Source organism: Kaistia defluvii, from assembly GCF_026343955.1.
Classification (GTDB): domain Bacteria; phylum Pseudomonadota; class Alphaproteobacteria; order Rhizobiales; family Kaistiaceae; genus Kaistia; species Kaistia defluvii.
On the sequence record NZ_JAPKNI010000004.1, the window covers coordinates 1 to 56,567 of the forward strand.

Below are 56,567 nucleotides of genomic sequence, written 5' to 3' on the forward strand. Positions count from 1 at the left end.
CTGGGCTGAGCCGCCTGAGCGCCGGGTCAGGACCGGCGCCGGCGGGTCGAGCGGCGGGGTACGGGTCGCAGCCTCATATTCCGGTGCGACCAGACCGGCCGAAATGACCAGCTTCGCGGCCTCCTCCACCGTCATGTCGAGTTCGATCAGTTCGGCACGGCGCACGAACATCATGAAGCCGGCGGTGGGGGCCGGGGTCGGCGGCAGGAAGACGGTCACCCATTCCTCGCCGTCCTGGCTGATCCGCTGCCGGATCTCGCCTTTCGTCTCCGTCGCGATGAAAACGATCGACCACACGCCCTTGCGCGGAAATTCGAACAGCGCCGCCTTCTGGAACGACTTGCCGCCCTTGCCAGAGAGCACGGTCTCGAACAGCTGCTTGAGGGCGCTGTAGAGATTGCGGACCAGCGGCGTGTGGTTCAGCAGTTGCTCGCCCATGCGCACCAGCGAGCGCCCGACGAAATTGGCCGTCAGGAAACCGAGCAGCGTCAACGCCACGACAGCGACAAACACGCCGAAGCCGGGCACGGAAAAGGGCAGATAGGCGTCGGGGCTGTATTCGAGCGGAATGACCGGCTTCACCCAGCCATCGATCCATTTGATCAGGGACCAGGTCAGGTAGATCGTGATCGAGATCGGCGCGGCGATGACCAGACCGGTCAAAAAGTAGTTCCGCAACCGCTTGATCAGCCGACTGCCACCCGTTTCACCGGCTGGAGGGAGTTGGGGTTCCTGAAAGCTCATTCCACCGCCCACGCGCCTGAATCATGCCTGCCAGCCGCCATTATGACGGCTGGCATACGGATGACCAGAGGATACTCCCTGGCAACGGGGGCGCCGTAGAAATCGTTCCGGCGGGCGCGGCGCCGCGATTGTCGCGGCCCGGCTACTCGACGGTGACGGACTTGGCGAGGTTGCGCGGCTGGTCGACGTCCGTCCCCATGAAGACGGCCGTGTGATAGGCCAGCAATTGCACCGGGATCGTATAGACCAGCGCCGTCACGCTGGAGGGCATTTCGGGCAGGATGATCGTCGCCATCGTATCCATGGCGGCCGCCTCGGCGCCCTTCCGGTCGGTGATCAGGATGATCCTGCCGCCACGCGCCGCAACTTCCTGCATGTTCGAGACAGTCTTCTCAAAGATCTGGTCGTAGGGGGCGATGACGACGACGGGCATGTCCTCGTCAATCAGCGCGATCGGGCCGTGCTTCAATTCGCCGGCGGCGTAGCCCTCGGCATGGATATAGGAGATTTCCTTGAGCTTCAGCGCGCCTTCGAGCGCGATCGGATAGCTGGTGCCACGGCCGAGATACAGGCAGTGCTTGACCTTGGCGAGGTCGCGCGCCAGCGCCTCGATCTTCGCGTCGAGCTTCAGCGCCTCATGCATCAGGCGCGGCACTTCGCTGAGCGCGCGCACCAGCGCCTGCTCTTCGTCGCCGCTCAACACGCCGCGCGCCTTGCCGGCGGCGACGGCGGTCGCGGCCAGCACGGAAAGCTGCGCCGTGAAGGCCTTGGTCGAGGCGACGCCGATTTCCGGACCCGCCAGCGTCGGCAGCACGAAATCCGCCTCGCGGGCGATCGTCGATTCGCGGACATTGACGACCGCGGCGATCTTCTGGCCTTCGCCCTTGGCATAGCGGAGCGATGCCAGCGTGTCGGCCGTCTCGCCCGACTGCGAGATGACGATGGAAAGGCCGTTCTTCGACAGCGGCTGCTCGCGATAGCGGAACTCCGACGCGATATCGATGTCGACCGGCAGCCGCGCATAGCGCTCGAACCAGTATTTCGCCACGAAGCCCGCAAAGAAGGCCGTGCCGCAGGCGGTGATCGACAGCCGATCGATCGCGGCGAAATCGATGCCGGCCGGAAGCTTGGCGCTGCCGTTCACCAGGTCGAGATAATGCGCCAGCGTGTGGGCGACGACTTCCGGCTGCTCATGGATTTCCTTGACCATGAAGTGGCGGTAGTTGCCCTTGTCGACGACATGGGTGGTGCCCTGCAAGCGCGTCAGCGGCCGCTCCACGGGATTGCCCGCCTCGTCATAGATCGCGGCGCTGGTGCGCGTCAGCACGACCCAGTCGCCGTCGTTCAGATAGGTGATCTCATCGGTGAACGGCCCGAGCGCGATGGCGTCGGAGCCGAGGAACATCTCGCCCTCGCCCCAGCCGATCGCCAGCGGGCTGCCGCGGCGCGCGCCGATCAGCAGGTCTTCCTCGCCCTCGAACAGGAAGGCGAGCGAGAACGCCCCCGTCAGCCGGCCAAGAACCGCCTGCACGGCATCCTTCGGCGACAGGCCTGCGGCGAGATTGACCGTCACCAGATGGGCGATCACCTCGGTATCCGTATCGGAGGAGAAGGCGCGGCCGGCCGCTTCCATCTCCAGTCGCAACTCGCGGAAATTCTCGATGATACCGTTATGGACGACGGCCAGGCGCTCCGTGGCATGCGGATGGGCGTTGCGCTCGGTCGGCGCGCCATGCGTCGCCCAGCGCGTGTGACCGATGCCCGAGAGACCGAAGCGCGGCGAGCCGGCCAGCTTCAGGTCGAGATTGCGCAGCTTCCCCTCGGCGCGCAGGCGGTCGAGGTGACCGCCTTCCAGTGTCGCGATCCCGGCGGAATCATAGCCGCGATATTCCAGCCGCTTCAGCGCATCGACCAGCAGTGGCGCGACGGGCGTCCGGCCCAGAATGCCGATAATTCCGCACATGTTGCAGTTTCCCCGTTCGCGATGCCTTCGAGGCGGCATCCTAGTCCAAGTCAGATCCGAGCGCCTCTTAGCCTTTCGGGCCAAGTGCCGGAAATCACTTCCTGTTTCTTGCCTTCACCGACGGCCTAGACGCGGACGCGCTTGGTCTTGGCCTTCAGCTCGCGGAAGCGGGCGGCCCAGCCCGGTTTCTCCACCTGTCGGCCACGCGCGATCGCCAGCGCATCCGGCGCGACATCCTCGGTAATGACGCTGCCCGAGGCGACATAGCCGCCGTCGCCGATCGTCACCGGCGCGACCAGCACGCTGTTGGAGCCGATGAAGGCGCCCTCGCCGATCACGGTCAGCGCCTTGTCATAGCCGTCGTAATTGCCCGTGACCGTGCCCGCGCCGACATTCGCCTCGGCACCGACCTTGGCGTCGCCGATATAGGTCAAATGGCTGATCTTGGCGCCGGCGCCGATCTCGGCGTTCTTCACCTCGACGAAATTGCCGACCTTGCTCTTCGGGCCCAACTGCGCGCCGGGACGAAGCCGTGCGAACGGCCCGATCTCGGCGCCGCGCTCCAGATGGGCGCCGGTCAGATGTGAAAAGGCGTGGATGACGACGCCCTCATCGACCGTGACGCCGGGACCGAAGAACACGTTCGGCTCGATGACCACGTCGCGCGAAAGCTTCGTGTCATGCGCCAGGAAAACGGTCTCCGGCGCGGTCATGGTCACGCCGGCGAGCAGGGCTGCCTGCCGCGCGCGGTCCTGCCAGATGCGCTCGACATCGGCGAGCTCGGCGCGCGTGTTGACGCCGCCGACCTCCGCCGCATCCGCCTCGATGGCGACCACGCCGAGGCCGCGCCGGTTGGCGATCTCGACCGCGTCGGTCAGGTAGAATTCACCCTTGGCGTTGTTGTTCTCGACGGCATCCAGCAGCGCCAGGATCGTCTCGCCACGAAAGCCCATAAGCCCGGCATTGCAGAAGCCGATGGCGCGCTCCTCGTCGCTCGCCTCGCGCTCCTCGCGGATCGCCAGCAACTGCCCGTCGCGTTCGATCAGGCGGCCATAGCCGGTCGGAACCTCCGGGCGGAAGCCGAGCACGACGACGCTGGCGCCCTGGGCCAATTCGGCCCGCATCCGGGCCAGCGTCTCGGCGGTGACGAGCGGCGTATCGCCATAGAGCACCAGCACGTCATCGGCGGCGATTTCCAGCGCCTCGCGCGCCGCCAGCACGGCGTGCGCCGTGCCGAGACGCTCGACCTGCTCGACCAGCACCGCCGAGGGCGCGGCCTTGGCGGCGAAGTCGCGCACCGCGCCCGCGCCATTGCCGACGACGACGGCGAAACGGTCGATGCCGGCGCCGGTCGCGGTCTTCAGCACATGGCCGATCATCGGCAGGCCAGCGACGGGATGCATCACCTTGGGCAGGGACGATCGCATGCGGGTGCCCTCGCCTGCGGCGAGCACGATGGCGAGCGAAGAGCGATCCGGCATGGTTCCTCCAGGAGAGCGAAGCGGTGGCGCGTAGCTATGGCCCGAAAAGCCTAAATAGCTATTGCCGCATTTTTGGGATGGTCCGAAATCAGCCGATCCGCGACAGCGCGGGGAAGGTTTCGAGCAGCCAGAACGACATCGCCGTCATCTGGCCGGTCAGGAACAGCACGCCGGCGAGAATCAGGAAGATGCCCATCGCCTTCTCGACCATCGGCATGTAGCGACGGAACCGGCGCAAGCCGCCGATGAAGCGTTCGGCAAAGCCGGCGGCGATCATGAAGGGAATGCCGAGGCCGAGCGAGTAGATCGCCAGCAGCCCTGCGCCGCGGCCGACCGTATCCTGCGAACCGGCAACCGCGAGAATCGCCGCCAGCACGGGGCCAATGCAGGGCGTCCAGCCAAAGGCGAAGGCAAGGCCCAGCACATAGGCGCCGACCAGGCCGCCGGGCTGGTTGGCCACCTGCACCCGCGCCTCGCGCTGCAGGAAAGCGATGCGGAAGACGCCGAGGAAATGCAGGCCCATGACGATGATCACGAGGCCGGCGACGATGGAGAGGATCTCCTGCTGCCGCGCGACGATCCGGCCGAGCACCGAGGCCGTCGCCCCGAGCAGCACGAAGACGGTGGTGAAGCCCAAGACGAAGGCGAAGGAAGAGCGCAGCACCATGCGCCGGATGCGGCCATCCGCCTTGGTTCCCGCCACCTCGTCGAGGCTGAGCCCCGTCACGTAGCAGAGATAGGGGGGCACCAGCGGCAGCACGCAGGGCGAAATGAAGGAAAGCAGCCCTGCGATCAGGGCGCCCCAGAGCGTTACGTCTGACGGCATGGCTTCTCGGTCGTTGCGGCAGAAAACTTCGACGATCCGGCGGATGCCACCGGCGCAAGGCCGTTATAGGGCAAAGGCGGCGATGAAACACGAGGGACATCGGATCGCACCCCGGCGCGGACCGACGCGACGCGTCGAAGCGGCTTGGCGGCGCGCCGCGCTTCGGCTAATGGGCATGGACGACACAGACCAGCGGGAGAAGACCGAAATGATCGTGAGTTGCGGCGAGGCACTGATCGACTTCCTGCCGGTCAAGGATGCGGCGGGGAACGATTCCTATCAGCCGAAAGTCGGCGGCTCGCCGTACAACGTGGCCCTGACCGCCGGCCGACTGGGCAATCATACCGGTTTCCTGGGCGGCATCTCGACCGATTTCTTCGGCGAGATGCTGGTCGAGGAACTGAAGCGCTCGCTGGTCAGCCTGAAATATGTCGGCTTCTCGGCGCGGCCCACCACGCTCGCCTTCGTCAGCCTGCTGCATGACGAGCCGCAATACGCCTTCTTCGACGAGAATTCCGCCGGACGCCTGCACGATCCGGCCGCGCATGAGCCGATCGGCGACGAGGTCGAGGCGATCCACTTTGGTTCGATCTCGCTGATCCCCGAGCCCAGCGTCAGCCGTCTTGCCGCCGTGATGGATGCCAATCGCGGCAAGCGGGTGCTCTGTTACGACCCCAATGTCCGTCCGACGCTGATCCACGACCGCGACGCGTTCATCGCCAATGTCGAAAGCTTCGCGCATGGTGCCGACATCGTGAAGATCTCCGGCGCCGATCTCGAATGGCTCTATCCGGGTGTCGAGGCGGAGATGGTCGCGAGCGGCTGGCTCGCCGCCGGCACGGGTCTCGTCGTCGTCACGCGCGGCGGCAATGGCGTCACCGCCTATACCCCGAGCGGTTCGGTGTTCAGCCCGGTCATCCCCGTCACCATCGCCGACACGGTGGGCGCCGGCGACAGCTTCACCGGCGGCCTGCTGGCGCGGCTCTCCGAGAAGGGCCACCTGACGATCGAGGGGGTGCGCAACATCGACCCTGTCGCCCTCAAGGACGCGCTCGATTTCGCCAACCGCGTCGCCGCGATCACCTGCTCGCGCGCCGGCGCCAACCCGCCCTGGCGCAGCGAACTGGTCGAAGCCGAAGCCTGAGGCTTCGACGTGGCGCCGGCCCCTCGCCCTGGCTGGATCGTCATCCTGAACGGCGCGCCGCGATCCGGAAAATCGAGCATCGCGGCCGCCATCCAGGAGAGCTTCGACGGCGCTTGGATGAGCCTTGGCGTCGACGCCCATGTCAACGCCATCACGCCACCGCGCTTTCGGCCGGGCATCGGCCTTCGTCCCGGCGGCGAGCGGCCGGATCTCGAGCCGCTTCTCCCGGCCTTCTACGCTGCGCTCTACGAATCGATCGCGGCGCATAGCCGGCTCGGGCTCGACGTCGTCGTCGATGTCGGCCATCACGACGATTATTCGCGGCCGCTGCGCATCCTGCCGGATTGCGCCCGCCGGCTCGCCGGCCTGCCAGTTCTGTTCGTCGGCGTCCGCTGTCCCATCGAAACCAATATGCAGCGGCGTCGCGCCGGGCAGGTGGGGCGCGAGGGCCTCTACGCCGTGGGCACCGCCGGGGAGCCCGTCCCCGCCCCGGTCCAGCGCTGGCAGAACGCCGTGCATGTCCCCGGCATCTACGATCTCGAACTCGACACGTCGCAGCTCACGCCAGCCGAGTGCGCCGCCCGGATCCTTGCGCGCCTGACGGACGGCATCCCGCGCCCGACGGCCTTCGAACGGCTGGTTGAATTGGCGCCGCTCACGGAAAGCTGATCGCCTCGGTGACACAAATCGCCTTCTGGTCACGTATGAGGACTAACAGCGATTGCATGAGGTCCCGATGAATCGATCCGCTACGCCGGCCGCCCGTCTCTATCCCTGGCAGGATAGGAAGGGTGAATTCTCCGCCCTGAAGGCCATCGTCTTCGTCGGCGTGTTCCTGCCCGGCCTGTGGCTCGTGGCACGCGCCATGATGGGGACGCTTGGTCCGCGCCAGATGATCGAGATCAACCACCAGACCGGCCTCTGGGCGGTGCGGTTCCTGCTGCTGACGCTGGCCATCACGCCGCTGCGCCATGTCTGGCGCTGGCCGGAACTGGTTTTCGTCCGGCGCACGCTCGGCAATGCGGTGTTCGCCTATGGGCTGATCCACCTGGTCGCCTATGCCGGTGATCTCGCCTGGGACGTGCCGAAGGTGATCTCGGAGATCTTCGCCCGCGTCTATCTCACCATCGGGCTGATGGTGCTGATCCTGCTGACGCCGCTGGCCGTTACCTCGACCAATGGCATGATGAAGCGCATGGGTGGCCTCAACTGGCGCCGCCTGCACCATCTCGTCTATCCCATCATCCTGCTGGCAGCGCTGCACTTTTTCCTGCAGTCGAAGCTCGGCGTCACCGAGCCCATCGTCATCACCGCCGTCGCGATCTGGCTGCTCACCTGGCGCCTGCTCGCGGCCTGGCTCGGCGAGGCGCGGATCGCCACCCTGCCCGCCACGCTGGCGCTGGGCGCTACCATGACGGTCGCCACGGCGTTCGGCGAGGCGCTCTACTACTATCTGAAGATCGGCGTCGCCTTCAGCCGCGTCCTGCCGACCAATTTCAACCCCGCCGCCGGCATCCGCCCAGCCTGGATCATCGGCGGCATCGTTCTCGCCGTGCTGGCGGTGGCGGTTTTCCGCCGCTTCCTGCCGGCGAAGAAATCGGCCCGGCGTTCGGCCCGTCAGCCCGGCGTCGCCGCGAAACCGGAAGCCTCGTCGCAGCCGCAGGGAAACGCCGCATAGCGCTCGACGCGATACGGTTTCATCGACAGCCCCCGGCAGAAGCCGGTCACGGCCTCCTCCAGCCTTTCGACCTTGGCGATCTCGCCGGCGTTCAGTTCCAGCATGCGGTCGCGCGCCGCTTCCGCCTTGTCGGCGAGCGACGCCATGTCGGAGGCGAGGTGTCGGCCATCGCGGACGATGAACCTGCCGTCGACCATGACATGCCGCACGGCGGTCGCGTCCTCGGCGAAGACCAGTTGCGTCGCCGGGTCGTTGATCGGCATCCAGTTGGGGTGATCGAGGCTGAGGAAGACGATGTCGGCGCGCTTGCCGGGCGCGATGGCGCCGACATGGTCGAAGCCGGCCATCCGCGCCCCGCCCCGCGTCGCCGCATCGATGATTTCGGGCGCGGTCAGCCAGCGGCGGTGGTCCGGCTGGCGGACGGCGGCGACCTGGCCGGCGGCGCGCATCGCCTCATACATGTTCTGGTTATCCGACGAGACCGCGCCGTCCGTACCGATGGCGAGGTTGATGCCGCGTTCCAGCATTTTGCGCGCATCGGCAATGCCCGAGCCGAGCCGCATGTTGCTACCGGCATTGTGCGAGATGGACGAGCCACGGTCGGCGACGCGACGCAGGTCGTCATCGTCGAGCCAGATGCCATGCGCGATCGAGAAATGCGGCCCGAGGACGCCCAGGTCGTCGACATGGGCCAGCATGGTCTTGCCATACCTGGCGATCGCCGAGACGGCCTGCATCTTGGCCTCGCCAATATGGCTCTGGATGACCGTGCCATGCTCGCGCGCCAGCCTGTCGCAGCCAAGCATCAGTTCGTCCGAGCAGACCAGCGGAATGGTCGGCGCGATGCCAAGCTTGACGTGGTCCCGGTCGTGCGGCCAGCGCTTCAGCGCCTCGTCCATCAGCGCCAGAACCCGGTCGGTGGCCGGCGCGCCGTCGATTTTCGCCAGCGCGCGCAGATCGTCGGGCAGGCTTTCAACCAGGCCCGGAATGCCGCGATAGAAGGTCGTATCGGCCAGCATCGGCGCCATCACGGCGCGAATGCCGGCGTCGCGATAGGCTTGGCCCATCGCCTCCAGTTCCTCGATCGAGGCGACCGGCAGGCCGAAGGTCAGGTCGAAGGCGAGCGTGCAGCCCTTCATCGCCATCTCGACCGCGCCGAGATAGGTGTTGAGATACTTCATCTCCAGCGTCTGGTTGGCGAAGCGCGCCGGGGTCGCCAGCAGCAGGAGCTCCAGATTGAAGCGGTCGCGATAGCCGCGCGTCAGCGCCCCGGTGCCATGGGTGTGGCCGTTGACGAGACCCGGATGCAGCAGATGCCGGCGGGCATCGACGACCTCCGCATCGTCCGGCGCGGTGAGACCGGGCGCGCCGATCTCGAGGATCGCCCCGTCGCGGATCAGGATATCGCGCAGCGGCGCCGCCCTGGCCCCCGCATCGAGAAGGCGGCCACCCCGGATGATCTTGAATTCACGCATCGATTTCCCCTCTGACCCGGTCCGGCCCTGTCGCCCTTGACCATGCTAGATCGCCGCTCGTCATCCGTCAGCCGCCACAGCATCGCCCGGCGCATGGTGCACCGCAATATTCGCTTGTCGGCGATTTAAGACAGCATTACTGTCCTATTGCATCAATGCGTTTCGGAGATGGCCCATGGACGACGAACGGCAGCTCGCGCATTCGCTCTATGACGATGCGCTCGCCTTCCTGATCGGCACGCTGTTCATCGCGCTCGGCCTTGCCATGCTGAAGGCGGCGGGGCTCGGCATCGGCGGCACGGCCGGCATCGCCTTCCTGACCAACAAGGCGACCGGGCTCGATTTCGGCAGCGTCTTTTTCGTCATCAACGTGCCGTTCTTCATCTTCGCCTATCTCGCCTTCGGCCCGCTCTACCTGCTGCGCTCGGTCATCGCGACGGCGCTGCTCTCGGTCGAGACCACCCTGCTTCCGTCCCTGCTGACCTTCGGCCATATCGAGCCGATCCTGGCGGCGGCGATGGGCGGGCTGCTGATCGGCATGGGAATGCTGTCGCTGATCCGCCACCAGGCGGGCATCGGCGGCTTCGCGACGGCGGCGGTCTATCTGCAGGAGCGCTATGGCTGGCGGGCCGGCAAGCTGCTGATGGCGGCCGATCTCTGCGTCATGGCGGCCGCATTCCTGCTACTCCAGCCGAGCCAGGTGGCGCTCTCGGTCTTCGCCGTGATTTGCCTCAACCTCGTGCTGGCCTTCTACCACAAGCCCGGCCGCTATGCCGGCTTCGCCCGCTTCGAGCGCAACCGCAGCGCCAGGGCAGCCCTGGCGCGCTCACGCAGGGCGTGAGCCAGGCGCGGCCTCAGTCGGAAGCCGGCTTGTAGCGTTCAGCAACCAGCGCGGCCATCGGATGGTCGCTCTGCCGCAAGCCGTCGATGACGCCTTCGCGATCGACCGCAGGCCGGTTCTGGCTCACCTTCCATTTGCCTTCGATGCGGGAAATCGGGATCTCCAGCCCGACGATGCCTTTCATCTGCGCCGCAACGAACGGCTCCGGCGCGTCGTCGACGCTCCAGGCATGCGCCCGCGACTTCTCGCTCGCATCGGTCAGTTCGCCGACCTGCTGGCGCAGCCAGTCATTCGACTCGAGGATGCGCGGCGTGCCCCAGGCATGCACCGTGGCGTAGTTCCAGGTCGGGACTACCTTGTGGGTCTCGGCCTTGGTCGCATACCAGTTCGGCGTCACATAAGCGTTCGGCCCCTGGAACAGAACCATCGCCTCGGCGCCGGCCCGTAGCGCCGCCAACTGATCGTTGGCGCGGGCGAGATGGGCCCGCAACAGCCCTTTTTCGGAGCCGGCCGGATCGATCAGGAACGGGATCAGATTGGCCATCAGCCCGCCCTCGCCCGCCGTCACCAGCATGCCCAGCGGATGGGCGCGCATCAGCCCATGCATGACGTCGAGCCGGTCTTCACGAAAGGCGGGAGGTTGGTACACGGTGAACCCTCATGCGGAACGATAGGCCGATCCTGCCATCGGCCGGCAAAGGATCGCAAGGCGCCGACGCTTATGGCGCCAATTTCAGACGGTGTCGTTGAACCGGTATTCGTGTTCGCCGCCATCCGGATCGATCACGGTGCCGTCCTCGCGGACATAGTCCGGCCCGATCGGGACCTTGCCGTAGCCGCCGGGAATGTCGAGCACATAGGTTGGCTGGGCGAGGCCGGAGAGCCGGCCGCGCAAGGCGCGCATCAGCGCCTGCCCTTCCGCGATCGAGGTGCGGAAATGGCTGGTGCCGGGGGCGAGATCGCCATGGTGCAGGTAATAGGGCTTCACCCGCGCCTCGACGAAGCCGCGCATCAGCGCCGTCATCGTCTCGGGATCGTCATTGATGCCCTTGAGCAAAACTGTCTGGCTGACCAGCGCGATCCCGGCATCGACAAGCCGGGCGAGCGCCGCTTTGGCCTCCGCCGTCAGCTCGCGCGGGTGGTTGGCGTGGATGGCGATATAGACGGTCTTGCCGGTATTTCGCAGCGCCGCGACCAGTTCGCCGGTGATGCGCGCGGGATCGACGACCGGCACGCGCGTGTGAAAGCGCAGGATCTTGACGTGCTCGATGGCGCGGAAGCGTTCCAGCAGTTCCGCCAGACGGCGCGGCGCAATCACCAGCGGGTCACCGCCCGTAAAGACCACTTCCCAGATTTCCGGGCGCCCGCGGATATAGGCAAGCGCTGCCTCCAGTTCTTCCTCGCCCAGCATGGTCGGGCCGCCAGGGCCGACCGTCTCCCGACGGAAGCAGAAGCGGCAATAGACGGCGCAGACATGCACCAGCTTCAGCAGGACGCGGTCCTGGTAGCGATGCACCAGCCCCGGCACCGGACTATGCGCGTCGTCGCCGATCGGGTCCGCGCGTTCCTCCGGCAAGGTGGTCAGTTCGGCCGTCGTCGGCACGAACTGCGCCGCGATCGGGTCCAGCGGGTCGCTCGCGTCGATCAGCGTCGCCATGGCCGGCGTCACGGCGACGGCATAGCGCTCGGCCACGCGGTCCAGCCCTTCGCGCGCGTAAAGTGGCGCAAGGCCGGCTTCGACAAGCGCTGCGGGCGAACGCAGGGTCAGTGATTTTTCAAGCGGAATGACGGGTGAGCGCGACATTCCGCACTCTTTCGGTCATTCCGCCGCCGGTGTCCAGATCACGGCGTCAAGACGCGGCGCGCCGGTCGCCAGCATGACCAGCCGGTCGAAGCCGAGCGCGATGCCGGATGCATCCGGCATGATGGCGAGCGCGGCGAGGAAATCCTCGTCGAGCGGGTAGCGATCGCCATAGACGCGCTCCTTCTCGTCCATCTCGGCAATGAAGCGTCGACGCTGCTCGGCCGCGTCCGTCAGTTCGCCAAAGCCGTTGGCGAGCTCGACTCCGCAGCAATAGAGCTCGAAGCGCTCGGCGACGCGCGGATCGCTGGCCTTCGGCCGGGCCAGCGCCGCCTCGACCACCGGGTATTCGCACAGAACCGTCGGCCGGCCCTGGCCCAGATTGGGCTCTACCTTCTCGGCGATGATGCGGCTGAAAATGTCGCTCCAGCTGTCGTCATCGACAATGCGGATCCCGGTCGCCGTCGCCTGCGCCGCCAGCCCGTCGCGGTCCGGCGCGCCGTCCTCGGCGAGTGTCGCGAGCAGGTCGATGCCCGCATGACGAAGAAAGGCGTTGGCGACCGTCAGCCGCTCGGGCTCGGCGAACGGGTCTGTCTCGAAGCCGCGATGGGTGAAGCGGCGCGTCTGGGCCGCCTCGGCGGCCGCGGCCAGAAGCGCGGCGCAATCCTCCATCAGCGTCTCGTAGGCCTCGCCGGCCCGGTACCACTCCAGCATGGTGAACTCGCAGGCATGGCGCGGACCGAGTTCACGGTTCCGGAATACCGGGCCGAGCGTGTAGATCCGCTTTTCGCCGGCCGCCAGAAGCTTCTTGGCCGCGAATTCCGGCGAAGTATGCAGATACAGCGGTTGCCGGGTTCCGTCGGGAAACACGCGTTCGGTGGCGAAGGCGTGCAGATGCGCCTCGTTGCCGGGAGAAACCTGAAGGATGCCGCACTCGACCTCCACGAAATCCCGCCCCAGAAACCAGTTGTGCACCGCTGCCTTGATGCGCCCGCGCGTCATCAGCAAGGGACGGCGATCCGCATGGACATGCGGCGTCCACCAGGGGGATGCACGGGTCATTCTCGCAGTTCTCCTGTCATGGGCACCGGGCAAGCCTGCCGGCCGCGACGAGATTCGACTGGCGCGAAGCAGCGGAATCGCTATGGTGCGCGCCATAATCGCGCCTTTGTACGGGCGCCGACGCCAATCTGAGGATTAATTCGTGAAGGTTATCGCCAGCCAGGTCCGCAAGGGCAACATTCTCGAAGTCGATGGCAAGCTCTACGCCGTTCTCACGGCCGAGAGCTTCCATCCCGGCAAGGGTACGCCGACGACGCAGATCGACATGCGCGGCCTCGCCGACGGCGTGAAGATCTCGAACCGCTACAAGACCACCGAACAGGTCGAGCGCGCGTTCGTCGAGGATCGCGACTTCTCCTTCCTGTTCCAGGACGGCGAAGGCTTCACCTTCATGAACACCGACAACTACGAGCAGTTGATCGTGACGCCCGCCGTCATCGGCGACGCAGCGCCCTACCTTCAGGAAGGCATGGTCGTCCGCCTGTCGATCTTCGAAGAGCAGGCCGTCGGCATCGTGCTGCCGCAGCGCATGACACTCGAAGTCGTAGAGACGGAGCCCACCACCAAGGGCCAGACCGCCTCCTCGTCCTACAAGCCGGCGATCCTGTCGAACGGCGTCCGCTCGATGGTGCCGCCGCATATCGGCCCGGGCACGCGCATCGTCGTCCTGACGGAAGACGGCTCGTATGTCGAGCGCGCCAAGGACTGATACGAACACGGCTCGGGCTCGATTCCTTCGGAGATCGCGCCATTCTTTCAGCGGCGTCGGGCCCATCGCCCGGCGCCGTTCCATTTTGGCCAATCGCGGGAGCCGACCGCGACATCCCATGCCCGGCGAAGGCACGGCGCCTCAAATGTCCCCTGCCCATGAAATGACGTCGCGCCCCGGACCTGGCCTGCTGCGGCCATGCACGCAGAGCCCTTCAGGTGCTCAAAAGCCAACCTGACGTTGCGTCAATATAACAAAGCGGATTACTTCGGCACGTCGCGCGAAAACTGGCGCCTTTGCGAGCTTCCTTTTCTTCTATTGACTTGGCCGCATGTTATCCGCGACCCTACCAACATGTCAGACCGTGTTGCGCGGCAGCTATATCGGCAAATCGGTATGCTGTATTTGCATGACCGCCCCAGGACGCATTAGGCAGCATTCATGTTTATCGGGGCTCTTCTTCTGGGAACGATCACCTTTCTATTAGGTGGGCTGGGACTTTTTTTAGCACCCTTTGGCATGACAGCGAGTATCGCCCACCTGGTGATGACCGCCGGATTAGCGCTCTACGCCGTGGCGGTATATTGCCTATACCGAAATCTGTCCCGCATGCGTTGCGAACTCCAGCTTTCCATGGCCAAGCAGCAGGAACACAGCGCAGCGCATACGAGTGACCCGCTCACCGGGCTGCTGACGCGCGCCGCCTTCATGCAGGCCACCGAAGGGGCGCTCGCGCGGTGGCGGGACGGCTGCCCGGCTGTATTCGTCTTCCTGATCGACCTGGACCGGTTTAAGGCCGTCAACGATACCCATGGCCATGCGGCGGGCGATCGAGTCCTGGCGGAAGTGGGCAAGCGCCTTGCGATGCTTACCAATGACACCACGGTCGTCTCCCGCCTCGGCAGCGATGAATTCGCCATCCTCCTCCACGGCGGTATCGAAGGCGCCAGTGAAATCCTGGAACAGCACCTGCAGAAATGGCTGAGCAGCCCGATCGATACCCCCCAGGGCAGCATCCGGATCAGCGCCTCTGTCGGTCTGGCGATTTCCGAGCGGCGGGACCTCGATGCCGAGGCGCTGTTGCGCGCCGCCGACATGGCGCTCTATCGGGAAAAACGCATCGCCCGGAGCAAGATTGGCGCGATCCCGGCCCATTCCGATGATGATGTCGAGGATCACAAGGCGCTCCAGGCGGACTTTCAGCGGGCTTTGGACGGCGGCGAGATCGTCCCCTATTACCAGCCCCTGATCGCGTTGGACGGGGACAGTCTGATCGGCTTCGAGGTGCTGGCACGATGGGCGCACCCGGCGCGCGGGCTCATCGCGCCAACCGCCTTCATCCCCATCGCCGAAGAGATGGGCCGTATCGGCGACCTCTTTGACAGGCTTCTGGTTCGCGCCTGCCACGACGCCCGCGCCTGGCCGTCGAACCTCCGGCTTTCGGTCAATATCTCCCCAAGCCAATTTGCCGAACCCCAGATGGCCAGCCGGATTCTCGACATTCTGGCGCGGGAGAACTTCTCGCCGGCAAGACTGGAGCTCGAAATCACCGAGAACGCCCTTGTCGACGAAGTCTCGGCGGCGCGCCTGATCCTGACGACGTTGCGGCGGGCCGGGATTTCGGTGGCCTTGGACGATTTTGGAACTGGCTATTCCAGCCTGCGTCACCTCAGCGATCTGCCAGTCGACCGGCTGAAGATCGACCGCGAATTCGTCGAACGCGCCCAGATGAATGACGAAGGTTGGAGAATCGTGCGGGCCATCATGCAATTGGCGACGACCTTCGATCTGGCGACCACGGCCGAAGGGATCGAGGCGCCGGAGATCCTCTCGACGCTCCGCGAACTCGGTTGCGACATCGGCCAGGGATATCTGTTCGGCAGACCCGTTTCGGCAGAGCAGACAACCGCATGGCTGCGCCGTCGCACTGCACCCATAGCGCTGGCGTCGTAGACCGAAGACCGGGCCTGCAAGGCGTGGAAAAGCGCACGCTGCCCCGCAGCGTAGCGAAGCCCAGCGTGCGCCAATCCTCAAGGGGCGAAGGCCCCTGCGTGGCCTGCAGCCCCGGCGGAGGCTACATCCGCACCGCGGCGTGATCGCCAACCGCCGGCTTGGCGCCTGTCACGGCTGCCGTCAGCATGATCGCGGCGGAAATGAGCTTGTTCGGCGAATCCCAGATTTCACCGCGATAAGGCGTCACGGTCAGCAGCCGGATCGCCGGATCCTCGGCAGAATCCCACCACGCCTTGGCAAATGGGGACCATAGCGCCTTGATCTTGGCGCGATCGTTGCTGAGTTCAGCCTTGCCATTGATCACGACGTATTTGCCGCCGGGAGAATCCGAGAATCCCAGCATGACGTCCGGAAACGTCTCGAGATGGCTGTAACGCGTCGCGCCCTTATCGACGAGGAAATAGAAAGCGCGGGCATCCTTGTCGACATTGGCCGTCAGCGGCCATTGTTCCATCCGTTCGCCGTTCCAGGTTGTGAACAGGGCAAACTGGATCTTCTCGGTCAGTTCCCATGCACGCTCCTCGATCTCCGCGAGCGTCTTGCCATGATCTTCTTCGTGCGCCATCGGTGCCTCCTTGGTTCGCTGGGAAAACGCGAAGCACGGAGATTGGTTGCCGGGCGGCGGCCCATCGACGGCGCTGGAAACGCTGGGACCAACCCGAAAACAAAAAGGGGCGACCCGAAGGCCGCCCCGATCCGTGACGGTCAAGCAGCTCAGAACTTGTAGTTCAGGCCGGCCTTGAGCGTGTGGAAGCGCGTGTCCGCATCCATCTTGACGTTGGTGTCGCCGATGTTCGTGTCGAACAGGGTCTGGCTGCCGAGGTCGACATACAGATATTCGGTCTTGAGCGTGATGTTCTTGGTGATGCCGTATTCGAAACCGGCGCCAGCCGTCCAACCGTACTGGGTATCGGAGGTGGAGACACCACTGCCGTTGACATTGATGGACGACTTCACGTCGCCATAGGCGAAACCGCCCGTACCGTAGAGCAGCAGGTTGTCGAGAGCGTAACCGACGCGACCGCGGACCGTGCCGAACCATTCGACTTCCGAACCGGCATCAAAGCCGAAGCCGGCGATGTTGCCAGAGACCTTGCCCTGATACGACGCCGCAGCGATATCAGCCTCGACGCCAACCACCCAATTGGGATTGAACTGCCAGTTGTAGCCGATCTGCGCGCCGCCGAAGCCGCCGCTGGCATCCTGCTTCAGTTCGCCGCTGGTGCCGAATCCGTCAGAGCTGATGCCGAGCGGATACTTGAAGTCACCGGCGGCGACGCCGCCATGCACACCGACGTAGAAGCCGGTCCAGTTGAACACTTCCGGAGCAGCAGCGACGGGCGCCGGCTCATAGGTCAGATCCGCAGCCTGAGCGGCAACGCCGCCCATTGCCAGAATGGAAGCCACGGTGAGAGTGCGAATTGCGAATTTCATTGCTGAGCCCTTTGCCCGAAGAGTTTTCCCAACCACCCGGCGGTGGCTGCCCCGTCTGGCTACATCCTCTAGCGGATGCGGCGCGCGCTGGCTGTTGCATCCGTGCATCACGCAGGGGAATATCACGCTAGGGAATATATGTTCCCTACATAATCCACGATGACATCAGAAGAAATTCGCAGCTAAGTTCCTGACTCCACTGAAGTATTTTGAATCATGATGGCAGTTCTATCCCCCCTTCATTCCGCAGGGAAAAGGCCGGGAAAACGTTCTGCCGATCGACCATCCGACCCGCGAAAGGCCTCCCCATTGCGGGGCAAGATGCTCGATCGACGCAAGGGATAAGGAGATTCGCTCGCCGGTCCGGCGAAATGTCAGCGAGGGGTCCATCGGGATGGCGGCAGGCCAGACGGAGCGCCCCGCCGCCTCATGGCGAGGCCAAAAATCGGCGAGGCCGAGAGTCTCCGGCGCGCTGCCTTCGGGCCTTTGGAGGCGAGCCGCCAGCCCGTCGAGCGCAAGGCTCAGTCCCTGACGCCCCCCGTCGCCGCCGGGACCGGCTGCACGAGCAGTTTGTCGATCCGCCGGCCATCCATGTCGACGATCTCGAAGCGCCAGTCCTCATAGTCGAAGCGCTCGCCAACCTTGGGGATGTGGCCGAGCTGGGCCAGCGCAAATCCGGCGATGGTGTGGAAGGCGCCGTCCGCCGATCGCAGCCGGAATCCCAGCCGATCGAAGGCGGCGTGCGCCGGCATCATTCCGTCGACCAGCAGCGAACCATCGTCGCGCTGGACCACATCGGGATCCTCGCCTTCGGCGCTGGACAGATCGCCGGCGATTGCCTCCAGAAGATCCGTCTGGGTGACAATGCCATCCATGCTGCCATACTCGTCGACGATGATCGCCAGTCGGACCGGCGCCTTCTTGAACTGATCGAGCACGCGGAAGATCGGCGTCGCCTCGTGGACGACCATGGGCTGGCGAAGCACCGCGAGCGGATCGATCGGCCTGCCTTCGAGAACCTGGCCCAGGAGATCCTTCTTCAGGATCATGCCGATCGGCTCGTCGATGCTGCCACGGGCCACCAGCAGTTGCTCGTGGCGGGACTCGCCGATGCCCCGCAGGATTTCCTCGGGACTGTCCTCCGAATCCACCCAGTCGATCTCGAGGCGCGGGGTCATGATGTCAGCGATGCGGCGGTCGCCGATATTGAAGACCCGCTCGACGACCTCCTGCTGCGAGTAGTTCAGCAGGCCGCCTTCCTGGCTGGCGGCGATCAGCAGCTTCAGTTCCTCCGGCGAGTGAAGCGACTCCTCCCCGGCGCCCGGGCGAAGGCCGCACAGGCGAAGGACGAGATTGCCGAGGCCGTTGAGCGACAGGATCGCCGGCCTCAGCACAAACAGGAAGACGCTGAGCGGGCGAACCACCCAGAGTGCGGTCGTTTCACTGCGCTGCAGGGCCAGGCTCTTCGGCGCCAGTTCGCCGAGCACGATATGCAGCGCGGTGATGATGACGAAGGAGATCACGACCGCGATGGTGTGCGACGCCGCGGTGGCGAGATTGCCCGGAAGCGCCGCCAGCCAGGGCTGGATCAGATGCGCGAGCGCCGGCTCTCCGACCCAGCCAAGCGCCAGCGAGGAGATGGTGATGCCGAGCTGCGTCGCGGCGAGATAGGCGTCGAGGTGATCGACGGCGCGCTTCAGCGCGACAGCATTCGTCCGCCCGGCGGAGACGAGTTCCGTGACGCGGCTACGGCGGACGGCAACGAGGGCAAACTCCGCGGCAACGAAAAAGCCGTTCGCGGCAACAAGAAGCAGTACGGCCAGTATCCCTGCGAAATCAAAGATACTACTGCCATCGGAACTGGGCATGGTCTCCTCTCGGACGGCTGCTGCCGCCGCGCTGCGTTGATGGACCCCTTACCCATACCATAGCGATCCCGCACGCCGGCAAGGTGGACCGCCCGACTGGACAATCAAAACGGGTATGGATGCGGTTTGGCAGGCTCCGCGCCTATGACCTCACCCGAAGGGCGCCGCGCCCGCACGACGGCAGAATGCTGCGCCTGCCATTGAGAAAACGCCGGTCACTCCGTCCAATAGGGCTGACCCTACGGACCGGAGGCATCGGTCCCCGTGTCGGCACAAGCAGCACTCGACACGGTAGACCCGTCCAGATACAATGCAACCATAACGAGAAATCGTTGGCCCATCAACGATCCCGCCTTGCCCCTTCTATCATGAACGCCAAGCCGTGCTTCCCCCGCCGGATATTGACCCACCCCGTGGTCGCCAAGAACTAGTCACCCCGTTTACCCGATTGTTTGAAGCATGACTTATATAATAGCGAAGCAGGCGGATCGGGTGATCTACCGGAGCTGGCAGCCAAGCCCGCAATCGGAAGGCGCATTTCGCCTGCTCGTGCTCAAGCTGGATCACATCGGTGATTTCTGGATGGCTCTGGGCCCGTTGAAGGAACTGCGCAGCCGGTTTCGAGATGCGCATATCACACTTGTCGTGGGCAGCTGGAATCTCGAAACCGCCCTTCGGTTCCAGCTTGCCGACGACTATGTGACGTTTGACTTCTTTGCTCGAAGCCCGAAATCGGGCCAGAAGCGAAAAGCACCGGAAGATCTTCTCGAACTTCTACCTGCCCAGGCGTTCGATCTCGCCATGGACATGCGCGTCCCCGACGACACCAGATGCGTCTTGCTTGCCGTCCGCGCCCACCAGCGAGCCGCCATCGTCGATCGATATCGGCATCCACAGATTGATATTGCGATCTCCCCGGGGAGATTGAAGCTTCGCCGAAGCCCCGCCTACAAGCTGCTGCAGAAATTGTCCCTATCCAGCTGGATACCGCGACGCTGGGTGGACAAGCACGCGGATCGCGACCAGTTGCAACTTCAGCACGTAGCCGAGACTCTGACCCAATTGGTTGCCAGAGCGTCGGCGGATGTTGACGAACAGAGAAACGGCCGCCGAGAGCCGCGCCAGCCCGTTGACGAAGACGCACCCATTGTCGTTGCGCCCTTTTCCAATTCTGCGCTGCGCGATTGGCCGCTTCAAAGCTTTCAGGAACTGATCGCCCGGCTCCCGCCAGAGCATCGCGTCGTCGTGGTCGGGCGGGACGAGGATGTCGCCGCGCTTCGAAGCTCCGCCGGGAAGGCCGAGGCGCTGGGAGCGGGGCGCGTCGAAATCGCAACGGGCCTCTCGGAGCAGGAATTCAACCAGTTGCTGTCCTCTGCGGCTCTCGTCATCTCCAACAATTCGGGAGCCGGGCATGTCGCCGCCCAACTGGGGCGTCCGACGATCGGGATTTTCACGGCGTCGCACTTGCCGGAACTCTGGGGATTCCGGGGACCGCTTGTCAGCATGCTGATGAGTTCGATCGAGTGCCGTGGCTGCGGCATCGACGTCGTCCGCCGATGCCCGGAACACGTTCGCTGCAAGTTCGACATCACGGTCGACCACGTCCTGGCCGAGATCGCGGCCCTGACGCAACGCGAGGTCCAGGCCAGCCCGGCAATATTATCGAACGTGGCGTGAGATGCCGCGCCTTCGGGCCATTCGAGCAAGCTCCGTCGCGAAAGTGCCCATAGCAGCGCCGCCCCGCCGTAAAAGCCTCCTTCCCCCGCCTCTTCCCTGGCTGTCACGCTGTTCGACCGGACCTGCCGCGCGGGCGCGAGGCCGAGCCAGTTCCGGGAACGGTCGCGTCCAGGCCGGCGCATGAACGGCAAGGCTGCTCGCCGCCATGGGCGGATCCGGCGGGGCGGAGGAGCAGACGGATCAGCGTCTCACGACGACGGGCGTGCCGACAGTCACCCGCCCAAAGAGGTCCAGAATATCCTCATTGTGCATTCGGATGCAGCCAAACGACACGAATCCGCCCACGGAGCCCGGCTGGTTTGTGCCGTGGATGGCATATTCACCCCCCGCGAGCGTCATCGCCGCGGCTCCCATCGGATTGGCCGGCGATCCCGAAGGAATGAAGTCGGGCACGTTCGGACGGGCTCGCTTGATGGCCGCGGGCGGCGCCCAGTTGGGGCGAAGATGCTTGCCGTCGATCGAGGACGCGCCGACCCACTGGCGTCCCGCCCGGCCGACGCCGACCCTGTATCGCAGGGCTCGCCCCCCGGGCAGAACCAGGTAGAGCCTGCGCTCCTCGGTGCGCACGACGATCGTTCCGGGCGGGTCGCCGGCGGCGAACGCGACGAGTTCACCGGCGAAAGAACCGCTTGTCGGAATGACCGCCAGGATAACGGCGACGAGAAGCGCCGGCAGAACAGCCCGGCCCCTTACCACCGGTATTTCAGTTCCCCGGAGCCCGTGTAGGACTGAAAGCCTTCGGCAAACTGCCCGTCGACGGAGCCGCCGATCGCGAATCCGCTCAAGAAGGCAACCTCCGTGCCTGCCGATAGGAGCAGCGAGTCCGTGGCGGGCTCTGCGCCCGTGACGGTGAAGGGCGATCCCGGCAGTTCCTGAAACGAAGCCTGCATTTCCGTTTCCGACCAATAGTCATGCGCCCAGGCTGCGCCGGCCCGCACAGAAAGACTGGTGCCTGGATCGAGCGCGAAGCTATGCTCGGCTCTGGCGCCCAGTTCCACGCGCGCGAAGGTCGTCGTATTCGCCTCGTAGGCAAGCGCGAACGTCGAGGCGCCGACCGCGGTGTTCTCGCGATAGGCCGGCGTGCGAATTGCCTGCACGCGCAGGGCCGCATAGGGCGTCAGCCAGTCGGCGCGGTAGCCGGCTTCAATATGCACGGCGCCGTTGTGGGCGGAGAATTCCGCCGCATACTGATCATACCCTGCGACGGTGACGAACCGATCGGTCGAGACGTCATGATAGGCATAGGCGAGCGCGGCCGTGAAATACGCTCTGTCGAAGTTCGTTCGGCCATAGACGGCCGCCTGTACCATGTTGCTTCGTCCGCCACCGAGCCAGTTTGACAGGTCGAAATCGGTGTTGCCGCCTCCTACCGCGAAGCCGATCTCGGTGTCCGGGCTGATCCTGTGGTCAGCGCCGACGGCGAAGCCGCGCAGGGTCGACGTCCGCTCGTGGCTTCCGACCGAGAATTCCCCGTCCGTCTTGCTGTTGCCGCCATAGCCACCGGCCCAGAACTCCCAGCGGCGCGGGTCGGGAATGACGCGCGACGGGTCCAGCGCTGCGAAAGCCGCGCTTCCCACGGACGCGCTTGCCGTCGCGTAGCCCAGCACCCTCACGGTGCTTGGGGCCTCTGCAGGCATCGGCGCAGACCTGCGCCCGTTGCCGAAGCCTGGCTGGAGAACCAGATTCAGGAAGGAGTTCATGGCCTGGATCCCGGTTGGCGCGACGCCGGTCGCGACCTCCCCCGAGAGTTGCGTGAACGCCTCCGCCAGTTCTGCGGGCGAGAGGAAGTCGACAAGATCCTGGAATCCCGGCGGCAGCACGCCGCCGCCGGCCACGTAATCGTCGATCGCCCCCGCCACGGCTTCCTGGTTATCCGTGGCGTCGGATCCGATCACCTCGCCAGCGGTCATCTGCTCGAGCACGCAAACCGTGATGTTGTTGCTGTCCATGGTCACGGCTTCGGTTTGCGCCCAGGCTGCCCCGCAATTGATGTTGGCGCCGGTCGTGAGCGTAATCGCCGCGAGCGCCAGGATCTGGCCCTGGAACGTCGAGGTCGTCCCGAGAGTGGCCGAGGACCCAAGCACGAAGAAGACGTTGCCGCCTTGCGCGCCGTTGATCAGTTGGACCGAGGACGCGCTGCCGGTGGTCAACGTGCTGCCGACCTGGAATATGAACACCGCATTGGGGTTGCCTTGGGCATCAAGGGTCAGAGGCCCGCCCAGCGTGTTCAGCGACGCCGTCGTGTCGAAGTGATAGACGCCGGCGGTGAGCGTCTGACCGCCCAGGTCCTGACCCGTCAGATCCTGTGTGACCGCCCGCCCCCAGAGTTCGTTGTACCGGGTCTGAAGCTCGATCTGCGCATTGATGGCAACCTGGTCATTGGAATGCAGCGTGCCGTTGACCTCTCCCGGGCTGGGAGTGGTACCGAGCCCGGTGATGGCCGAACCGGAACTGACGCCGACGTTTCCGTTGATGATCGTCGGGCCGGTATTGGTGACGGTGGAGCCCGCCAGCACCCCGAAGCTATCGAGGCTCTGAGCGCCAGCCGTGGTGGCAAACACGGCAATTGCCACCGACAGGATCGGCGTTAACGGTGTCGGACGCAGGCGCTTCATGGTGGCTCCTTTAGCTTGCCCGAGCACGCTAGACGATTCTGCATATGAATAGTCATGATTCGGCCGATCGATATAATTCGTGATCTACTCTATTTAGATAAACGCCTTTCTTTATGAATATCCCTCGAAACTCGAATCATTTGCACCAGAAGTTTCAAATCTCGTATTTTAAAAAAACTTCAGATAGAGCGGAGTGAATCACTATTCCAAGCGATAAAATTAAGTCAATTCAATAAAATATTGCCAAATCTGGTGGATTTCCATTTCTTCGAAGAGGGAAATAAAGCGGAGACACCAGTCGAGCTCCTGGCTCCAAGGTGGCCTTGCCGGCGTCCGCCAACTTGGGCGGAAACGTTTAACGCCCGATCCGCGTGCGCCCGATCCGGCTTCATCGTCGACGCAAGTCCTCGCCATGCGCTGCGTCGCGGCGCCCGGCCGGCGATCCGCCAGTCGGCTTGCGGGAAATCGGTCAGAACGCATCAGCGCTCTACTCAAAGTTGACGTTGCGGCAAAGGAGGATAGTCTCCAAAGCGCGTTCATCAGATGGGCCCCTTAGCCGACTGAAGCTCGCAGCCCGCCGGCCCCCTGCCAGGTGCCGGCGGGCACCTCGGTTCGGACGAGCTTGTCGTGGCTCTTATGATGGCTTGGGCGGCGGTCGAAAGCGCAGGGCGCGTCCGGGGTCATCTGACAAAGACGCAGCCGCCAAATGCGACGCGGATCAGGGAAGCGTTTCGGAACAAGCCGCGGCCCGCCGAATCGGAATGCGCAGAATTTCAGTCTAACTCAGGGAAACGTTGGCGACCCCGGCTGGGCTCGAACCAGCGACCTGCCGCTTAGAAGGCGGCTGCTCTATCCAGCTGAGCTACGGGGCCAATCGTCTCGGCCCATCCGTCCGGACGGCGCCGAGGCAGGGTCAGTGCGTCCAGGACTGCAGCCGACCAAACTTGAAATTGTCCGAATAGGAGATCTTCTTGCGCGTATCCGCATGCGCCGGCATCAGCTGGTAGGGGATGCCGTTCTTCTCCGCATAGGCCACAGCCTCTTCCTGCGTATCGAACTGCAGCTTGATCTGGCGGTTCATGTCGGAGGACGAGGTGTAGCCCATCAGCGGCTCGACGGAGACGGGGATTTCCGGCTCGTAGGAAAGCGTCCAACGCTCGGTCTTCGCCTTGCCCGACTGCATCGCATTCCGTGCCGGCTTGAAGATACGCGCAACCATTGTCAGCTCGCCTCCATGGGATCTCTTCGGTCGAATGGTCGGGGCAGTAAGATTCGAACTTACGACCCTCTGGTCCCAAACCAGATGCGCTACCAGGCTGCGCTATGCCCCGACATTCTTCGACTGGGGTGGATTACACGGTCCGCCCCGGGTCTTCAAGGCATTGCAAGCCGACAAATGGCGGCCTCAACAGCGCATCTTCGGCGCAGATCCGATTCAGGGCTTCGGAATGACGAAGCGATCGCCGGGCGCCAGCCCCAGACGCTCGGCGCTGCCGGCCACCATTTCCAGCACGTAGCGAGCCGGCGCGCCGCCCGGAATCAGGTCTTCGGAAAAGGGCTTCGTCGCCCGCTCGATGCGCGAGGTGCGGCCGTCCGCCTTGATGAAGATCATGTCGAGCGAGAGCGGCGTGTTCTTCATCCAGAAATAGAGCGGCTGCTCGTTGCCGAAATCGAACAGCATGCCGTGATTGGGAGCCATCTTCTCGCGCCCCATCAGGCCGCGCTCGCGCTGCGAGGGGGTGATGGCCCATTCCACTGTGATCGCGTGGGTGCCCGAGCGGGTCGTGACCCGAATCTCGCCCGGCTTGTCCGCCGCCAGCACGCCGCTGGCCAGCGCCAATCCGAAGGCGAGCGCCGCCCCGAGGGTGCGCAACGGAGAAAAGCGGGAGCGGGATCGCGCCACAGCGATCAGTGCGACGACGGGCCGGAGCCGTCATCCGGGCGGATTTCGGCAGCCATCAATCCCTTGTCGCCGTCGCCGAAACGCACCAGCACGGTCTGGCCCGGCCGGAGTTCGGTCAGGCCATAGCGACGCAGCGTCTCCATATGGACGAAGATGTCCTCCGTGCCCTCGCCCCGCGTGACGAAGCCATAGCCCTTGACGCGGTTGAACCACTTGACGATGCAGCGCTCGAGGCCGCTGGTCGGCACGATGACGGTGTGGGTGCGCGGCGGACCGGCCTGGGCCGGATGGATCGCCGTCGAATCATCCATGCTCAGCACGCGGAAAGCCTGGAGCCCGCGCTGGCCCTGGGTGACCTCGCAAACGATGCGGGCGCCCTCATAGGCGGTCTGAAAGCCGTCGCGGCGCAGACAGGTCACGTGCAGCAGAATGTCCGGCGAGCCATCGTCCGGGAGAATGAATCCATAGCCCTTCGAAGCATCGAACCACTTGATCGCGCCCGCCACTTCGACCAGATCCAGCCCGCCTTCGTCCTCGTGCCTTGCGGCGGACGATGGTTCAGCGCTGTTCTTGGAACCCATCTTGTCGGCCCCCGATAGGCCTTCCAACGAGGCCGTCCTTCTCACATGGCCGATCGCGCGATACCGCCATTGCGGCAATGTTGCGACCGAATCCCCGCATGAGAATAACATCGGATCGAAGCGTGACCAGTGACATCCCGGCCACAACCGTGGATTTCCGTTAACGCCGGTTAAGGAATGACGCGGGGGCGGTGCGCGGGTTTCTGTTTGCGCCGCCGGCGTCTATGGTGTCGGCGCCATATGACGGACAGCACCGCCTCTGCGGTGCGGCTTCCGATCGGGAACATCTGGGAAAGGACAACGCGCCAATGAAGTATCTCCACACCATGGTCCGCGTCACCGACGTCGACAAGTCGATCGCCTTCTACAAGGAGCTCGGCCTGAACGAGGTGCGCCGCATCGACAATGAGAAGGGCCGCTACACGCTGTATTTCCTCGCGGCGCCCGGCGACGAGGCCGCCCAGGTCGAACTGACCTTCAACTGGGACCCCGAAGTGTATGGCGAGGGTCGCAATTTCGGCCACCTCGCCTATCTGGTCGAGGACATCTACGCGCTCTGCGACAAGCTGCAGAAGGCCGGCATCGTCATCAACCGCCCGCCCCGTGATGGTCACATGGCCTTCGTCCGCTCGCCCGACAACATCTCGATCGAGCTGATCCAGGCCGGCGATCCGCTGCCGCCGCAGGAGCCCTGGGCATCGATGCCGAATACCGGCAAGTGGTAACTGCCCATTCGTGCCGCCTCAGCGATGAGGCGGCACTCTATCCACAGGCGGAAAACATGGCCCGCAAACGGTCTTGTCAGTCCCGGGCTTGCCGCCTATAACCCGCCTCGCCGCGCCCTTCGTCTATCGGTCAGGACGCCACCCTTTCACGGTGGAGAGAGGGGTTCGATTCCCCTAGGGCGCACCACCCATCTTGATCGGGTGTCGGGATCAAGACTTGTGCCTGCAAGGCCCAAGGGAACTACCTGCAACGCGCATCGCTGCGCCCTTCGTCTATCGGTTAGGACGCCACCCTTTCACGGTGGAGAGAGGGGTTCGACTCCCCTAGGGCGTACCATTCCTCCTTGAACGGTCTCTGAGATGGAGGTTCGCGCGCTTGGGCGCCGGACCACGCAGGTTGCGCAGGTAGCCGGCGGGATTGCGCATTTTGCGCGATGGATCTCCTGTGGAGTTCCGATGAGGCGACCGGACGCCTCGGCCTCCCATGCTAGGATGGCCCGGCGGACAAAGGCGATGTGGAGCATTATGAAAGCTGGAATCGAACTCGGGACGAACACGGCAGGCCAGCCCGCCCTTCTCGACCTTGAGGAACTGCTTTCGACCCGCCTGCTCGTGCAGGGAAACTCCGGCTCCGGCAAATCCCATCTCCTGCGCCGCCTGCTCGAACAGAGCGCCGGCATGGTGCAGCAGGCGATCATCGATCCCGAAGGCGACTTCGTCAGCTTCTCCGAGCGCTTCGGCCACACGGTCGTCGACGCCGAGCGCAGCCCCAGCGAATTGCAACGGATCGCGCTGCGCATCCGCCAGCATCGCGCCTCCGTCGTGCTCAATCTGGAAGGCCTCGACGCCGAGGAACAGATGCGCTGCGCCGCCGCCTTCCTGAACGGGCTTTTCGATGCCGACCGCAGCGTCTGGTATCCGATGCTGATCACCGTCGACGAGGCGCAGATCTTTGCGCCCGCCGTCGCCGGCGAAGTCTCGGACGAGGCGCGCCGGCTGTCGCTCGGCGCCATGACCAATCTGATGTGCCGCGGCCGCAAGCGCGGACTGGCCGGCATCGTCGCGACGCAGCGCCTCGCCAAGCTGGCCAAGAACGTCGCCGCCGAAGCGTCGAACTTCCTGATGGGCCGCACCTTCCTCGATATCGACATGGCGCGCGCCGCCGACCTGCTCGGCATGGACCGCCGCCAGGCCGAGGGATTCCGCGATCTCGATCCCGGCCAGTTCATCGCGCTCGGCCCGGCGCTGTCGCGCAAGCCGATCCCGCTGCGCATCGGCGCCGTGGATACGGCCGGCCGCAGCGGTCGCCCCGTGCTGATGCCGCTTCCCGACATGCCGCAGGCCGAAATGCAGGACCTGATCTTCGTCGGCGGTGAGGCCGACCTGCTGCCGATGCCGGCGCCCAGCCAGTCCCGCGCCCGGGGCACGGCGGAACTGCTGCGCGAGATCGAGATCTCCGGCCCGCTCGACACGACGCCGGAAATAGAGCTCGACACCCGCACGGAAGCCGAGAAGCAGGAACTGCTCGACAGCGTCTATGCCGAGATCATGTCGGACCCGGACACGGCCTTCCGCCCGGCGCCGTCGATCTACCAGGACTTCCTGTTCCATTGCCGGATCAAGAAGCTCGGCACCTATGGCCAGGACATGCCGAGCTTCCGCAAGCGCCTGGCGCTGGCGCGCGCGGGCGTCAGCTCGGACAAGGGCGACGACGCCTGGGAGCAGGTTCTGGCCGTTGCGGAAAGCCTGCCGGAAGAAATGCAGGGCGTTTTCCTGCTGCTTGCCCGCGCCGCGCGCGAAGAGGCGCCCTGCCCGACCGATGAAGCGCTGGCCAACGCCTATGGCAGCCGGTCGCCCTCGCGCGGACGCTGGCTGCTCACCTATATGTCGGAACACGGCCATATCCGCAGCGAAGCCGATTTCCGCGGCAGCCGGATCGTGACGATCGCCGGCGTCAACTGGCGCACCTTGCCGGGGGCGCCGAAGGCAGGCCCGATCAAGAAAGTCGACCCGCTGCGGCGGGCGCCGATGCTGCCGCTTCCGGTCGCCCGCCCGGCGGAGTAGCACCGTACAGATGGTTTGTGGCGGCAGTTGCATTCCCCGCCACATGCCCGCCATCATGCTGTCCAGAATCACGTGCTGCCTTGGCGTGAACAGCCGCCGATTTCCGGGGAGTTGCCTGGGTGTCGCGGCAAGGGGGAGACGCATGGAACCAACAGCAACGACATCGGTAGCAGGAGCCCGCGCCGAAGGCAGCAGCCGCCGCGCCGCGACCTGGCTGGCCGGCGCTGCGGCGCTTCTCGCCATTTCCGGCTGCGCATCGGTCACGGAGCGGGTTGCCCCGTCCGTCGCGCCGGCGACGCCCAACGTCTCGATCACCACGGAGGATCTCGTCGGAAATTGGGGCCTCGGCTCCTTCCGCGAGGAGAAAGACCTGCCGCGCACGATCAACGAGGCGCGCCGCTACTGCAGCAATCCCTATGTCATCACGCGCGGACCCAATAACGGCGTGATGATGTATCTGGCCGACCAGTCGCAGCCGAGCGAGGTCATGCTCAAGAATGCCGGCGGCCGCGTCTATATCGGACCGCCCGGCCCCGCCGGCATGCCGAAGGACCGCCAGATCACCTCGTTCCAGGACGGCGTCATCGTCGCGCCCTGGGTCGACCCCAGCGTCACCGCGCGCTACGGCACCATGGTGTTCGTGCGCTGCGCCCAGACGACGCCGGCGGCCGCCCCGACCCGCCCGGCATCCGGCTGATTTCAGGCCCGGCTCCACCGGCCGGGCTCCCCCCCCAACCGCCTCTCCAGCATTCGAGGTCCCCCATGCGAGACAAAGCGGCCTGCCTTCTCCAGTGGCTGAAACGTCCCCTGTCGCTCGCCCTGCTGGGCTGTGCCGCCGCCGTGGCGCTGGCGCCGGCGCTGCCTGCCCAGGCCGGCATTCGCGACATGCTCAACATCAACGAGCAGCCCGGCGTCGTCCCGACCAAGCAGGAATCGTTGCTGCCGCCGGAGTTCCGGCCGCAGCCGGTCTATTTCCGCTCCAACGAGCCGCCAGGCACGATCGTCATCAACACGGATGAGCGCTTCCTGTATCTGGTGCAGCCGGACAACCGAGCCATCCGTTACGGCGTCGGCGTCGGCCGCGACGGATTCCAGTGGTCGGGCCTGCTGAAGATCTCGCGCAAGGCGGAATGGCCGGATTGGCGGCCGCCGGCGGAAATGATCCAGCGCCAGCCCTATCTGCCGCGCTTCATGGCCGGCGGCGAGGGCAACCCCATGGGCGCCCGCGCGCTCTATCTCGGCGACACCATCTACCGCATTCATGGCACCAACCAGCCGCAGACGATCGGCCACGCGCTGTCGTCGGGCTGCTTCCGCATGGTGAACAACGACGTCATCGACCTGTTCGACCGCGTGCCGGTGGGCACCAAGGTGATCGTTCGCCAGCAGGCCAAGCTCTGACAGCGGCTATCCGGTCGCCTCTTCCGGGGTGACTTCCACGAACCATCTTCGGAGGGGCGACTATGTTTCCTGGGATTTTTTCCCTGCGCGGCGCGACGCTGGCTCTCGCCGCGACGCTTGGCTCGGCCGTCGTGGCTCACGCCGGCACGCTCGACACGGTGAAGCAGCGCGGCAATCTGGTCTGCGGCGTCAGCCAGGGCCTGCTCGGCTTCTCCAATGCCGACGCCAACGGCAAATGGACGGGCTTCGACGTCGATTTCTGTCGCGCCGTCGCCACCGCGATCTTCGATGATCCGGAGAAGGTGACCTACGTGCCGCTCTCGGCGGCCGAGCGCTTCGACGCGCTGAAGGACGGCAAGGTCGACCTGCTGTCGCGCAATTCGACCTGGACGATGTCGCGCGAGACGGACCTGCCGCTCGCCTTCGTCGGCGTCACCTACTATGACGGCCAGGGCTTCATGGTGAAGCGCGACAGCGGCAAGGTCTCGGCGCTGGAGCTAGACGGCTCGACCGTCTGCGTCCAGAGCGGCACGACCAGCGAAGAGAACTTCGCGGATTATTTCACCGCCAATTCGATGAAGTTCACCACGATCTCCGCCAGCACCCCGGCGGAATCGCTCGAGAACTACAAGACCGGCAAGTGCACGGTGCTGACCACCGACGTCTCGCAGCTCTATTCCGAGCGCGCCGCGCTGGATGACGCGGCCGACCACATCATCCTGCCCGACGTGATCTCGAAGGAGCCGCTTGGCCCCGTCGTCCGCCAGGACGACGCGAAGTGGCGCGCCCTGGTGGCCTGGGTCCACAACGCCATGCTGAACGCCGAAGAGCTCGGCATCTCGTCGGAGCGCGTCGACGAGGCCAAGGCCTCGAAGAAGCCCGACGTCATGCGCCTGGTCGGCACGGACGGCGCCTTCGGCGAAAAGCTCGGCCTTTCCAACGACTGGGCGATCAACATCGTCGCCAAGGTCGGCAATTACGGCGAGGTCTATGAGCGCAATCTGGGCGTCGGCTCGAAGCTCGGCATCCCTCGCGGCCTGAACCAGCTCTGGTCGCTGGGCGGCATCCAGTACGCCCCGCCGATCCGCTAGGTTCGTTACGAATGCAAAGGCCGGCATCGAAAGGTGCCGGCCTTTTTTGTTTTGCGTGCCTAGCGAGCACAATCCTCAACATGGTGAGGAGGCCCGCAGGGCCGTCTCGAACCACGCGTTGACCTCTGCCTTGCAAGCTCTCGGATCGCGGCCCAATCGCCCCGTATCAGCGCTTCCTTCTTGGCGCGCGACCAGCCCTTGATCTGGTGCTCTGTCGCATGGGGGTCGGCTATCCGATCAAACGCCTGGGATCAGACGAGCTCGACGGGGCGCCTTGAGAACGTGTAGCCGCGGTAGGCGCCGGATTGATGTTCCAGGAGACGCCGCTGTTGATCCTCCGCAGACGTCGAGCCGACATAGTAGCTCCCGTCCGCACATCGAAGCATACAGACGGCGGCGATCATGGAGGAGCCCTCTGGAGCCTCCTTCGAGGCCCGGCTTCGCCTGGCACCTCAGGATGTTGGTGGAGTGCGGCAAATCCACTCCAATGGCATCCGCCGCAACAGCTCACCGGATCAGCTGGTCGATATAGCCCTCGCCCAGGCCGACATCGGTGTAGTGCTTGCGGCAGAGGTCGATCTTGGTGAAGACGTCCTCATAGCCCTGCACGGCGCCGTACGGATCCACATAGATCATCGCGCCGTTGACCTGGAACAGCGTGATCATCTCAGTCACATGCGGCTCGACCACCAGCGTGTGCGTCTCGCCGGGAGCCTCGTAGACATAGGAGCCCTCCTCCGCCGTCCAGTCGTGCTCCAGATAGTGCCAGCTACCCTTCAGCACCCAGCCATGCACCGGCTGCGGATGGCGGTGGCGCGACAGCACGCCGGACTTCCGCACCCGAAGCAGGTTCATCCAGTAGCCGCGGCTCGCCGAGAGGCAGAGCGGGCGGAACCAGACGTTTTCCTGCTGCGGCACCCAGAGCCGTTCGTCTGTCGGGATCGCGTTGGGGATGACGATCTCGGGGAAGGATTCCTTCGGCTGCGGATGCCGGTAGGGGATGCGCTTCGAATCGGCGTCGGTTTCGAGGCCGGAATGGTTGACCGTGGTGTTGTCGCTCATCGTCTCACTCTCTTGTCTCAAACCGAGGCATAGCCGCCGTCGACCGGCACGACCGTGCCGGTCATGAAGCGGGCGGCGTCGGAACACAGGAAGGCGACGACGTCGCCGACATCGCGGGGTTCGCCCCAGCGTTTCATGGGCGTGCGGCCGAGAATGCCGGCCGAGCGCACGGGATCCTCGACGATGCCGCGCGTGACTTCGGTCGCGACCCAACCAGGCGCCACCGCGTTGACGCGGATGCCCTCCTCGGCCCAGGCGACGCCAAGCGCCTTGGTCAATTGCGCGACGCCGCCCTTCGACGCCGTGTAGGCCGGCACCAGTGGCCCGCCGAAGATCGCCAGCATGGACGCGGTGTTGACGATGGCGCCGCCCTGCTTCGCCAGCAGAGGCCTGGCGCCGACGCACATGCGCATGGTGCCGGTCAGGTTCACGTCGATCACCTTCTGGAACACGGCCATGTCGTATTCCTGGCCCCGAAACAGCACGCCGGCGCAATTGACCAGAGCATCCAGCCGGTCGAACCGGGCGATCGCCGCATCGGCGGAGGCCTGATCCGTCACGTCGAGGACGATCGCGTCGAGATGCTCGCGCGTCGGGACGGCGGCGGCTTCCGCCTCGCTGAGCCCGGTGACCGTGACGGCATAGCCGGCGGCAAGCAGCGCCTCGGCCACGCCGAAGCCAATGCCGCGCGCCCCGCCGGTAACAAGTGCCTGCTTCACAATGGGAAACCTCTATGGGAAATGCCGAACGAATTGATCCGTAAAATTTTACATGTTACATGTCAAGCCATCGTCCCTTCCGCGCCGCAGGCCCGATTTGCCCCGAGAAAAGACCTCTCCTCATCCCATCGACGCGCCGGCCGGCATCGGCTTCGAGCCGCTGATGCATGCCGATCTGGGCGAACAGACCTATGCGGCCATCCGGATGCGCATCCTGCGGCGCGAGCTGGAAACCGGGCAGCAGATCCCGATCGATGTCGTCGCCGCGGAACTCGGCGTCAGCCGCACACCGGTGCTGGACGCGATGAAGCGGCTTGCCGCCGAAGGACTGGTCGAGATCCGGGCGCGGCGTGGCTGCTATGTCCGCGCGCTGACGACAGACGATGTCCGGGAGATCTTCGAGGTGCGCGAGGCGATCGAACTGCATGGTATCCGCATGGCGATCCGCGAGGGGCGGAACGTCGCTCTCGCGAAAACGCTGGAAGAAGCCTGCGAGGCGATGGAAGCGGCGACGGCCGGCGACGTCTATGTCGACTACGACCGGTTCACAGACTGGGATCGAGCCTTCCATCGCGCCATCGTCCTATCCAGCGGCAACCGCCGGCTCCAGGAGATGTATGGCAATCTGCATGTGCATCTGCACATCATGCGGGTGCACTATTTCCGCGAGCTGGAAGCCGCGATCCGCATCAAGGCCGACCACCGCGCCATCCTCGACGCCCTTCGTCGTGGCGATCTCGCCGCCGCCGAAGCGGCGATGTCGGCGCATATCCTCATCACCCGCGACCGCATCACCGCCAATCTGGCGGATGATGGCGGCCGCATGTAGCGCGCCCTTCCACGAACCCGGATCCTCGCCATGCGTATTGCCATCACCGGCGGCAACGGAAATCTCGCCCGCAAGCTGATCGCCGGACTGGGCGCCGAACCCTGGTGCGGGGCGCTGGTGGCGCTCGATCGCCGCTTCGACCCGATCGAGCCGCCAGCGCATGCCGAACTCACCTGCATCGAGGCGGACCTGCGCGATGGCGAAGATCGCCGGTGGCGCCATGTCATCGCCTCGGTCGACGCCGTGATCCATCTCGCCGCGCAGAACCCCTATCCCGAAGCGGACTGGACGGATTCCGCCCTCTCCTTCGACATGACCGCCCTGCTCGCCACCGCTGCCGCGGGCGCGGGCGTCCGGCGCTTCGTGTTCGCGACCTCCAACCATGTGATGGGCGGCTACAAGGAAACCGAGATCGCCGTGACGCCGGGCGCGCTGACCGAGGCGCTGCCGCCGCTGCCGGGGACGCGCTGGCGCCATGAGGGCGGCAGCAGCGACAGCACGCCCTATGCGGTCGCCAAGCTGATGGGCGAGCGGCTCTGCTGCGCCCTGGCCACCCGCGACGGCATGACGGCGGTGGCGCTGCGCATCGGCTGGTGCCAGCCGGGCGAAAACCATCCCTCGACCATCTCCGGCTCCGGCACGCCGCATAGCCGCCTCGACGCGATGGACGAGAGCGACCGTCGCGACCTCGCCTGGTTCCGCGGCATGTGGCTGTCGAACCGAGACCTGCTCGGGGTGTTCGCCGCCGCGCTCCGCGCGGACTCTGCCAGCTGGCCCGCGCCGGGGATCGTCGTCAACGCGGTATCGGGCAATGCCGGCATGGCCTGGAGCATGAACAGGGCCGCGACGCTGCTGGGCTTTGCGCCGGCCGATGACGCCATGCGTATGCTAGGACAGGCAAACGATCTGCCCTGATTCTAGGCAGACCCTTCCTTGGCGGAAGCCAGGATGCCGCTGCGTCGCACCGCCTGGCGATCCAACGCATAAATCCTAATCGATATGACTCACGTATAGGCAGTCTTCTGCGCAAAATTGCCACAATTGCTCTAAACTTCGGCACAAATTGTTGCCCTCCGCTTGCTGAGGGGTCATAACCCCCGCGCCAACCTACGCGGGGAAAATCATGACAATCAACAAGCGGAGCGATGCCGGGATGACGGACGCCACCATGCTCGACCAGGCCCTCACCCGCCTCGACGAAGCAGCAGCCCACCTGCATCTGGACGGCGATGTCCTCGAAAAGCTCAAATATCCGCGCGAGACCACCAAAGTTCGCTTGATGATCCGTATGGACGACGGCTCGCGGAAGTCGTTCATGGCCTGGCGCTGCCGCTATGACGACACGCGCGGCCCGACCAAGGGCGGCATCCGCTTCCATCCCGATTCGACCATCGAGGAAGTCGAGACGCTCGCCTTCTGGATGACGATGAAGTGCGCCGTCATGAACCTGCCCTATGGCGGCGGCAAGGGCGCGGTGCGCGTCGATCCGCACTCGCTGTCGAAGGCGGAGCTGGAGCGCCTGTCGCGCGCCTACATGCAGGCCTTCTCCAAGATCGTCGGCCCCGACCGCGATATCCCCGCGCCCGACGTCTACACCAACTCGATGATCATGGGTTGGATGGCGGACGAATATTCCTCCATCGTCGGCCAGTCGACGCCGGCCGTCATCACCGGCAAGCCGATCTCGCTCGGCGGTTCGCTCGGCCGCGACGACGCCACTGCACGCGGCGGCTATTATCTCGTGCGCAATCTCGCTTCGGAACTGGGCCTGACGCCCGGCGCCCGCGTCGCGATCCAGGGCTTCGGCAATGCCGGCCAACACATCGCCAGCCTGCTCGCCGCCGACGGCTACAAGATCGTCGCCGTCTCGGATTCGAAGGGCGCGATCCACAGCGAGGCCGGCCTCGACGTCGCCAAGCTGCTCGCCGCCAAGAAGACCGGCTCTGTGCTGCAGCTGGCCGGCTCGGACGGCATCACGGCCATTGGCGCCGATGCGATCACCGCGGTCGACTGCGAGATCCTGGTCCCGGCGGCGCTCGAAGACCTGATCCACAAGGACAACGCCCCCGCCATCAAGGCGCGCGTCATCCTGGAGCTCGCCAACGGCCCGATCACCCCCGAAGCCGACGTTATCCTGGCCGAGAAGAATGTCGTGGTCCTGCCGGACATCCTGGCCAATGCCGGCGGCGTCACCGTCTCCTATTTCGAGTGGGTGCAGAACCGCCAGGGCTACTACTGGACGGCCGAGGAAGTCCGTTCGCGCCTGCAGGACACCATGGATCGCGAGGGCCGCGCCGTGTGGGCCCTGGCGCAGGAACGCGGCATCACAGTCCGCAGCGCCGCCTATGTCCACGCGCTCTCGCGCGTCGCGGGCGCCATCGAGGCGCATGGCACGCAGAAGTTCTTCACCAGCTAGTTCGGGTCCCCGGCCATCCGGCCGGCTCGATACGACCTCGTAGGATGGCGGCGGCGCGAACAGCGCCGCCGCCATTTTCGTTTCCGCCCGCCACGCCCGGTTGCAGGAGCTATCGCACCCACGCGTTGTTCGGATACGATCGCGAGGCTACGGGGTCGCTTTCGACCCGCCCCCCTTTCCATGCCTGCCTCGCACAATGGACAGATGCCGATGGATTCGCTGCTTCACATCCTCGCCGTTCTCGTCGGCCTCCTCGCCCTCTTCCTCTATTTCCGCTCCATCGTTCGCGTGGTGCTGATCAACCGCCGCGAGCGGGACTTCATCGAGCGGTTCGCCCGCTTCGGCGCGGTGTCGGTCGTCCACGCTCTGGTCGCCAACGCGAAGGATTACAACCAGACACAGCGTCGCCAGGCCTGGGTCCTGCCGCTCTTCATCTTCATCGCGGTGGTCAGCTGGTTCCTGCTCGTGCAGGTCGCCTTCACCCTGATCCTCTGGGGTTTGGGGATCGAGACGCACTGGGGCTATGCCTTCACGGCCAGCGGCTCCGCCCTCAGCACGCTCGGCTTCAAGACGCCGCCGACCCTGACGGGCGAGTTCCTGGCGATCTTCGAGGCGGCGATCGGACTGGCCGTCGTCATCCTGCTGTTCACCTTCGTTCCCGGCTATCAGACGGCGGTCCAGATCCGCGAACGCAAGGTGGGCTGGCTGTATGCGCGCACCGGCCGCCGCCCGACGACTTCCAGTCTCATCGAATCCCTCCAGCGCAGCGGCCAGATCGAGCATCATGGCGGCGTCTGGGAGGATTGGGAGCAATGGTTCCGCGGCGTGATGGAAACCCACTCGATCTCACCGATTCTCGCCTATGTGCCGGCCGTCTATCGCGGCACGAGCTGGGTCGGCGCCGCGGCCGCCGTGCTCGACGCGACCTCGCTTCTCTCCGCCTGCCAGGAGCCGCAACACACGGAATCAGCCCGCATCTGCCGCGAAATCGGCTGTGCGGCCCTGAAGAACATCGCGATCGAGCTCAATCCGAAGATCCCGGCCGATGCCTGGACGCACCAGAGCGTCGATCCGCAGCTGATCGAACACTTCGATCACCTCTACGACCGGCTGATGGAGATCGGCCTGCCGATGAAGCCCGACCGGGAAGAGTGCCGCAACGCGTTCATCACGTTGCGGGCCGACTATGAGACCAGCATTCGCCTGCTGGCGGAATCGACCCTGATGCCGGTCGAGGAACCGTGGGTCCTGCCGCACGCGCAACAGGCCGAGCGCGTCAGTGTCCCGCCAACGCTGGCATGAGGCCTGCCGGCCGGGCGCGTGTCAGCCCGGCTGGGACGCGCCGCGCTCGCCCAGCTTCATCCCGAGCACCACCGCGCCGTAGCCGAGCGCCAGACTGACCAGGACGTAGGCAATGGCGACGACGGCGCCCAGGGTAGAGGCGCTCATCAGCACGACCGTGCCATAAGCGAAGCTGGAGAAGGTCGAGAGCCCGCCCATGATGCCGGTGCCGACCATGGTGTTGACGTCGTCGCTGAGCGCCCGCCGCTTGTGCAGGCCGGCCACCAGTCCGAGCAGGAACGCGGCCACCACGTTGGCGACCAGGATATCCATCGGAAAGCCTTCGGACAGATGCGGGACGCTGAGCATCAAGAATTCGCGCGCCATCGCGCCGATCGCGCCGCCGACGAAAACGAGGATCACCAGATTGATCATGACTCTTCCCCCTCAACCCTGCAGGCGCGCGAGCGCGGCGCCGAGCGCCGCGGCAATTAGGCCCGCCGCCACCGAGAGCAGCAGATAGCCGAGCGCCAGTTGCCCCCGGCCGGAGCCGGCGAGCTTGGCGGCGTCGAGCTGCATGCTGCTGAAAGTGGTGTAACCGCCGAGGATGCCCGTCAGCACGCCGGCATTGAGCACCGTGCCATAACGATCGCGCCAGTCGACGGAGAACAGCACGGACAGATAGCCGATGACGAAGGCGCCCGAGACGTTGATCAGGAACGTCGCCAGCGGAAAACCGCCGTGATAACGCTCGCCGACGATCCGCCCGATCCACCAGCGCAGCAACGATCCCGCGCCGCCGCCAAGACCGACCCACATGACATCCAATGCGCGCATCCAGCCCTCCACCACGCCGGCGCTCTGGTACTGTCCGATCGGCGGCGCCGATCCGCCGATTCCCGGGAGCGCCCTCCCCAAGTCCTTCCATTGAATAGCCAACTTGTCCCAGCACCAAGGAAAAGTTGTAGAGATGAAAAGGGCGTCGCAGTTCCCGGCTCCGGGATCCCGGCGGACGCGAACCGGCGGGCCGGCCGGTATCCCGGCACGCGGAACGCGCCCTGCGCGCCAAGGGCTGGGAAGCCGCTGAGACAGGAAGGGTACGCATGCACTGGATGCAGGATGGTCTGTCGCTGATCGAGCCTTACATCGCGGCCTATGGCAGCTTCGCCATCTTCGTCATCATCTTTTTCGAAGCGCTCGGCGCGCCGCTGCCCGGCGAGAGCGCGCTGGTCGCGATCGGCGTGCTGGCGACTCGGGGGGATGTCGATCTCGTCCACGCCTTGGTCGCTGCCTTCGCCGGAGCGGTACTGGGCGACAGCACCGGCTATGCGATTGGCCATTTCGGCGGCCGTCCGCTGCTGCTGCGCTATGGCCGCTGGATCAAGCTGACGCCGGAACGGCTCGGCAAGTTCGAGGACGTGTTCCGGCAACGCGGCATCTGGATCGTGATGACGGCGCGTTTCGTCGTGTTGCTGCGCCAGTTGAACGGACTGATCGCCGGCGCGGTGGCGATGCCCTGGCTGCATTTCCTGTCGGCCAACATCGTCGGCGCCGCCGCCTGGGTTCTGGTCTGGGGGCTCGGCCCCTATGTCGCGGTCGACTGGTTCAAGGCCTTCCTGCATCCCTGAAAAGTCATGATTGACGTAGCGGGATCAACCCCGTTCCGTGCTATCTCTCAGAGGCTCGCACGGCCGGGGAGCTCGTCGCGGGGTGACAGGCGGACAAACGGGACAGGCGTCGCGATGGGCCACATCAACTGCTCGAAACCAACGGCCCTTGCCCTTGCGCTCGTGGCCGTCGCCATTCCGAGCCTGGCCGAGGCCGGTATGCTCGAACGCCAGGCCGGCAGGGCGATCCGGCAGGCGGGCCACTGGTGCGACGCGGTCAGCCGCATGGCGGTCAACACGAAGCTGTCGCTGCCATCGCGCCGCGTCGTGCGGGTGACCTGCGATGACGGCACGCGGTATGTCCGGTACGACCTCGTCCTCCGTCCCGACAACACGATCGCCTCGATCGAGGTGGTAAGGCCCTGAGCCGGGTTCAGCCGCGTCCGCGAGCCGCCTAAGCGGTCTCGCCCTCGACGATGTCATAACCGGTGTCGCAGATCGTCGGCTGGCCCGGATAGTCCGGGCTCTGGAGGATCATCTCGGCCGCCGTCTTGCCGATCAGGAAGCGGCGCGACAGGATCGTCGACAGCGGCTGCGGCAGCGCCTGGCCGATATCGAGCCCGTTGAAGCCGAACAGCGCCAGATCCTCGCGCGGCCGGATGCCGGCGGCGAAGCAGTGGAACACCCCGCCCACCGCCATGTCGTCATTGGAAAAGACGACGACGTCAAGGTTCGCATGCCGGGCCAGCAACTGGCCGAGCAGTTCGCGGCCTGCCTGGGTCGAACTGGGACCATCCAGCGTCGTCTCGCCCACCAGCGACAGACCCACCGCCTGCAGCCCCTCGCGGAACCCCTCATAGCGGCGCGCGGCGCGTTCGTCGCGCACACGGTCGTGGCCTACATAGCCGAAGCGGCGATAGCCTCGCTTGTGGAGATGCAGCGCCGTGTCATAGCCCGCCTGGCGATGCGACATGCCGACGGCGATGTCGAGCGGCGGGGAATCGATGTCCATCAACTCGGCGATGCGCACGCCCGACCGCTTCAGCATCGCCACCGTATAGTCCGTATGATGCAGGCCGGAGACGATCATGGCGGCCGGCTGCCAGGACAACAGCGACGCCACCAGTTCCTCTTCCGTGTTCATGTCGTAATCGGTGACGCCGATGACGGGCTGATAGCCGGAGGAAGCGAGCGAGGCGTGGATGCCGCGCAGCACATCGGGGAACACGATGTTGGAAAGCGACGGCAGCACCACGCCGATCAGGTTGGAGCCCGCCGAGGCCAGGGTCCCGGCCACCCGATTCGGCACGTAACCCATCTGCCGGACGACGGCGAGGACGCGCTCGCGCGTCTTGTCGGCGACCGAGGCCTTGTTGCGGAGCACGCGCGAGACGGTGATCTCGCTGACTTCCGCCCGCAACGCCACATCGGCCAGGGTGTAGGAGTTCTTCACGTTCATAGAGACGACGCCATCCAGAAAAGAGACGCCCGATCGTACCGGACGCGGCTCCTTATCATGGATCGCCGCGTCCGCATGGTCCGTGTGTCCGTCAGCTCATGTCCAGCCGCCGTCGGCGACATAGCTCTGGTTGGTGCAGGCGCCGGACTCGTCCGAGGCGAAAAACATGATCACCCGGGCGATATCGGCCGGATAGATCTTCCGCTTCAGGCACTGCCGGGTGAAGATCGCCTGTTCGACTTCCGGGGTGACCCAGAGGTCCAGCTGGCGCTGGGTCATGATCCAGCCCGGCAGTACGCAATTGACGCGGATATTGTGCGGACCAAGTTCGCGGGCCAGGCCACGGGTCAGGCCGATGACGCCCGATTTCGCCGCCAGATAGGGGGTCAGGCCCTCGACGCCGGCGATATAGGCAAACGAGCCGACATTGACGATCGAGCCGCCGCCCAGCGCCGCCATGTCCTTGTAAACCGCCTGCGAGCAGAAGAACTGGTGCTTCAGGTTCACGGCCTGGCGCGAATCCCAGAACTCCGGCGTGATCTCGTCGATCGTCGCGCGCTGGTCGTGCGCGGCGTTGTTGACCAGCATCGCGATCGGCCCGAACTTGTCGCGGATGCGCCCGATCGCGGCCTGGGTCGCGGCGATGTCGGTCAGGTCGGCATTCTCGAAATGGACGGTGTGCCCCTCGGCGGTCAGTTCCTCGACCAGCTTGCGGGACGGCTCCTCGACGATGTCGATGAACCCGACCTTCGAGCCCTGGCGGGCGAACTGGCGGACGATCTCCTCGCCGATGCCGCTGCCGCCGCCGGTGATCAGCACCACGCTGTCCACCAGGCTCGGATAGGCGGCGCCATAGCGCGGTTGGTAGGATGAGTCAGACGTCAACGCTTCTGTCCTTCTGTCATTCTGCGTCAGGGTGCGGGGTGGCCGATCCTCATGCGCCCTCCGCCCGTTCCACGCTGCGGATGTTCTGCACGTAGACATTGACGATCAGGGCGGCGAGCAGGATCAGGCCGCGGATCAGGATCTTGAGGAAGCTGTCGATCTGGATGTGATCGAGGCCGTTGTTGAGGACGCCGAGCACGCAGAGACCGACGATCGTGTTGCCGATGCCGCCGCGTCCGCCGAACAGGCTGGTGCCGCCGACCACGACCGCCGCGATCGCGTCGAGCAGGTAGCCGTCGAACTCGTTCTGCTGGGCGCTGCCGAAATGGGCGACGCCAACCATGCCGGCGATGCCGGAGCACACCGCGCAGATCACCAGCGCCGCGCCGAGGATCAGCTTGACGTTGACGCCGGAATACTCCGCCGCCTCGCGATTGCCGCCGACCATGTAGATGTAGCGGCCGAAGCGCGTGTAGGTCAGCGTCACATGACCGACAAGAAGGAACGCCAGCAGCACCAGCGCGATGGTCGGAAATCCTCCGACATTGCTGGCGCCCAGCGTCGAGACGATATCCGGCACGTTGTAGGCGATCTGGCCGCGCACCAGCAGCGCCGAGATGCCGGCGCCGATCTGCATCATGGCGAGCGTCATGATGAAGGACGGAATGCCGATGACCGTGGTGCCGAAGGCGTTGACCAGGCCGAGGCCGGTGCAGGCCGCCAGCGCCAGCGCGACCGCCAGCCAGCCCGCGACCGGGATGTTGGCGATGTTCACATAGCTTTCCTGCAGGGTGAAATAGGCCACCACGATGCCGGTCGCATTCGCGATCGAGGCGACCGAGAGGTCGATCTCGCCGCACAGGATGACGAAGGTCAGCCCGACCGCCATGATGCCCGTCACCGAAATCTGGGTGAGGATGTTCGAGGCGTTGTCGATGGTCGCGAAGGACGGGCTGGCGATGCTGAAGAAGATCAGCAGCAGGATCAGGGTCGCGAACGGCGCGATGTTGCGCATCTGACTGCGCAGGAACAGGCTCGACTTCGAGGCGCGCGCCGTACTGGTTTGCTGAAACGTCATGTCAATTCCTTCTCAGGCGGCTTCCAGCAGCCGATCCTTGCTGATCGTCTCATTGGTGAATTCGCGCACGATGCGTCCCTTCTTCATGACAAGGACGCGGTCGGCGAGCGACAGGACGGTTTCCGGCTCGGCCGAAACCACGATGACGGCGAGGCCCTCGTCGCGCAGCGCCCGGACGATCTTCACGACATCGTCCTTGGCGCCGACATCCATGCCGCGCGTCGGCTCGCTCAGAACCAGGACTTTCGGACGGTGGGTCAGCCATTTGGCCAGGGCCACCTTCTGCTGATTGCCGCCGGACAGCGCGCCGAGCGCCACTTCGGCGCGCGGCGGGCGGATGCTGAGGCTCTCGACATGCTTGCTGGCGATGGCGCGCTCGACATTCGGCTTCAGCCAGAGGCGCGAGATGCGCCCGAGAATGCTGATCGAGACATTCTTGTAGACCGGCTGCTCGTAGAACAGCATGGAGCGGCGGTTCTCCGGCACGAAGGCGATGCCGGCGGCGCGCGCCTGCGTCGTGTTGCGCAGCCGTCGCTTGCGGCCGTCGATCGCCAGCGTGCCGGTATCGGCCTTGATCTTGCCGAACAGAGTGCGCGCCAGTTCGATCTGGCCGCAGCCCATGAAGCCATAGATGCCGAGGATCTCGCCGGCCTTCACGTCGAAGGTGACGTCGGTATAGGCCCGGCCATAGCCCAGATGTTCCGCTGCCAGCACGACAGGTTGGCCGGGTTTCGAGGCGAGCGTGATCGTGCCGGTATAGCTTTCCTCGAGATCCTCGTGGCCGGCGCCGATCATCCGTTCGATAAGCCAGCCCTTGTCGATGCCCTCGACCGAATGGGTGACGATCAGCTTGCCATTGCGGAAGACCGTGACCGTGTCGGAAATCGACAGGATGTCGTCCAGGAAATGCGAGATGAAAACGATGCTGCGCCCGCTGGCGCGGACGCCCTTCAGCACGTCGAAGAGCAATTGCACCTCCGGCGGCGAGAGGGCGGAGGTCGGCTCGTCGAGGATGATGATGCGCGCGCCGGAGAAGATCACCCGCGCGAGCTCGATCAGCTGCTGCAGCCCGATCGGCAGGTCGCCCATGCGCGTCTTCGGGTCGACGTCGATGCCGAGGCTCTTCAGCTGCTCATGCGCGCCGCTCATCATGCTGCGCCAGTCGATGATGCCGGCGCCCGTCACCGGCTGCTTGCCGAGGAAGACGTTCTCGCCCACCGTCAGGTCGGGCATGATGCTCAATTCCTGGTGCACCATGCCGATGCCGGCGGCCAGCGCATCGCGGGCGGAGCGGAAATGCACCTCCTTCCCGTCGATCAGCATCTTGCCTTCGTAATCGGTATGAACGCCGGCGATGATCTTCATCATCGTCGACTTGCCCGCGCCGTTCTCGCCGACGAGGCCATGGATTTCGCCGGCGCGCAGCGTGAAATCGACGTCGCGCAGGGCGGCGACGCCGCCGAACGACTTCGAGATGCCCTGCATCTGCAGGCGCGGCGTGTCGCTGGGATCGAGGGGATCGGTCGTCATCAGTTTCACCGGGTCGGCGGCATGGAACGCTTCCCATGACAACGGGAACGGCCGGATGGTACCTGCCGCCAACGCCTGTCAGGGAACCGTCGCGGTCGCCTCCGGCGCGATGTCGCGCGCGGAAGCGACCGCTTCTGCGGATGGATCAGATCAGGAAGTGGTTCTGCATCCACTGCATGCCGGCAGCGTTGTCCTTGGTGACGACCGGACCGTCGGTGACGACATTCTTCGGAATGCCCTCGCCGGTCTTCTCGCCACCCGTCACGGCCGCGACGCCGGCGACGATGGCGCCGCCATGGATACGGGAGGACGGATTGCGGACGGTGGCGTACATGCGGCCATCCGCGACGGCGGCGATCGCCGGCGGCATGGCGTCGACGCCGCCGATCAGGATGTCGGTACGGCCGCGCGACTTCATGACGTTGTAGGCGGCGAGCGCCATGTCGTCATTGTGGAAGAAGGCCGCGTCGATCTGCGGATACTTGGTCAGATAGGTGTCCCACAGGCGCGAGGCCTTGGTGACATCCCAGTCGGCCGGCTGGTCGTCGAGCACTTCCATGCCCGGATTGGCGGCAATCACGGACTGGAAGCCCTTGGCACGACCCTGGGCGCCGGTATGGCCGAGCGCGCCCTGCGTCATGATGATCTTGCCCTTGCCGCCGAGCTTCTGCACGAGGGCCTGGGTCACCGCGGCGCCCATGAACTCGTTGTTCGGGGCGAGGAAGGTGTGGACGTTGATCTTGTCGAGCGGGGCGATCAGCGTGTCCATGTCGATGACCGGGATGCCCGCATCGATCATCTTCTGCACCGGCTGGATCAGCGTGCCGATGCCGAAGGCCTGGATCGCGACGAAGTCCCACTTCTGCGATGCCATGTTGTCGATGGCGGCGCGCTGCTTGACCGCGTCGAGCTGGCCGTCGAACCAGGTGACCTCGACGTTGAAGAGCTTGCCCCAATGCTCGGCAGCCTGCTTGCCCTGGGCGCACCAGGTGGCCTGCAGGCCGGCGTTGGAGAAGGCCGCCTTGAGGGGCTTCTCGGAACGGCCTGTGGCCGCGGCCATCTCCTGCGCCATGGCAGGGCTGATGCCGAGGCCGCCCAACATGGCGGCCGCGCTACCGGCGGCGGTGACGCCGGCAGTGCGGATAAAATCACGACGTGACTTGGAATGCTTGTCTTCAGACATCTCTTCCTCCCTCTCCGCTCGTCGAAACGCGAGCTTGAGCGGCCGATCATGACAGCGCTGTCAAAATAGTCAACGCGGTCCGTTTGATAATGTTCTGCCCGACTTTTACGCTTGACGACGCTATTCATCGCACAATAGCGTAAGGGAGACCGCGTATAGGATCATCGAACTTAAACAAGGCGTTACGCCAGGATTGGCTAAGATCTGACCGGCCACCTCCCATAAGGAGGTCGCAGGAAGAGCTATACTGTATAGAGAGAGACTTCCGAGCTGGAGGACCCCGTCGACTGACGGGAGAGCGAGGAAAAAAATCTCCCCTTTCCAGTACATCCCGGCATGCGGATCGGCAGAACATCGATCCGCGCGACACGAAGGACCGAGGATCCGTTCGCGTTCGGCAATGGATGCATTCAGGCGCTACCGCCTGACTATTTCCACAGATTCAAAAAACAGTTTGAAACTATCAAAGGGTGAGGAAACCATGCACATCTTCAACAGGCGCTCCCTGATCATCGCGTCGTCGGCCATCGCCATGGCGCTGACTGCCACCCAGCCCACCTTCGCGGCCGACAAGAAGACGCTCGCCTTCGTGGTGAACGTGCCCGCAGACTTCTGGACGATTGCCCGTGCCGGCACCAACAAGGCCCAGGCCGAGCTGCCGAACTACAACATCGAGTTCTACATCCCCGGCGAAATGTCGGCGGCCGCGCAGAAGAAGATCCTCGAGGACCTGCTCGCCCGCGGCGTCGCCGGCGTCGCCATCAGCCCGGTCAATCCGGACGACTCGACCGCGATCCTCAACGAAGTCGCCTCCAAGGCCGTCCTCATCACCCATGACGCCGATGCGCCGAAGTCGAACCGCCTGATGTATGTCGGCACCGACAACGTCGCCGCGGGCCGCCAGGCCGGCGAACTGATGAAGAAGGCGCTGCCGGATGGCGGCAAGGCGATGCTGTTCGTCGGCACCATGGATGCCGCCAATGCCCGCGAACGCACCCAGGGTATCAAGGAAGCCATCGCCGGCACCAAGATCGAGATCATCGACATCCGCACCGATGGCGGCGACCAGGCCAAGGCCAAGGCCAATGTCGAGGATACGCTGACGAAGTACCCGGACATCGACCTGCTGGTCGGTCTGTGGGCCTACAACACGCCGCAGATCTACAACGCCGTGAAGGCGCTGGGTAAGGCCGGCTCGGTCAAGATCGTCGGCTTCGACGAAGACCAGCAGACCCTCAAGGGGGTTGCCGAAGGCGTCATCGACGGCACCGTCGTCCAGCAGCCCTTCGAGTTCGGCTATCAGTCGATGATCAACATGGCGAAGCTCATCGAGGGCGACAAGTCGGTCATCCCCGAGAACAAGCTGCAGATCGTGCCGACGCAGGTCATCGACAAGTCCAACGTCAAGGAATTCGGCGACAACCTGAAGAAGGTCCTGTCCGGCAAGTAAGCGCCCGATCGCTTGCGCGTCCCCGGCCGGCTTCGCCCCGCCGGGGACGCGTTTGGTGCACATGCAGTCCGGGCCGAGGCGCGGACAATCATCTCGCGGGCATGATGACAGAACAAATTCTCGAACTACGGTCCATCACCAAGACCTACCCGGGCGTGACCGCCCTCAGCGGCGTTGACCTCACCGTCAATTCCGGCGAGGTGCTCGGGCTGATTGGCGAAAACGGCGCCGGCAAATCCACCTTGATGAAGATCCTGGGCGGCGTCGTCGCGCCGAGCGCGGGAACGATCCGGATCGATGGCGTCGAGCACGCCTCGCTGACGGTCAACAGCTCCACCGGCGCCGGCATCGCCTTCGTCCACCAGGAGCTCAACCTCTTCGAAAATCTCGATGTGGCGAGCAACGTCCTGATCGGACGGGAGCCCCGGTTCGGCGGCTTCATGAAGCTCATCGACCAGAAGGCGCTGCGGGCCCGGGTGCAGCCCCTGCTCGACCGCCTCGGCGTCGACTTCAACGCCGGCACGCTGGTCGAGGACCTTTCGATCGCGCAGCGCCAGATGGTCGAGATCGCCAAGGCGCTCTCCTATGACGCCCGCGTCATCATCATGGACGAGCCTACATCCAGTCTCACCCTGACCGAGACGGAGCGGCTGTTGGCGGTGATCGGCGAACTGCGCCAATCCGGCGTCAGCGTCATCTACATCTCCCACCGCCTGTCCGAAGTGATGGCCTGCGCCGACCGCGTCGTAGTGCTGCGCGACGGCCAGCGCGTCGGGGCGCTCGATCGCGGTGAGATCACGCATGATGCGATGATCCGGTTGATGATCGGCCGATCGCTGAAATCGCTCTATGTCCCGCCGAAACAGCCGCCGCGCGACCAGGGGCTGGTCGTCGAGGATCTGGTCACCACCGCCTTTGCCAACAGCAAGGTGTCGTTCACGATCCGCCGCGGCGAGATTGTCGGGCTGGCGGGCCTGGTCGGCTGCGGCCGCACCGAGGTGGCGCAGGCGATCTTCGGCGTCGACCCGGCGCTTGGCGGGCGCGTCACGATTGACGGCAAGCCGGTCAAGCTCGGCGACGTCCGCTCGGCCATCGCCCACGGCATCTATCTCGCGCCGGAGGACCGCAAGCGCTCCGGTCTGGTGCTGGACCTACCGATCGCGGAGAACATCACGCTCGCCAGCCTGCCCCGCTATGCGCGGATGACGCTGGTCGACGCCGCCGCCGAACACAAGGTGGCGGAGGAACAGGGACGCAAGCTCAAGATCAAGGCGCCCAATGTCGACACGATCGCCCTCACCCTTTCGGGCGGCAACCAGCAGAAGATCGTGCTCGGCAAATGGATGTCGATGCAGCCCAATGTCGTGATCTTCGACGAGCCGACGCGCGGCATCGACGTCGGCGCCAAGAGCGAGATCTACGCGCTGATGCGCGAGCTTTCCGACGCCGGCGTCGCGATCCTGATGATTTCCAGCGACATGGAAGAGGTGCTGGGCGTCAGCGACCGCATGATCGTCATGCATGAGGGCCACGTCTCCGGCCATCTCGAACGCAACCAATTCTCCGAACACAACGTACTGACGCTCGCCGTCGGTGGAACGATCCAACAGGAAGCCATCGAACATGCTTAGGAAAGAACTCGGTCTCTTCCTGCTGATCATCATCATCGGCGCGATTACCGCGGTGCTCAATCCGCAGTTCATCTCGCAGATCAACCTCTCCAACCTCGCCAACCAGATCGGCCTGTTCGGCCTGTTCGCGATCGGCGTCGGCGTGGTCATCATCACCGGCGGCATCGAATTGTCGGTCGGCTCCATGCTGGCGCTGCTCGGCATCATCTTCCTCGACCTGCTCGTCAATCACGAGCTCGCCTGGCCGCTTGCCCTGCTGATCACGGTCGGCGGCGGCGTCATCCTCGGCACGATCCATGGCCTGCTGGTGACGCAGCTCCGGCTGCAGCCCTTCGTCGTCACCCTTTGCGGCCTGCTGATCTACCGCGGTCTGGCGCGCTACTACACCGCCGATTCGACCGCCGGCTTCGGCTATGGCAGCGGCTACGAAACTTTGGAATGGCTGGTTTCGGGCCGCGTCGGCGTGGTTCCGAACGCCTTCATCTTCTTCGTCGCCGTCTGCCTGATCATGTCGGTGGTGCTGCACAAGTCGGTGTTCGGACGCTACCTGTTCGCCGTCGGCAAGAACGAGGAAGCCGCCCGCTTTTCCGGCATTCCGACCAAGCTGGTCATCACCGCCGCCTATTCGATCGCGGGCCTGCTGACCGGCCTGTCGGCGATCTTCTTCGTGTTCTACACGCAGTCGGTTTCGCCCTCGGCGCATGGCAATTTCTATGAGCTCTACGCCGTCGCGGCGGCCGTGCTCGGCGGCTGTTCGCTGCGCGGCGGCGAAGGCTCGATCCTTGGCATCTTCCTCGGCACGGTTTTGCTGCAGGTGCTGCAGAACCTCGTCAACATGCTGGGTATCCCGAGCTCGCTGAACTACACGGTGATGGGCGCGGTGATCATGCTCGGCGTCATCGCCGACCGCGAACTGCAGCGCCGCCGCATGCAGAAGATCATGATCGAAAGCGCGACGGCCCGCGCCACCGGCAAGCCCTCGGCCGCAGCCGGCTGATCCTCGCCATTCAGATGTAGACGGGGCCTGGGGGCAACCTCAGGCCCCGTTCTTTTGTTTGAGGGGGCGGCGCGCCGCGGTGGGTGAGCCTAGGAGGCAGGGGGCGACAAGGACTTGAGAATAGCTGGCTCCAGCAGAGCACCAGACCAGCCATGCCGTGCCTCACCCCACCCTCGGCGTCATCCCCGGCTCGACCGGGAACCCATTCAGCCCAGGCGGTGGCCGCGCGAGGCTCCCAAAATCCCTGCTGCATGGATCCCGGATCTCCGCTTCGCTGCGTCCGGGATGACGGCGAGGGTGGGGTGGGATGGGAGGCAGGGATGACGAGAGCTTGTCGAATAGACAGCCGAGCAAAGCGCCCACCACGCACCGCCTCACCCCACCCTCGCCGTCATCCCCGGCTTGACCGGGGATCCATTCAGCCGTGTCGGTCGCCGCGCGAGGCTCCCTGAAAACCCCGCTGCATGGATCCCGGATCTCCGCTTCGCTCTGTCCGGGATGACGCCGAGCGTGGGGTTGGATGGGAGGCAGGGATGACGGCCCGGGAGACATGAAAAAAGGCCGGGGCAGTCGCCTGCCCCGGCCTTTTGCACGCCCGATCGCCCAGGTTCAGCGAAGCGTCGTCTGCTTCATCCAACCGAGGCCATCCAGCGTCGCGCCGGCGGGGCGGTATTCGCAGCCGACGAAGCCGGCATAGCCGAGCCGGTCGAGTTCGTCGAAGATGCGAAAATCGTTCAGCTCGCCGGTGCCCGGCTCGTTGCGCAGCGGCACGGAGGCGATCTGGACGTGGCCGATGATCGGCAGCATCGCCTCCAGGCTCTTGATCACGTCGCCATGCAGGATCTGGCGATGATAGATGTCGTATTGGAGCTTGAGATTGGGCAGGCCCAGCTCCTCGATGATTCCCGCCGCCATGCCGAAATCGTTCAGGAAATAGCCCGGCATGTCGCGGCGGTTGATCGGCTCCAGCACGATGTCGATGCCATGCGGCGCCAAGGTGGCGCAGGCAAAGCGCACGGCCTCGCGATAGAGGGCGCCCGCCTCTGAAGATCCGCTCGGCGCCAGGCCCGACATCATGTGCAGCCGCCGGACGCCCGTCGCCAGCGCATAGTCGAGCGCCTTCGCGACCGAGGCGCGGAACTCGTCCTGCCGGCCTGGCAGCGCCGCGATACCCCGCTCGCCGGCCGCCCAGTCGCCCGGCGGCAGGTTGAACAGCGCCTGCTCGAGCCCGGCCGCCTTCAGCCTGGCCGCGACATCCTCCGGCGAGAAATCATAGGGGAACAGGAACTCGACGGCCTTGAAGCCGGCATCGGCGGCGGCGGCGAAGCGGTCGAGGAACGACCACTCGTTGAACATCATCGAGAGATTGGCGGCGAAACGCGGCATCGAAACTCAGTCCTTCTCAGGGGCGGGGGCGCCGGGCAGGTCGAGGCCGGCGATCATGGCATAGAGGCGCGCGACCGAGGCATCGTCATCCTTGCCCATTCCGGCAGCGGCGGTCATCAGGAACATCTGCAGCGCCGAGGATGCGATCGGCGTCGCGAACTTCTCGCTGCGCGAGATGTCGGCGATGATGCCGAGATCCTTGGTGAAGATCTCGACGGCGCTTCTCGGCGAATAGTCGCCGTCCAGCACATGCGGCATGCGGTTCTCGAACATCCAGGAATTGCCGGCCGAGGCGGTGATCACCTCATACACCTTGGCGATGTCGAGCCCGAGCCGCTTGGCGAAGACGATCGCCTCGGAGGCGGCGGCGATGTGAACCCCTGCCAGCAACTGGTTGACGATCTTGAAGGAAGCGCCGATGCCCGGCTCGTCGCCGAGCAGATAGAGCTTGGCCGACATGGCGTCGAGCGCCGCGCGCGCCTTGGCGATTGCCTCGGGCCTTCCGGAAACCAGCATGGTGAGCGCGCCCTCGGCGGCGCGCGCCGCGCCGCCGGATATCGGCGCGTCGACATAGTGCCGGCCGGTCGCCTCGACCGCCTCGGCGAGCGCCCGCGCCCGCTCCGGCGCCATGGTGGCGCAGGAGACGATCACCGCGCCCGGCCTGGCAGAGGCCAGCAAGCCACCCTCGCCCAGCAGCACCTGCTGCGTCTGGTCGGCATTGACGACGACGATGACGAGGATGTCAGCCGTGGCGGCGGCCTCGGACAGCGAAGCGGCGCCGGCGCCATGCTCGGCGGCAAATTTCGCCACCACCTCCGGGCGGGTGTCGAAGCCGGTGACGGCGAAGCCGCCCTTGGCCAGGGACTGCGCCATGCCATATCCCATCGACCCGAGGCCGATGACCGAGAGCCGCGCTCCCGTCTCATCCTTCGTCGCCATGACGTGATCCTTTCCGCGGGAACGCCACCCTTGCACGCTCCACCATGCTAGCGCTGTCATTGGTTGCGAATTCCCCATGACAGCGCTAACAGTAGGCGATACTAGCCGAGCCGGAGCGGCGGTCGTCAAGCCCATGGGAGGGCGAAACTGCTTTGCGTTGCATTTTGTCGCTGCCCTTCCCCTCAGTCTCCGTCCGGCGAGCCAGCCTGACCTCTCCTGCAAGGACATGACCGTATGCTGCTTGGATGCATCGCCGACGATTTGACAGGTGCGACCGATCTCTCGCTGATGCTGTCGCGCGAGGGCCTGCGCACGGTGCAGAGCACCGGCCTGCCGCAGGACGATCTCGACCTTTCCGAGGTCGATGCGCTCGTCGTCGCCTTGAAATCGCGCACCATTCCGGCGGCCGACGCCGTCGCGCAGTCGCTGGCGGCGGCCGAGTGGCTGCTGGCGCATGGCGCGCAGCGACTGTTCTTCAAATATTGCTCGACCTTCGATTCGACCGATGAAGGCAATATCGGCCCGGTGGCGGAAGCGCTGCTGAAGCGGCTCGATGCCGGCTTCACCATCGCCTGCCCCGCCTTCCCCGCGACCGGCCGCTCGATCTACCAGGGCCATCTGTTCGTCAACGGCGTGCCGCTCAACGAAAGCTCGATGCGCGACCATCCGCTGACGCCGATGCGCGATTCCGATCTCCGCCGCGTGCTGCAGCGGCAGACCGACCTGCCGGTCGGACTGGTCGCCTATGCCGATGTCGATGCTGGCGCCGAGGCCATCTCCAAGGCCTTCGCGCGCGAACAGGCCGCCGGCAAGCGCATCGCCATCGTCGACGCCCTGCAAGATGCGCATCTGCGCGAGATCGGCAAGGCGCTGGTCGACGTGAAACTCGTCACCGGCGGCTCGGGCATAGCCATCGGCCTGCCCGCCGCCTATCGGGACGCCGGCCTGATCGACAGGCTGACGCCGCCGGCGACTTCGATCGCCGCGCCCGAGGGACGCGGCGCGATCCTCGCCGGCTCGTGCTCGGCGGCGACGCGCGGCCAGGTCGCCAAGGCGCAGGAAGCCGGGCTGCCGACGCTCCGCATCGACCCGCTGGAGATCGCCTCGGGCGCGCTGACGCCGGCATCCGTGATCGACTGGCTGGTGTCGCAGCCCGCCGACGTCACGCCGCTGGTCTACTCCAGCGATGATCCCGACAGCGTGCGCGCCGTGCAGGAGAAGCTCGGCCGCGACAAGGCGGGAACGCTGGTCGAGGACCTGCTCGCCGCCGTCGCGGCGGCGTTGCCCGCCAAGGGCTTCACCCGCCTGCTGGTGGCCGGCGGCGAGACGTCCGGCGCCGTCGTCAATGCGCTCGGCGTCAAGGCGCTGTCGATCGGCCCGGAAATCGATCCCGGCGTGCCCTGGACGCGCAGCCGTTCCGGGCCGGATGTTGCGCTGGCGCTCAAATCCGGCAATTTCGGTACGCCCGATTTCTTCCTCAAGGCATGGAGTTCGCTCGCGTGAGCCCGACATCCCAGACCGAATCCGCGCTTCGCGAGCGCATCTGCAAGTGCGGCGCGTCGATGTTCCAGCGCGGCCTGACCTTCGGCTCGACCGGCAACATCTCGGTCGCCTTGCCCGATGGCGGCTGGCTGATGACGCCGACCAACGCCTCGCTCGGCGACCTCGACCCGGCCCGCATCTCGAAGATCGACGCCAACGGCAACCATGTGAGCGGCGACAAGCCGACCAAGGAAGCCTTCCTGCACCGGGTCATGTACCAGCAACGCCCGACCTGCGAGGCCGTGGTTCACCTGCACTCGACCCATTCGGTGGCGGTGTCCTGCCTGCACCATATCGACCATCACGACTGCCTGCCGCCGCTGACGGCCTATTACATCATGCGCGTCGGCAAGCTGCCGCTGGTCCCATACCATCCGCCCGGCGACGAGAGCCTGGCGCTGGCGGTGGAAAAACTGGCTGAAAAGCACCACGCCGTGCTGCTCGCCAATCACGGACCGGTCGTCGCGGGAAAGAGCCTCGAAGACGCGATGTATGCGACAGAGGAACTGGAGGAGACGGCGAAGCTGTTCCTGATGCTGCGCGGCGAGGCCACCCGCCCGCTGACGCCGGAACAGGTCGCCGAACTGCGCAAGCGCGGCGGCTGAAGCGCCCGCGCCAACTGCCGACCCAATCGTGATCGGGACCCTCGGTTCCGGTCACGATGGATTGACGGAGCCGTCCTTGAGTCGCTGCCGGCCAAGCCGATAATCCTTCCCCTGCGGTTGCATGGGGAGGACAGCATGAGACTCGTTTTCGCTCTGCTTTTCTGCGTGGTGTCGCTCGCCGGTTGCCAGACAGACCAGGCATCGAACGAAGGCACCTTCAGCAGTTGCCAGTCGATTGGAACGGGCGGCACCGCCGACGTCATCTGCTGACCGGCGCGGCACAGGGCTCCGGCCTATCTCCACGGCCGGTGTTCCCGGGCTTTGGCCTTCGCCGGGGCGACGGAGGCTGCGCATGCGGGATCGCGTCTCGATCAGCCGGCTCCCTTCACCTCTCCCCGAGGGAGAGGTGAAGGCTAGTATCCGGCGGAGAGAGCCTTGCCTACGGCCGGCAGGCCCGTCCGTAGAGTTGCAGCATGCGCTCGATGCCGCGTTCCAGCAGCGCCTCGGCCGTCGCCGCGCATTCGCCGCTGCGCACCGCTTCCGCGTCCTCGGCGAGGAACTGCGTGATCAGCGGCTCCGGGATCGTCCGGCCCTGCAGCGTCGCCATCAGCTTCGCCACCGCGCGCTCGGCCTGCTCGTGCGGCCAGTAATAGCGGATGCGGTCGCTGTAGCTGTAGTGACGCAGCACATGCTGCTCGTCCGGCGTGCCGGGATAATAGCGCTGCCAGTAGTTCGGCTCGGCCAGCATCAGCGCTTCCATCGCCTTTGCCAGCGCCCGGTCGCCATAGGAAGCCTCCAGCTCCGAGGCGATCAGGTCGAGGCCATAGAGCGTCTGGCGCAGCGCGAAGGTCAGGCCCGGCCCGACCTTCAGGATCGGGAAGCCGTCGCGGACCAGCGTCGCGAGGGCCGGTTCCGGCTGGTAATCGGTCGAGTGCGCCTCGAACACGAACTGCGGCTCGTCGGCGAGGACGGCGATCAGGTCGCGCGCCCGCTCCGGCCGGTAGACGACGACCTTGTCATGACCGAATTCGACGCCCGGCTGCACGACCAGGCCGATGACGCGGGCAAAGGCTTCGCCAAGGCCGGCTTCAGCAAAGACCCGGCGATGGGTGGCGATGGTTTCGCGCGCCGCGGAAGCGAGAGTCGGCGGCACGTCGTCGAGATCGTGCAGCGCGCCACCCGGCGTCGGCACTTCCGTGCCGATGATATAGACCGGAAGCGTCAGGCCGTTTGACCTGGCCGTCGCCTCGGCCACCTTGGCAAGGCGCGCCGCGCGATGCGCCGTCGTCTCGTCGTCGAGGCCTTCCGGCTCGCCGGCGCAGCCCATGCTGGCGTCGAGATGGATCTTCGTGAAGCCGGCGGCGACATAGGCGCCGACCATGATCTCGGCCCTGGCCAAGGCCTCCTCTGCCGGAAGGCTGCGCCAGGGGTTGGGTCCCAGATGGTCGCCGCCGAGGATGAGGTTCGCCATGTCAAAACCGACTTCGGCAGCGATACCCTCGACGAAGCGGCGGAAATCGGCCGGCTTCATGCCGGTATAGCCGCCCTCGTGATTGACCTGGTTGCAGGTCGCCTCGATCAGCACGACGGTATTGGTGCGGAGCCCCTCGCGCAGCGTCGCGCGGATCACGGACGGGTGTGCCGAGCAGACGGAGGTGATGCCGCTGACGCGGCCGGCCTGATAATCGGCGGCGAGTTCGGTCAGAAGGCTCATGCGTGGGCTCCCACCGGCGTTGCGGCGATAAAGGCATCCAGTTCGGCGAAGGACGAGGTTCCCTCCATCGGACCCTTGACGGTGACGGTGCGCGCGCCGGCGGCATTGGCATAGCGCAAGGCATCCTCCACCGACCTGCCGAGCCGGCGGGCGACCAGGAAGGTGGCGCCAAAGCTGTCGCCGGCGCCGGTCGGGTCGATTTCCTCGACGACGAAGCCGGGCATGTCAGTTCGGCCGCTGCGGTCGAAATGGCTGGCGCCGGCCTTGCCGCGCTTCAGCACGATTTCCTGCACGCCGGCATCGAGCAGCGCCGCGATCGCGCGGCCCTCGTCGGCCTCGCCGGAGAACAGCGACAGTTCCTCGCCCGAGGGCAGGAACAGGTCGGTCGCCGCGAGCACGGACTGGAAGGCCGCCTTGCCGGCGGGGTCGCGCAGCATCTCGACGCGGATATTGGGATCGAACGACACCGTGCCGCCGCGCGCCTTGATGGCGGGGATGGACGCGCTGACCATGCCGAACACGGCGGGAACCGGCAGACCGGAGCCCATGACATGCAGGTGCCCGGCCTCGGCGAGCACGGCCTGCGCCTCCGGCGTGGCGGCGATGCGTCCGGCGGCGCTGTCGCGCATGTTGAAGACGAAGTCGCGGCCACCATCGGGGCGGTAGCGGACGAAGGCGCTGCCGGTGGCGGCGCCCGGATGGATGGCGACGGCGGAGACGTCGACGCCGTCCTGCTTCAGGCGCTCGAGATTGACGGTGCCGAAATCGTCGTCGCCGACCGCGGAAACGATCGCCGCCGGATGGCCGAGCTTGCCGACCTGGTCGATGAAGATCGCCGGCGCGCCGCTCGGGAACGGACCGATCAGGGTCTGCGCCTCGAGGAAGCCATGGCCGAGCGTGGTCGCCATGATCTCGACGAGGATCTCGCCGATGGTGACGATCTTGCCTTCAATCATCCTTTTCGCCCCTCCCTGGGCTCGCCCGCCTGGAGCAGGATAGCGTTGCGTCCGACAGGACCGTATTTCTTCACCTCTCCCTGAGGGAGAGGTCAGCAAGCAGATCCCGATCCATCGATCTCCAACAGGGCCGACAACTCGA

General features: G+C 65.4%; 52 protein-coding genes, 4 tRNA genes and 2 pseudogenes. 26 read left to right on the plus strand and 32 right to left on the minus strand.

The window, feature by feature from the left end; all coding sequences use genetic code 11:
- The 4 genes from OSH10_RS11015 to OSH10_RS11030 form a co-directional block, all read right to left on the minus strand.
- Positions 1-744, minus strand: a 744-nt coding sequence (locus OSH10_RS11015) for a DUF502 domain-containing protein (protein WP_323181582.1), incomplete at its 3' end; no start/stop codon positions are given.
- 142 nt (positions 745-886) lie between these two features.
- Positions 887-2,707 (minus strand): glutamine--fructose-6-phosphate transaminase (isomerizing), encoded by a 1,821-nt coding sequence (gene glmS / locus OSH10_RS11020; protein WP_266331791.1) that lies wholly within the window; start codon positions 2,705-2,707, stop codon positions 887-889.
- A gap of 125 nt (positions 2,708-2,832) precedes the next feature.
- Positions 2,833-4,188 carry a bifunctional UDP-N-acetylglucosamine diphosphorylase/glucosamine-1-phosphate N-acetyltransferase GlmU gene (glmU, locus tag OSH10_RS11025; RefSeq protein WP_266331792.1) on the minus strand — a complete coding sequence of 452 codons (1,356 nt, stop codon included), beginning with the start codon at positions 4,186-4,188 and terminating at the stop codon, positions 2,833-2,835.
- 88 nt (positions 4,189-4,276) lie between these two features.
- Positions 4,277-5,014 (minus strand): cytochrome c biogenesis CcdA family protein, encoded by a 738-nt coding sequence (locus OSH10_RS11030; protein WP_266331793.1) that lies wholly within the window; start codon positions 5,012-5,014, stop codon positions 4,277-4,279.
- A 175-nt stretch (positions 5,015-5,189) separates the two neighbouring features.
- Between OSH10_RS11030 and OSH10_RS11035 the strand changes: the two genes are divergently transcribed.
- From OSH10_RS11035 to OSH10_RS11045, 3 genes are all read left to right on the plus strand, one after another.
- Entirely contained in the window at positions 5,190-6,158 is a 969-nt protein-coding gene (locus OSH10_RS11035; protein WP_266331795.1) for a carbohydrate kinase family protein, read from the plus strand.
- Positions 6,159-6,167: 9 nt separating this feature from the next.
- Positions 6,168-6,827: a chloramphenicol phosphotransferase CPT family protein gene (locus OSH10_RS11040; protein ID WP_266331796.1), complete on the plus strand. Its 660-nt coding sequence runs from the start codon at positions 6,168-6,170 to the stop codon at positions 6,825-6,827.
- 67 nt (positions 6,828-6,894) lie between these two features.
- Positions 6,895-7,836, plus strand: coding sequence for a protein-methionine-sulfoxide reductase heme-binding subunit MsrQ (locus OSH10_RS11045; RefSeq protein WP_266331798.1), 942 nt, complete (start codon positions 6,895-6,897; stop codon positions 7,834-7,836).
- Here the strand turns inward: OSH10_RS11045 and OSH10_RS11050 are convergent.
- Positions 7,776-9,311, minus strand: coding sequence for an amidohydrolase family protein (locus OSH10_RS11050; RefSeq protein ID WP_266331799.1), 1,536 nt, complete (start codon positions 9,309-9,311; stop codon positions 7,776-7,778). The genes OSH10_RS11045 and OSH10_RS11050 overlap by 61 nt on opposite strands.
- A gap of 175 nt (positions 9,312-9,486) precedes the next feature.
- On the opposite strand from OSH10_RS11050, the gene OSH10_RS11055 reads away from it, so the two are divergent.
- Positions 9,487-10,152 carry a YitT family protein gene (locus OSH10_RS11055; RefSeq protein ID WP_266331800.1) on the plus strand — a complete coding sequence of 222 codons (666 nt, stop codon included), beginning with the start codon at positions 9,487-9,489 and terminating at the stop codon, positions 10,150-10,152.
- Positions 10,153-10,165: 13 nt separating this feature from the next.
- Here the strand turns inward: OSH10_RS11055 and OSH10_RS11060 are convergent, their stop codons facing one another.
- The 3 genes from OSH10_RS11060 to epmA form a co-directional block, all read right to left on the minus strand.
- Complete coding sequence (locus OSH10_RS11060) at positions 10,166-10,801, minus strand: FMN-binding negative transcriptional regulator (RefSeq protein WP_266331802.1); 636 nt, start codon at positions 10,799-10,801, stop codon at positions 10,166-10,168.
- An 84-nt stretch (positions 10,802-10,885) separates the two neighbouring features.
- Entirely contained in the window at positions 10,886-11,956 is a 1,071-nt protein-coding gene (locus tag OSH10_RS11065) for a lysine-2,3-aminomutase-like protein (RefSeq protein WP_266331803.1), read from the minus strand.
- A gap of 15 nt (positions 11,957-11,971) precedes the next feature.
- The gene (epmA, locus tag OSH10_RS11070; RefSeq protein ID WP_266331804.1) at positions 11,972-13,015 is read right to left on the minus strand and encodes an EF-P lysine aminoacylase EpmA; all 1,044 of its coding nucleotides are present in this window, start codon (positions 13,013-13,015) and stop codon (positions 11,972-11,974) included.
- 142 nt (positions 13,016-13,157) lie between these two features.
- Here epmA and efp point away from each other — a divergent pair, with 142 nt between their 5' ends.
- The gene (gene efp, locus OSH10_RS11075; protein WP_266331805.1) at positions 13,158-13,724 is read left to right on the plus strand and encodes an elongation factor P; all 567 of its coding nucleotides are present in this window, start codon (positions 13,158-13,160) and stop codon (positions 13,722-13,724) included.
- Between the two features lie 441 nt (positions 13,725-14,165).
- Entirely contained in the window at positions 14,166-15,677 is a 1,512-nt protein-coding gene (locus tag OSH10_RS11080) for a putative bifunctional diguanylate cyclase/phosphodiesterase (protein WP_266331806.1), read from the plus strand.
- Positions 15,678-15,798: 121 nt separating this feature from the next.
- Here the strand turns inward: OSH10_RS11080 and OSH10_RS11085 are convergent, their stop codons facing one another.
- The 3 genes from OSH10_RS11085 to OSH10_RS11095 all read right to left on the minus strand — a co-directional run bounded on the left by OSH10_RS11085 (position 15,799) and on the right by OSH10_RS11095 (position 19,039).
- Entirely contained in the window at positions 15,799-16,446 is a 648-nt protein-coding gene (locus OSH10_RS11085) for a pyridoxamine 5'-phosphate oxidase family protein (RefSeq protein WP_266331807.1), read from the minus strand.
- A gap of 5 nt (positions 16,447-16,451) precedes the next feature.
- Positions 16,452-17,171, minus strand: coding sequence for an outer membrane protein (locus OSH10_RS11090; protein WP_266331808.1), 720 nt, complete (start codon positions 17,169-17,171; stop codon positions 16,452-16,454).
- 521 nt (positions 17,172-17,692) lie between these two features.
- A complete protein-coding gene (locus OSH10_RS11095) occupies positions 17,693-19,039 on the minus strand; it encodes a hemolysin family protein (RefSeq protein ID WP_266331809.1) in 1,347 nt (448 codons plus the stop codon).
- Positions 19,040-19,531: 492 nt separating this feature from the next.
- On the opposite strand from OSH10_RS11095, the gene OSH10_RS11100 reads away from it, so the two are divergent.
- Positions 19,532-20,716, plus strand: coding sequence for a glycosyltransferase family 9 protein (locus OSH10_RS11100; RefSeq protein WP_266331810.1), 1,185 nt, complete (start codon positions 19,532-19,534; stop codon positions 20,714-20,716).
- A gap of 240 nt (positions 20,717-20,956) precedes the next feature.
- Here the strand turns inward: OSH10_RS11100 and OSH10_RS11105 are convergent, their stop codons facing one another.
- The 7 genes from OSH10_RS11105 to OSH10_RS11135 all read right to left on the minus strand — a co-directional run bounded on the left by OSH10_RS11105 (position 20,957) and on the right by OSH10_RS11135 (position 25,875).
- Positions 20,957-21,415, minus strand: coding sequence for a L,D-transpeptidase (locus tag OSH10_RS11105; protein WP_266332361.1), 459 nt, complete (start codon positions 21,413-21,415; stop codon positions 20,957-20,959).
- Positions 21,416-21,465: 50 nt separating this feature from the next.
- A complete protein-coding gene (locus OSH10_RS11110) occupies positions 21,466-23,391 on the minus strand; it encodes an ice-binding family protein (RefSeq protein ID WP_266331811.1) in 1,926 nt (641 codons plus the stop codon).
- Positions 23,392-24,186: 795 nt separating this feature from the next.
- A tRNA-Arg gene (locus tag OSH10_RS11115) sits at positions 24,187-24,263 on the minus strand.
- Positions 24,264-24,304: 41 nt separating this feature from the next.
- Entirely contained in the window at positions 24,305-24,610 is a 306-nt protein-coding gene (locus OSH10_RS11120) for an ETC complex I subunit (RefSeq protein WP_266331812.1), read from the minus strand.
- Between the two features lie 35 nt (positions 24,611-24,645).
- Positions 24,646-24,722, minus strand: a tRNA-Pro gene (locus tag OSH10_RS11125).
- Between the two features lie 104 nt (positions 24,723-24,826).
- Positions 24,827-25,264: a DUF192 domain-containing protein gene (locus OSH10_RS11130; RefSeq protein WP_266331813.1), complete on the minus strand. Its 438-nt coding sequence runs from the start codon at positions 25,262-25,264 to the stop codon at positions 24,827-24,829.
- 35 nt (positions 25,265-25,299) lie between these two features.
- Positions 25,300-25,875, minus strand: a complete 576-nt coding sequence (locus OSH10_RS11135; protein WP_266331814.1) for a cold-shock protein — start codon at positions 25,873-25,875, stop codon at positions 25,300-25,302.
- A 308-nt stretch (positions 25,876-26,183) separates the two neighbouring features.
- Here OSH10_RS11135 and OSH10_RS11140 point away from each other — a divergent pair, with 308 nt between their 5' ends.
- The 7 genes from OSH10_RS11140 (at position 26,184) to OSH10_RS11170 (ending at position 31,156) form a co-directional block, all read left to right on the plus strand.
- A complete protein-coding gene (locus OSH10_RS11140) occupies positions 26,184-26,600 on the plus strand; it encodes a VOC family protein (RefSeq protein ID WP_266331815.1) in 417 nt (138 codons plus the stop codon).
- 112 nt (positions 26,601-26,712) lie between these two features.
- Positions 26,713-26,787: transfer RNA gene (locus tag OSH10_RS11145), tRNA-Glu, on the plus strand.
- 75 nt (positions 26,788-26,862) lie between these two features.
- Positions 26,863-26,937, plus strand: a tRNA-Glu gene (locus tag OSH10_RS11150).
- A gap of 188 nt (positions 26,938-27,125) precedes the next feature.
- Positions 27,126-28,664, plus strand: coding sequence for an ATP-binding protein (locus tag OSH10_RS11155; protein WP_266331816.1), 1,539 nt, complete (start codon positions 27,126-27,128; stop codon positions 28,662-28,664).
- 142 nt (positions 28,665-28,806) lie between these two features.
- Entirely contained in the window at positions 28,807-29,361 is a 555-nt protein-coding gene (locus OSH10_RS11160) for a hypothetical protein (RefSeq protein ID WP_266331817.1), read from the plus strand.
- A gap of 65 nt (positions 29,362-29,426) precedes the next feature.
- Complete coding sequence (locus tag OSH10_RS11165; protein WP_266331818.1) at positions 29,427-30,065, plus strand: L,D-transpeptidase; 639 nt, start codon at positions 29,427-29,429, stop codon at positions 30,063-30,065.
- A 62-nt stretch (positions 30,066-30,127) separates the two neighbouring features.
- A complete protein-coding gene (locus tag OSH10_RS11170) occupies positions 30,128-31,156 on the plus strand; it encodes an amino acid ABC transporter substrate-binding protein (RefSeq protein WP_266331819.1) in 1,029 nt (342 codons plus the stop codon).
- 59 nt (positions 31,157-31,215) lie between these two features.
- Here the strand turns inward: OSH10_RS11170 and OSH10_RS11175 are convergent.
- From OSH10_RS11175 to OSH10_RS11185, 3 genes and pseudogenes are all read right to left on the minus strand, one after another.
- Positions 31,216-31,560 (minus strand): annotated as a pseudogene (locus OSH10_RS11175) (GIY-YIG nuclease family protein).
- 103 nt (positions 31,561-31,663) lie between these two features.
- Positions 31,664-32,218 (minus strand): 2,4'-dihydroxyacetophenone dioxygenase family protein, encoded by a 555-nt coding sequence (locus tag OSH10_RS11180; protein WP_266331820.1) that lies wholly within the window; start codon positions 32,216-32,218, stop codon positions 31,664-31,666.
- A gap of 17 nt (positions 32,219-32,235) precedes the next feature.
- Complete coding sequence (locus OSH10_RS11185) at positions 32,236-32,937, minus strand: SDR family NAD(P)-dependent oxidoreductase (protein WP_266331821.1); 702 nt, start codon at positions 32,935-32,937, stop codon at positions 32,236-32,238.
- Positions 32,938-33,034: 97 nt separating this feature from the next.
- Here OSH10_RS11185 and OSH10_RS11190 point away from each other — a divergent pair, with 97 nt between their 5' ends.
- From OSH10_RS11190 to OSH10_RS11205, 4 genes are all read left to right on the plus strand, one after another.
- Positions 33,035-33,766, plus strand: coding sequence for a GntR family transcriptional regulator (locus tag OSH10_RS11190; RefSeq protein ID WP_266331822.1), 732 nt, complete (start codon positions 33,035-33,037; stop codon positions 33,764-33,766).
- A 30-nt stretch (positions 33,767-33,796) separates the two neighbouring features.
- On the plus strand, positions 33,797-34,681 hold the full coding sequence (locus OSH10_RS11195) for an NAD-dependent epimerase/dehydratase family protein (protein WP_266331823.1): 885 nt from the start codon (positions 33,797-33,799) through the stop codon (positions 34,679-34,681).
- Positions 34,682-34,919: 238 nt separating this feature from the next.
- Positions 34,920-36,182, plus strand: a complete 1,263-nt coding sequence (locus OSH10_RS11200) for a Glu/Leu/Phe/Val family dehydrogenase (protein WP_266332362.1) — start codon at positions 34,920-34,922, stop codon at positions 36,180-36,182.
- A 210-nt stretch (positions 36,183-36,392) separates the two neighbouring features.
- Positions 36,393-37,484, plus strand: a complete 1,092-nt coding sequence (locus OSH10_RS11205; protein ID WP_266331824.1) for a hypothetical protein — start codon at positions 36,393-36,395, stop codon at positions 37,482-37,484.
- A 36-nt stretch (positions 37,485-37,520) separates the two neighbouring features.
- On the opposite strand, the pseudogene OSH10_RS11210 reads toward OSH10_RS11205, so the two are convergent.
- A pseudogene (locus tag OSH10_RS11210) lies at positions 37,521-37,898 on the minus strand (CrcB family protein); the annotation flags it as partial.
- Positions 37,899-37,910: 12 nt separating this feature from the next.
- Positions 37,911-38,300 (minus strand): fluoride efflux transporter FluC, encoded by a 390-nt coding sequence (locus tag OSH10_RS11215; RefSeq protein WP_266331826.1) that lies wholly within the window; start codon positions 38,298-38,300, stop codon positions 37,911-37,913.
- A gap of 287 nt (positions 38,301-38,587) precedes the next feature.
- Between OSH10_RS11215 and OSH10_RS11220 the strand changes: the two genes are divergently transcribed.
- A complete protein-coding gene (locus tag OSH10_RS11220) occupies positions 38,588-39,091 on the plus strand; it encodes a DedA family protein (protein ID WP_266332363.1) in 504 nt (167 codons plus the stop codon).
- A 114-nt stretch (positions 39,092-39,205) separates the two neighbouring features.
- Complete coding sequence (locus OSH10_RS11225) at positions 39,206-39,496, plus strand: hypothetical protein (protein WP_266331828.1); 291 nt, start codon at positions 39,206-39,208, stop codon at positions 39,494-39,496.
- A gap of 28 nt (positions 39,497-39,524) precedes the next feature.
- Here the strand turns inward: OSH10_RS11225 and OSH10_RS11230 are convergent, their stop codons facing one another.
- The 5 genes from OSH10_RS11230 to OSH10_RS11250 all read right to left on the minus strand — a co-directional run bounded on the left by OSH10_RS11230 (position 39,525) and on the right by OSH10_RS11250 (position 45,205).
- Positions 39,525-40,529: a LacI family DNA-binding transcriptional regulator gene (locus tag OSH10_RS11230; protein WP_266331829.1), complete on the minus strand. Its 1,005-nt coding sequence runs from the start codon at positions 40,527-40,529 to the stop codon at positions 39,525-39,527.
- 96 nt (positions 40,530-40,625) lie between these two features.
- A complete protein-coding gene (locus OSH10_RS11235; RefSeq protein WP_266331830.1) occupies positions 40,626-41,414 on the minus strand; it encodes an SDR family NAD(P)-dependent oxidoreductase in 789 nt (262 codons plus the stop codon).
- A 49-nt stretch (positions 41,415-41,463) separates the two neighbouring features.
- Positions 41,464-42,492, minus strand: coding sequence for an ABC transporter permease (locus tag OSH10_RS11240; protein ID WP_266331831.1), 1,029 nt, complete (start codon positions 42,490-42,492; stop codon positions 41,464-41,466).
- 12 nt (positions 42,493-42,504) lie between these two features.
- On the minus strand, positions 42,505-44,022 hold the full coding sequence (locus OSH10_RS11245) for a sugar ABC transporter ATP-binding protein (RefSeq protein ID WP_266331832.1): 1,518 nt from the start codon (positions 44,020-44,022) through the stop codon (positions 42,505-42,507).
- A gap of 145 nt (positions 44,023-44,167) precedes the next feature.
- Positions 44,168-45,205 carry a sugar ABC transporter substrate-binding protein gene (locus OSH10_RS11250; protein ID WP_266331833.1) on the minus strand — a complete coding sequence of 346 codons (1,038 nt, stop codon included), beginning with the start codon at positions 45,203-45,205 and terminating at the stop codon, positions 44,168-44,170.
- 481 nt (positions 45,206-45,686) lie between these two features.
- Between OSH10_RS11250 and OSH10_RS11255 the strand changes: the two genes are divergently transcribed.
- The 3 genes from OSH10_RS11255 to OSH10_RS11265 all read left to right on the plus strand — a co-directional run bounded on the left by OSH10_RS11255 (position 45,687) and on the right by OSH10_RS11265 (position 49,283).
- Positions 45,687-46,655: a sugar-binding protein gene (locus OSH10_RS11255; RefSeq protein WP_266331834.1), complete on the plus strand. Its 969-nt coding sequence runs from the start codon at positions 45,687-45,689 to the stop codon at positions 46,653-46,655.
- A gap of 104 nt (positions 46,656-46,759) precedes the next feature.
- Positions 46,760-48,286: a sugar ABC transporter ATP-binding protein gene (locus OSH10_RS11260; protein WP_266331835.1), complete on the plus strand. Its 1,527-nt coding sequence runs from the start codon at positions 46,760-46,762 to the stop codon at positions 48,284-48,286.
- Positions 48,279-49,283 (plus strand): ABC transporter permease, encoded by a 1,005-nt coding sequence (locus tag OSH10_RS11265; protein ID WP_266331836.1) that lies wholly within the window; start codon positions 48,279-48,281, stop codon positions 49,281-49,283. Before OSH10_RS11260 ends, OSH10_RS11265 begins: the two co-directional genes overlap by 8 nt.
- A 609-nt stretch (positions 49,284-49,892) precedes the next feature.
- Here the strand turns inward: OSH10_RS11265 and otnI are convergent.
- Positions 49,893-50,669: a 2-oxo-tetronate isomerase gene (gene otnI, locus OSH10_RS11270; RefSeq protein WP_266331837.1), complete on the minus strand. Its 777-nt coding sequence runs from the start codon at positions 50,667-50,669 to the stop codon at positions 49,893-49,895.
- A gap of 6 nt (positions 50,670-50,675) precedes the next feature.
- The gene (ltnD, locus tag OSH10_RS11275) at positions 50,676-51,668 is read right to left on the minus strand and encodes an L-threonate dehydrogenase (RefSeq protein ID WP_266331838.1); all 993 of its coding nucleotides are present in this window, start codon (positions 51,666-51,668) and stop codon (positions 50,676-50,678) included.
- A gap of 174 nt (positions 51,669-51,842) precedes the next feature.
- Between ltnD and otnK the strand changes: the two genes are divergently transcribed.
- The 3 genes from otnK (at position 51,843) to OSH10_RS11290 (ending at position 54,025) form a co-directional block, all read left to right on the plus strand.
- Positions 51,843-53,111 (plus strand): 3-oxo-tetronate kinase, encoded by a 1,269-nt coding sequence (gene otnK, locus OSH10_RS11280; protein WP_266331839.1) that lies wholly within the window; start codon positions 51,843-51,845, stop codon positions 53,109-53,111.
- A complete protein-coding gene (gene otnC / locus OSH10_RS11285; RefSeq protein ID WP_266331840.1) occupies positions 53,093-53,755 on the plus strand; it encodes a 3-oxo-tetronate 4-phosphate decarboxylase in 663 nt (220 codons plus the stop codon). Before otnK ends, otnC begins: the two co-directional genes overlap by 19 nt.
- Positions 53,756-53,890: 135 nt before the next feature.
- A complete protein-coding gene (locus tag OSH10_RS11290; protein WP_266331841.1) occupies positions 53,891-54,025 on the plus strand; it encodes a hypothetical protein in 135 nt (44 codons plus the stop codon).
- 169 nt (positions 54,026-54,194) lie between these two features.
- On the opposite strand, the gene OSH10_RS11295 is transcribed toward OSH10_RS11290, so the two are convergent.
- Together OSH10_RS11295 and OSH10_RS11300 are read right to left on the minus strand one after the other, a co-directional pair.
- Entirely contained in the window at positions 54,195-55,469 is a 1,275-nt protein-coding gene (locus tag OSH10_RS11295) for a D-tagatose-bisphosphate aldolase, class II, non-catalytic subunit (protein WP_266331842.1), read from the minus strand.
- A complete protein-coding gene (locus tag OSH10_RS11300; protein WP_266331843.1) occupies positions 55,466-56,425 on the minus strand; it encodes a tagatose kinase in 960 nt (319 codons plus the stop codon). The genes OSH10_RS11295 and OSH10_RS11300 overlap by 4 nt, the downstream gene beginning before the upstream one ends.
- Positions 56,426-56,567 lie beyond the last annotated feature (142 nt).

Excerpts from the sequence above, each read along its gene's own strand:
- OSH10_RS11170 (WP_266331819.1), top strand. The coding sequence starts at position 30,128 with ATGTTTCCTGGGATTTTTTCCCTGCGCGGCGCGACGCTGGCTCTCGCC.
- OSH10_RS11120 (WP_266331812.1), bottom strand. The coding sequence starts at position 24,610 with ATGGTTGCGCGTATCTTCAAGCCGGCACGGAATGCGATGCAGTCGGGC.
- OSH10_RS11295 (WP_266331842.1), bottom strand. The coding sequence starts at position 55,469 with ATGAGCCTTCTGACCGAACTCGCCGCCGATTATCAGGCCGGCCGCGTC.
- OSH10_RS11165 (WP_266331818.1), top strand. The coding sequence starts at position 29,427 with ATGCGAGACAAAGCGGCCTGCCTTCTCCAGTGGCTGAAACGTCCCCTG.
- glmS (WP_266331791.1), bottom strand. The coding sequence starts at position 2,707 with ATGTGCGGAATTATCGGCATTCTGGGCCGGACGCCCGTCGCGCCACTG.
- OSH10_RS11135 (WP_266331814.1), bottom strand. The coding sequence starts at position 25,875 with ATGGGTTCCAAGAACAGCGCTGAACCATCGTCCGCCGCAAGGCACGAG.
- OSH10_RS11265 (WP_266331836.1), top strand. The coding sequence starts at position 48,279 with ATGCTTAGGAAAGAACTCGGTCTCTTCCTGCTGATCATCATCATCGGC.
- OSH10_RS11260 (WP_266331835.1), top strand. The coding sequence starts at position 46,760 with ATGACAGAACAAATTCTCGAACTACGGTCCATCACCAAGACCTACCCG.
- OSH10_RS11200 (WP_266332362.1), top strand. The coding sequence starts at position 34,920 with ATGACGGACGCCACCATGCTCGACCAGGCCCTCACCCGCCTCGACGAA.
- OSH10_RS11215 (WP_266331826.1), bottom strand. The coding sequence starts at position 38,300 with ATGCGCGCATTGGATGTCATGTGGGTCGGTCTTGGCGGCGGCGCGGGA.
- OSH10_RS11030 (WP_266331793.1), bottom strand. The coding sequence starts at position 5,014 with ATGCCGTCAGACGTAACGCTCTGGGGCGCCCTGATCGCAGGGCTGCTT.
- OSH10_RS11045 (WP_266331798.1), top strand. The coding sequence starts at position 6,895 with ATGAATCGATCCGCTACGCCGGCCGCCCGTCTCTATCCCTGGCAGGAT.
- epmA (WP_266331804.1), bottom strand. The coding sequence starts at position 13,015 with ATGACCCGTGCATCCCCCTGGTGGACGCCGCATGTCCATGCGGATCGC.
- OSH10_RS11160 (WP_266331817.1), top strand. The coding sequence starts at position 28,807 with ATGGAACCAACAGCAACGACATCGGTAGCAGGAGCCCGCGCCGAAGGC.
- otnC (WP_266331840.1), top strand. The coding sequence starts at position 53,093 with ATGGAGTTCGCTCGCGTGAGCCCGACATCCCAGACCGAATCCGCGCTT.
- OSH10_RS11065 (WP_266331803.1), bottom strand. The coding sequence starts at position 11,956 with ATGTCGCGCTCACCCGTCATTCCGCTTGAAAAATCACTGACCCTGCGT.
- otnI (WP_266331837.1), bottom strand. The coding sequence starts at position 50,669 with ATGCCGCGTTTCGCCGCCAATCTCTCGATGATGTTCAACGAGTGGTCG.
- OSH10_RS11240 (WP_266331831.1), bottom strand. The coding sequence starts at position 42,492 with ATGACGTTTCAGCAAACCAGTACGGCGCGCGCCTCGAAGTCGAGCCTG.
- OSH10_RS11250 (WP_266331833.1), bottom strand. The coding sequence starts at position 45,205 with ATGTCTGAAGACAAGCATTCCAAGTCACGTCGTGATTTTATCCGCACT.
- OSH10_RS11180 (WP_266331820.1), bottom strand. The coding sequence starts at position 32,218 with ATGAGCGACAACACCACGGTCAACCATTCCGGCCTCGAAACCGACGCC.
- OSH10_RS11195 (WP_266331823.1), top strand. The coding sequence starts at position 33,797 with ATGCGTATTGCCATCACCGGCGGCAACGGAAATCTCGCCCGCAAGCTG.
- OSH10_RS11035 (WP_266331795.1), top strand. The coding sequence starts at position 5,190 with ATGGACGACACAGACCAGCGGGAGAAGACCGAAATGATCGTGAGTTGC.
- OSH10_RS11300 (WP_266331843.1), bottom strand. The coding sequence starts at position 56,425 with ATGATTGAAGGCAAGATCGTCACCATCGGCGAGATCCTCGTCGAGATC.
- OSH10_RS11055 (WP_266331800.1), top strand. The coding sequence starts at position 9,487 with ATGGACGACGAACGGCAGCTCGCGCATTCGCTCTATGACGATGCGCTC.
- OSH10_RS11110 (WP_266331811.1), bottom strand. The coding sequence starts at position 23,391 with ATGAAGCGCCTGCGTCCGACACCGTTAACGCCGATCCTGTCGGTGGCA.
- OSH10_RS11225 (WP_266331828.1), top strand. The coding sequence starts at position 39,206 with ATGGGCCACATCAACTGCTCGAAACCAACGGCCCTTGCCCTTGCGCTC.
- OSH10_RS11095 (WP_266331809.1), bottom strand. The coding sequence starts at position 19,039 with ATGCCCAGTTCCGATGGCAGTAGTATCTTTGATTTCGCAGGGATACTG.
- OSH10_RS11080 (WP_266331806.1), top strand. The coding sequence starts at position 14,166 with ATGTTTATCGGGGCTCTTCTTCTGGGAACGATCACCTTTCTATTAGGT.
- OSH10_RS11050 (WP_266331799.1), bottom strand. The coding sequence starts at position 9,311 with ATGCGTGAATTCAAGATCATCCGGGGTGGCCGCCTTCTCGATGCGGGG.
- OSH10_RS11255 (WP_266331834.1), top strand. The coding sequence starts at position 45,687 with ATGCACATCTTCAACAGGCGCTCCCTGATCATCGCGTCGTCGGCCATC.
- OSH10_RS11090 (WP_266331808.1), bottom strand. The coding sequence starts at position 17,171 with ATGAAATTCGCAATTCGCACTCTCACCGTGGCTTCCATTCTGGCAATG.
- OSH10_RS11205 (WP_266331824.1), top strand. The coding sequence starts at position 36,393 with ATGGATTCGCTGCTTCACATCCTCGCCGTTCTCGTCGGCCTCCTCGCC.
- OSH10_RS11140 (WP_266331815.1), top strand. The coding sequence starts at position 26,184 with ATGAAGTATCTCCACACCATGGTCCGCGTCACCGACGTCGACAAGTCG.
- OSH10_RS11290 (WP_266331841.1), top strand. The coding sequence starts at position 53,891 with ATGAGACTCGTTTTCGCTCTGCTTTTCTGCGTGGTGTCGCTCGCCGGT.
- ltnD (WP_266331838.1), bottom strand. The coding sequence starts at position 51,668 with ATGACAGCGCTAGCATGGTGGAGCGTGCAAGGGTGGCGTTCCCGCGGA.
- glmU (WP_266331792.1), bottom strand. The coding sequence starts at position 4,188 with ATGCCGGATCGCTCTTCGCTCGCCATCGTGCTCGCCGCAGGCGAGGGC.
- OSH10_RS11155 (WP_266331816.1), top strand. The coding sequence starts at position 27,126 with ATGAAAGCTGGAATCGAACTCGGGACGAACACGGCAGGCCAGCCCGCC.
- otnK (WP_266331839.1), top strand. The coding sequence starts at position 51,843 with ATGCTGCTTGGATGCATCGCCGACGATTTGACAGGTGCGACCGATCTC.
- OSH10_RS11245 (WP_266331832.1), bottom strand. The coding sequence starts at position 44,022 with ATGACGACCGATCCCCTCGATCCCAGCGACACGCCGCGCCTGCAGATG.
- OSH10_RS11230 (WP_266331829.1), bottom strand. The coding sequence starts at position 40,529 with ATGAACGTGAAGAACTCCTACACCCTGGCCGATGTGGCGTTGCGGGCG.